This window comes from Mycobacterium sp. P2_H7, assembly GCF_056403275.1.
Genome location: NZ_JBFUFU010000022.1, coordinates 1 through 56,485, shown reverse-complemented (window position 1 = coordinate 56,485; position 56,485 = coordinate 1). Strand labels below are relative to the sequence as shown.

Genomic DNA, 56,485 nt, shown 5'->3' with positions numbered 1-56,485 from the left:
CGTTGACCACCACCAGAAGCATTGGGGCATAGAGGAAGAGCAGCACCAGCGCGGTCCAGCACCGCAACACCCACCGGGTCCGCACCGATCGCATCAGACGTTCTCCAGTGCACCGGTGCGGCGCATCGCGAGCAGGTAGGCCACGATGGCCACCAGCGGGATGAGCGACAGCGCCGCGGCCAGCGGCTGATTGTTGGCGGTCACGAGCTGGCCGTAGATGAGGTTGCCCAGCATCTGGGTCTTGCCGCCCACGATCGTCACCGCGATGTAGTCGCCCAGGGACAACGAGAACGTGAAGATCGACCCGGCTGCGATCCCGGGAAAGATCAACGGCGCCATCACCGTCCGCAACGTCGTCGCATCGGAGGCGCCCAGGTCGGCGCTCGCGTCCAAGAGCGCGTCGGGCACCCGCTCGAAGGCGGCGAAGACGGGAATCACCATGTAGGGAAACCACAGATAACTCAGTGTGATGACGGTGGCGGTGATGCCGTAACCCGGTGTGCCGCCGGCGGCCCAGGCCAGCGGGCCCTCGGGGGACAGCAACATCCGCCACGCGTAGGCCTTCACCAGGTAGCTCGCCCACAGCGGTGTCGTCACCGCCACGACCAGGAGCAGGCGCACCCGGGGTGAGGCGTATTTCGCCATGAACAGCGCCAGCGGCACCGAGAAGACAATGCAGATGATGGTCACCGCCAGCGCGATGCCGAGGGTGCGCAGCGTGACCGCGCGGAACACCGCGTCGGTGAGCACCCGGACCAGGTTGTCGGTGGTCGGGGTGTGCACGACGGCGCCGGTGAAGCTGTCAGTGCTCCACAGTGCCGAGACGAGCAGCACCGCAAGCGATCCCAGATACGCGATGCCCAGCCACGCCAGTGGCGGTACGAGCAGGAGAGCCAGCCGCAGGCGCGCCATCACCCCTTGATCTGCTGCCACTTGTCGACCCACTGATCGTAGGTCGTGCAGTCGTCGCCGGTGCCGTCGATGCACTTCTTCTGCGGGGTCGTCCAATAGTGGATCTGCTCAGCGTATTTCGGGTCCGTCGCGTGGAAGACGTCGCAGAAGTCCTTCTGGCTGGTGTGCTCACAGGCCTTGGCCTGCGCCGGTGCTTCACCGAAGTATTCGGCAACCTGAGCATTGACCTCGGGTGAGGTGATCCAGTTCATCCACTTGTACATGCAGTTGGGATGCGCCGCCTTGGCCGACACCATCCAGGTGTCCGACCAACCGGTGGCGCCTTCCTTCGGCAGGATCGTGTTGACCTGAACCTTGTTGTCGCCGCCGATGGTGTTGGCGATGACCTGCCAGGTGGTGCCGATCACCGAGGTGCCGGATTCGAAGGCCTGCACCTCTTTGGTGTAGTCCGACCAGTATTCGCCGATGTTCTCCCGCTGGGCCTTGAGCAGATCGGCCGCGGCGTCGAGCTGACCGGCGGTCAGCGCGTACGGATTCTTGATCCCCAGTTCGGGTTTGGTCTTCGACAGGTACAGCGCGGCGTCGGCGATGTAGATCGGTGAGTCGTAGGCCGTCACGCGGCCCTTGTACTTGGCCGAGTCGGTGAACACCGCGCCCCAGGAGTCGGGCGCGTCCTTGACGACGCCGATGTTGTACATCAACAGGTTCGCGCCCCAGCCGTGCGGGATCCCGTACATCTTGCCGTCCACCGAATTCCACGGCTTGTCCTTGAGGAACGGGGTGATGGTCGCGTAGTTGGGCACCAGAGCGGTGTTGACCGGTGCCACGTCACCGCCGTAGATGAGGCGCAGCGACGCGTCACCCGATGCCGAGACACCGTCGTATTGGCCGGTGCGCATCAGCTGCAGCATCTCGTCGGAGGTGTTGCCGACCTTGACGTTGGTCTTGCAGCCGGTTTCCTTCTCGAACGGTGTGACCCAGTCCACGGCCTTGTCGTTGGAGCCGTTCTCGGCGTACCCGGCCCACGCGATGAGGTTGAGTTCGCCCTCGCCGTCGCCGAGCGAGGTGGGCGCTTCCAACTTCGGTGGTGCCTGCCCGGTGGGCCCGCCGCTGGAACCGCTCGAACACGCGGCCAACAGGGCCGCCGTCGCGGCCAGGGCGAGCCCGGTGCGGATCACGGTGAGTTTCATGGGTGGCCTCCTCAGGACTTCAGGTGGTGGACGGCGGAGTCCGGAAAGGACAGGACGACGGGGGAGCCGTGGTCCAGGCCTGCCGGCAGGGAGGTGGCGGAGGTGAGCACCGTGGCCGTCAGGGTCGCGCCCTGGGCTGTCGACGTCACCCGGGTGAGCGGGCCCGCATAGATGATCTCGGCGACGGTGGCCTCGACGGTGCGAGCCCCGGCCTCGGGTGGGCGGCCCGGTGCGTGCACCGCGATGCGCTCGGGGCGCACGGCAAACGTGCCGTCGCGGCCGAGCAGCGTCTGCGCCGCCGTCCCGTCGAAGACGTTGGAGGTCCCGACGAAGTCGGCGACGAAGCGGTTGGCGGGCGACTCGTAGACCTCCCGCGCGGCGCCGATCTGTTCGATGCGCCCGGCGTTGAACACCGCCAGCCGATCGGAGAGGGTCAGGGCCTCGTCCTGGTCGTGGGTGACGATGACGAAGGTGATGCCCACGTCACGCTGGATCGCCTTCAGTTCGACCTGCATCTGCTCGCGGAGCTTGAGGTCCAGCGCTCCGAGCGGCTCGTCGAGCAACAACACCCGTGGGCGGCCGACGAGAGCGCGGGCCAGGGCGACCCGTTGCCGCTGCCCGCCGGAGAGCTGTTCGGGCCGTCGATCGCCGTGCTCGGACAACCGAACCATGTCCAGCGCGTCGGCCGTGCGACTGCGCCGCTCGGCCTTGGCGATGCCGCGCACCTTCATGCCGTACTCGATGTTCTGGCCGACCGTCATGTGCGGGAACAGGGCGTAGTCCTGGAACACGGTGTTGACGTCCCGGCGCTGCGCGGGCAATCCGGTGACATCGGTACCGCCGAGCCGGATGACCCCCGCGGTGGGCTGTTCGAAGCCGGCGATCATCCGCAGCACGGTCGTCTTGCCCGATCCGGAGGGGCCGAGGATGGCGAACAGCTCGCCGTCGGTGACGGTGAGGTTCGCGCCCTCGACCGCGACCACCTCCTGTGATCGGTTTGCGAAGACCTTCCTGACCCCGGCGAGCTCGATGCGCGGGGTGCCCGTGCTGGTGGTGTCCGGGGTCTCGGCGAGTCCGGAGATCGGTGCGGGCATGGTCGAGATCGTATGGATTCGCCGGTGAAGCCGCAGCCTAAGTGCGGATTTCGTGCCATAACTGGGAGGTGAGCACGATATCCGCCGACGGCCGGGGGTGTTGGTTCCCACGTGACCTCGACCGGGCCCTGCCGGAGGTCGTGTCACGGCAAAGGGGGCACCGCCGACCGGTTCGGCGGGCAGGACGCCGGTGTCACGCGCTCCGAGCGTGGCTTGGGTCTGCACCGCCCCGTGCAACGGCTCCAGGGAGAGATCGACCGGCTCCCGGTCGTCGCGTGGTCGTGGACCCTTAGCCAGAAAACCTTACTGATCAGTAATAAAAGCCAGCAAACTTTCGCCGCTGACTGGCACCCTTTTGTAGACACTTCTGGTCAAACTGTCGATCGCGGCGATGCGTCCGGTGGGCGCCGGAAATCGACATAACGATTTGATAACAATGCTGCTTTGATCTGGGAAGTTATAGCTACTCGACCGTAACCACCTGCCAACAGGACGTTTGTCCCGTAGGGCTTTACTCGCCGTGCGAACCGGCGTTATGCGCGCCGAGGTTACCCGAGCGTAGAACTCGCTAGTAACCATTTAGGGGCGGATGATCACACCAGCTCTTATGACACTCTTAGTACAGCTGGACTGCCCTGCTGGACCTGGCTCCGGGGGGCCGCACCGTGACGGTGCGGCCCTCGACCATGCCGGCAGGCCGGCGCCCGCTGAGAGCTCATGGAGATTCAGTGCCGAATCGCCGGGGCCTGCATGAGGCAGGCCCGTCCGGGATCCGCCGCGATGGCGCGGCGACACCGGCACCATCAGCCAGACGCGTGACGAGATCTGTACCGAGGGAGATGGCAAGACGTGACGATCAATGAACACGACAGAGTGACCGCCAACGGCAAGAGCGACCTCGGCCGAGCGTCGCTGTCGGGCGCGCACGCGCTCGTGGATCTGCTGAACGCCGGCGAGCCCTACGCGGTCGCGTTCGGTGGGCAGGGCGGCGGCTGGCTGGAGAGCCTCGAGGAACTCGTCAGCTCCGCGGGCATCGAATCGGATCTGAGCGAACTGGTCACCGAAGCCGACATGCTGCTGGAGCCGGTGGCGCGCGAGCTCGTCGTCGTCCGCCCCATCGGCTTCGAGCCGCTGCAGTGGGTGCGCGCGCTGGCCGCCGACGAGCCCCTGCCAGCCCCCAAGCAGCTGATCAGCACCGCCATCTCGGGCCCCGGCATCCTGCTGGCGCAGATCGCCGCCACCCGCGCCCTGCTGCGCCAGGGACTGGACCTGCACGGCACCCCGCCGGTCGCCGTCGCCGGGCACTCGCAGGGCATCGTCGCGGCCGAGGCGCTGAAAGCCAAGGGCACCCGCGACGCCGAGATGCTCGCGATCCTGCAACTGATGGGGGCCGCGGGCTCGCTGATGTCGCGCCGCCGCGGGATGGTCGGCCGTGGCGACAAGTCGCCGATGGTGTCGGTCACCAACGCCGACCCCGACCGCATCGCCGAACTGCTCGAAGACTTCTCCACCGACGTGCGCACCGTGCTGCCGCCCGTGCTGTCCATCCGCAACGGCAGGCGCTCGGTGGTCATCACCGGCACGCCCGAGCAGCTGTCCCGGTTCGAGCTGTACTGCAGCAAGATCACCGAGAAGGAAGAAGCCGAGCGCAAGAACAAGACCCGTGGCGGCGCCGTGTTCGCCCCGGTCTTCAACGGCATCCAGGTCGAGGTCGGCTTCCACACCCCGCGCCTGGCCGACGCCGTGGACCTCATCGACTCGTGGGCCAGCCGCATCCCGGGCATCGATCCCGAGCTCACCCACCACTTCGCCAAGGCCGTCTTCGTCGACCCGGTCGACTGGGTCGCCGAGGTCGAGCGCCTGCACGAGGCCGGCGCCAAGTGGATCATCGATCTCGGGCCCGGCGACACCGCCACCCGCGTGACCGCCCCGGTCATCCGCGGGCTGGGCATCGGCATCGTCCCCGCCGCCACCCGCGCCGGCCAGCGCGCCCTGTTCACCGTCGGCGCCGCACCCGAGGTGCCCGCCCCGTGGAGCAGCTACGCGCCGTCGACCGTCACGCTGCCCGACGGCTCGGTCAAGCTGTCCACCAAGTTCACCCGCCTGACCGGACGTTCGCCGATCCTGCTGGCCGGTATGACCCCGACGACGGTGGACGCCAAGATCGTCGCCGCCGCAGCGAACGCCGGCCACTGGGCCGAGCTGGCCGGTGGTGGTCAGGTCACCGAGGAGATCTTCGACGGCCGCGTCGCCGAACTGACCCAGCTGCTGGAGCCGGGCCGCGCCATCCAGTTCAACTCGCTGTTCCTGGACCCGTACCTGTGGAAGCTGCAGCTCGGCGGCAGGCGCATCGTGCAGAAGGCGCGCCAGGCCGGTGCCCCGATCGACGGTGTCATCGTCACCGCGGGCATCCCCGAACTGCCCGAAGCCGTCGACCTGATCGAGGAGCTCAACGGCATCGGCATCACCCACGTGGTGTTCAAGCCCGGCACCATCGACCAGATCAAGTCCGTCATCAAGATCGCGGCCGAGGTGCCCGGCAAGGACGTCATCGCCCACATCGAGGGCGGTCGCGCCGGTGGCCACCACTCGTGGGAGGACCTCGACGACCTGCTGCTGGCCACGTACTCGGATCTGCGCAAGCTGTCGAACATCACCATCTGCGTCGGCGGCGGTATCGGCACCCCGGAGCGGGCCGCCGAATACCTGTCCGGCCGGTGGTCGGAGACCTACGGCTTCCCGCTGATGCCGGTCGACGGCATCCTGGTGGGCACCGCTGCGATGGCAACCTTGGAGGCCACCACCTCGCCTGCGGTCAAGCAGCTGCTGGTGGACACCACCGGCACCGACATCTGGGTCGGCGCCGGAAAGGCCCAGGGCGGCATGGCATCCGGGCGCAGCCAGCTGGGTGCGGACATCCACGAGATCGACAACACCGCATCACGTTGCGGCCGCCTGCTCGACGAGGTCGCCGGCGACGCCGACGCGGTCGCCGAGCGCCGCGACGAGATCATCGCCGCGATGGCCGACACCGCCAAGCCCTACTTCGGCGACCTGGCCGACCTCACCTACCTGCAGTGGCTGGACCGCTACGTCGAGCTGGCCATCGGCAGCGGTGATTCCACCGCCGACACCAAGCACGACGATTCGCCGTGGCTCGACATCACCTGGCGGGATCGCTACGCCGACATGCTCAAGCGCGCCGAGGCCCGCCTGCACCCGCAGGACTCCGGCCCGATCGACACGCTCTTCGCCGACAGTGCGGAAGGTGAAGCGCTGCTGGAGGATCCGGCCGCTGCCCGCGCCGCCCTGCTGTCGCGCTACCCGGACGCCGAGACCATCAAGCTGCACCCGGCCGACGTGCCGTTCTTCATCACCCTGTGCAAGGTGCCGGGCAAGCCGGTCAACTTCGTGCCCGTCATCGACAAGGACGTGCGGCGCTGGTGGCGCAGCGACTCGCTGTGGCAGGCCCACGACGCGCGCTACACCGCCGACCAGGTGTGCATCATCCCGGGCACGCAGGCCGTCGCCGGGATCACCCGGGTGGACGAGCCGGTCGGTGAGCTGCTCGACCGCTTCGAGCAGGCCGCCATCGACGAGGTCGTCGCGACCGGTGCCGCCGCGGTGCCCGTGGTGTCCCGCCGTCAGGCACGCGCCGACGTCGTCGGTCCCATCGCCGTCGTGCTGGATTCGCCCGATGTGCTGTGGGCAGGTCGCACCGCCATCAACCCGGTGCACCGCATCGGCGCGCCCAGCGAGTGGCAGGTCAACGAAAACCGTTCTGCGGTACACCCGTCCACCGGTTCACGCCTGGAGCTCACCGAGGCCGGCGTCACGCTGAGCGTGCCGCTGTCGAACATCTGGATCGAGATCAAGTTGACCCTGCCGGCCGCCACCGTCAACGGTGGCATGCCGGTGGTCACCACCGAGGACGCCTCGGCCGCGATGCGCGCCGTGCTGGCCATCGCCGCCGGTGTCGACGGGGTGGATGCGCTGCCCGTCGTCGTGAACGACACGGCCACCGTGACCGTCGGCTGGGATCCGGAGGAGATCGCCGACCACACCGGTGTCACCGCCACCTTCGGCGCCCCACTGGCGCCGGGCCTGACCCTGGTTCCGGACGCCCTGGTGGGCCGCTGCTGGCCGGCCGTCTTCTCGGTCATCGGGTCCGCCGTCACCGCGGACGAGTTCCCGGTGGTCGAAGGTCTGCTCAGCCTGGTGCACCTGGACCACGCCGCGCACCTGCTGGCGCAGATGCCCACGACCAAGGCCGAATTGACCGTCACAGCAACCGCTTCCGCGGCCAGTGACACCGAGTATGGCCGCGTCGTGCCGGTCTCGGTGACCATCGCGGACAGCACGGGCACCGTGCTGGCCAGCCTCGAGGAACGCTTCGCGATCCGGGGCCGCAACGGCGCCGCCGAATTGGCCGACCCGCTGCGTGCCGGCGGTGCGATCACCGACAACGCCACCGAGACCCCGCGTCGTCGCCGTCGCGATGCCACCGTCACCGCGCCCACCGACATGAGCGCGTTCGCGGTCGTCTCCGGTGACCACAACCCGATCCACACCGACCGTGCCGCAGCACTTCTCGCCGGGCTCAAGGGTCCGATCGTGCACGGCATGTGGCTGTCGGCCGCCGCTCAGCACGTCGTCACCGCCACCGACGGCCGAGCCACCCCGCCCGCCCGTCTGGTCGGCTGGACCTCGCGCTTCCTGGGCATGGTGCTGCCGGGCGACGAGATCGACTTCCGGGTCGACCGCGTCGGCATCGACCGCGGCGCGGAGATCATCGAGGTCACCGCGAAGGTCGGCGGCGACCTGGTGATGTCGGCGACCGCACAGCTGGCCGCCCCGAAGACGGTGTACGCCTTCCCCGGTCAGGGCATCCAGCACAAGGGCATGGGCATGGAGGTCCGGGCCCGTTCCAAGGCGGCCCGCAAGATCTGGGACACCGCGGACAAGTTCACCCGCGACACCCTGGGCTTCTCGGTGCTGCACGTGGTGCGCGACAACCCGACCAGCCTGATCGCCTCGGGTGTGCACTACCACCACCCCGAAGGCGTGCTGTACCTGACGCAGTTCACCCAGGTCGCCATGGCGACGGTGGCCGCGGCCCAGGTCGCCGAGATGCGCGAGCAGGGTGCGTTCGTCGAGGGCGCCATCGCGTGCGGCCACTCCGTCGGCGAGTACACCGCACTGGCCTGCGTGTCCGGCGTCTACAAGCTGGAAGCCCTGCTGGAGGTGGTGTTCCACCGCGGCAGCAAGATGCACGACATCGTGCCGCGCGACGAGAAGGGCCGGTCCAACTACCGGCTGGCCGCCATCCGACCGTCGCAGATCGACCTCGACGATGACGACGTCACCGACTTCGTCGCCGAGATCTCCGAGCGCACAGGCGAATTCCTGCAGATCGTGAACTTCAACCTGCGCGGCGCGCAGTACGCGATCGCGGGCACGGTGCGCGGCCTGGAGGCGCTGGAGGAGGAGATCGAGCGTCGTCGCGAAATCAGCGGCGGCAAGCGGTCCTTCATCCTGGTCCCCGGTATCGACGTGCCGTTCCACTCCGAGGTGCTGCGGGTCGGCGTCGCCGACTTCCGCCGCGCGCTGGAGCGCGTCATGCCGGTCGGCGCCGATCCGGAACTGCTGATCGGGCGCTACATCCCGAACCTGGTGCCGCGGCCGTTCACCCTGGACCGCGACTTCATCCAGGAGATCCGTGACCTGGTGCCCGCCGAGACCCTCGACGAGGTGCTCGCCGACTACGACACCTGGCGCAACGAGAAGCCGGAAGCCTTGTGCCGCAAGGTTGTCATCGAGTTGCTGGCCTGGCAGTTCGCCAGCCCGGTGCGCTGGATCGAGACGCAGGATCTGCTGTTCATCGAGGAGGCCGCGGGCGGTCTCGGCGTGGAGCGGTTCGTCGAGATCGGTGTGAAGACCGCGCCGACCGTCGCCGGCCTGGCCACCAACACGCTGAAGCTGCCGGAGTACTCGCACAACACCACCGAGGTGCTCAACGCCGAGCGTGACGCCCCGGTGCTGTTCGCCACCGACACCGATCCGGAGCCCGAGCCCGAGGCGGACGAGGCGCCCGCAGCGCCGTCGGCGGAGGCCGCACCGGCAGCCGCCGCACCCGCAGCGGCACCGGCCGCGGCGCCATCGGGCGGGCCGCGTCCCGACGATATCGTCTACGACGCCGCCGATGCGACCATGTCGCTGATCGCGCTGTCGGCGAAGATGCGCACCGAGCAGATCGAACCGCTGGATTCCATCGAGTCGATCACCGACGGTGCCTCGTCGCGACGCAACCAGCTGCTGGTGGACCTCGGCTCCGAGCTGAACCTCGGTGCCATCGACGGTGCGGCCGAGGCCGACCTGTCGGGTCTGAAGTCTCAGGTGACCAAGCTGGCCCGGACGTACAAGCCGTTCGGTCCGGTGCTCTCCGATGCCATCAACGACCAGCTGCGCACGGTCTTCGGGCCGTCGGGCAAGCGGCCGGCCTACATCACCGAACGTGTCACCAAGACATGGGAACTCGGCCCCGGCTGGGCCAAGCACGTCACCGCCGAGGTGGCGCTGGGCACCCGTGAGGGATCCAGCGTCCGCGGGGGCAGCATGGGCGGCCTGCACGAAGGTGCGCTGGCCGATGCGGCCTCGGTGGACAAGGTGATCGACGCCGCGGTCAGCGCCGTGGGTGCCCGCAAGGGCATCCCGGTGAGCCTGCCGTCCTCCGGCGCCGCCGGTGGTGGCGTCGTGGACTCCGCCGCGCTCAACGATTTCGCCGCGCAGGTGACCGGACCCAACGGTGTGCTGGCGTCGGCGGCCCGCCTGGTGCTCGGTGAGCTCGGGCTGAACGCGCCCGTGACCGCTGAAGCCGTCAGTGATTCCGAGCTGATCGACCTGGTGACCAACGAACTCGGTTCGGACTGGCCGCGTCTGGTGGCTCCGGTGTTCGACGCCCGCAAGGCCGTCGTCTTCGACGACCGGTGGGCCAGTGCCCGTGAGGATCTCGCCAAGCTGTGGCTGCTCGACGAGAGCGAGATCGACGCGGACTGGGAGCGGCTCTCGGAGCGCTTCGAAGGTGCGGGCAACGTCGTGGGCACACAGGCCACCTGGTGGCAGGGCAAGGCCCTGGCCGCCGGGCGCAACGTGCACGGCGCGCTGTACGGCCGGGCGGCCGCGGGTGCGGAGAACCCCGAAAAGGGTGGCTACGCAAACGAAGTCGCCGTGGTGACGGGTGCCTCGAAGGGCTCGATCGCCGCGTCGGTGGCCGGGCAGCTGCTCGCGGGCGGGGCGACAGTCATCGCGACCACGTCCAAGCTCGACGACGACCGGCTGGCGTTCTACCGCACGCTGTACCGCGACCATGCCCGCTTCGATGCCACCCTGTGGGTCGTCCCGGCGAACATGGCGTCCTACAGCGACATCGACTCGCTCGTCGAGTGGGTGGGTAGCGAGCAGACCGAGAACCTCGGGCCCAAGGCGATCCACCTCAAGGACGCCCAGAACCCGACGCTGCTGTTCCCGTTCGCCGCTCCGCGCGTCGCCGGGGATCTGTCCGAGGCCGGTGCGCGCTCGGAGATGGAGATGAAGGTCCTGCTGTGGGCCGTCCAGCGGCTCATCGGCGGGCTGTCCCGCCTGGGCTCCGAGCGCGATATCGCCTCGCGGCTGCACGTCGTGCTGCCGGGCTCGCCCAACCGCGGCATGTTCGGCGGTGACGGCGCCTACGGCGAGTCGAAGTCCGCGCTCGACGCGGTCGTCGCCCGCTGGAGTGCGGAATCATCGTGGGCCCAGCGGGTTTCGCTGGCGCACGCGCTGATCGGCTGGACCAAGGGCACCGGCCTGATGGGCCACAACGATGCCATCGTCGGCGCCGTCGAAGAGGCCGGCGTGACCACGTACACCACCGCCGAGATGGCCTCGATGCTGTTGGCGCTGTGCGATATCCAATCCAAGGTGGCCGCGGCCCGCGAGCCGATCAAGGTCGACCTGACCGGTGGCCTCGGCGAGGTTCAGCTCGATATGGCCGAGCTGGCCGCCAAGGCCCGCGAGGAGATGCTGGCCGAGTCGGACACCGAGGGCGACGCCGCCGACGAGGACGGCGCAGCCACCATCGCCGCGCTGCCGTCGCCGCCGCGCGGCTACCAGGCGGCCCCGCCGCCGGCATGGGACGACCTGGACGTCGACCCCGCCGACCTGGTGGTCATCGTCGGCGGTGCCGAGCTCGGGCCGTACGGCTCGTCGCGGACCCGCTTCGAGATGGAGGTCGCCGGCGAGCTGTCCGCGGCCGGCGTGCTGGAGCTGGCCTGGACCACCGGTCTGGTGAAGTGGGAAGACGATCCCAAGCCGGGCTGGTACGACACCGCGAGCGGCGACCTGGTCGACGAGGGTGAACTCGTCGAGCGCTACCACGACATCGTGGTGGAGCGGGTCGGCATCCGCGAGTGGGTCGACGACGGTGCGATCGATCCCGATCACGCTGCGCCGCTGCTGGTTTCGGTTTTTCTGGACAAGGACTTCACCTTCGTGGTGTCCTCGGAGGCCGACGCCCGCGCATTCGTGCAGTTCGATCCGGAGCACACCGTCATCGCGCCGGTGCCGGACAGCGCGGACTGGCAGGTCACCCGCAAGGCCGGCACCGAGATCCGGGTTCCCCGCAAGGTGAAGCTGTCCCGTACGGTCGGCGCGCAGATCCCGACCGGGTTCGACCCGCAGGTCTACGGCGTCACGCCGGACATGGCCAGCTCGATCGACCGGGTGGCGTTGTGGAACCTGGTCACCACCGTCGACGCGTTCCTGTCGGCGGGATTCAGCCCGACCGAGCTGATGCGGTGGGTGCACCCGAGCCTGGTCGCCAGCACGCAGGGCACCGGCATGGGCGGCATGACCTCGATGCAGACCATGTACCACGGCAACCTGCTGGGCAAGAACAAGCCGAACGACATCCTGCAGGAGGTGCTGCCGAACGTCTTCGCCGGACACGTCGTGCAGTCCTACATCGGCAGCTACGGCTCAATGATCCACCCGGTCGCTGCCTGCGCGACGGCCGCGGTGTCGGTCGAAGAGGGCGTCGACAAGATCGCGCTCGGCAAGGCCGAGTTCGTGGTCGCCGGCGGCTACGACGACCTGACGCTGGAAGCCATCATCGGCTTCGGTGACATGGCGGCCACCGCCGACACCGAGATGATGCGGGCCAAGGGCATCAGCGACTCGAAGTTCTCCCGCGCCAACGATCGTCGTCGCCTCGGCTTCGTCGAATCACAGGGTGGCGGAACGATTCTGCTGACCCGCGGTGATCTCGCGGTGCAGATGGGTCTGCCGGTGCTGGCCGTCGTCGCCTACGCCTCGTCGTTCGGTGACGGTGTGCACACCTCGATCCCGGCGCCGGGCCTCGGTGCCCTGGGTGCCGGCCGTGGTGGGCGCGAGTCCCGCCTGGCCCGTTCGCTGGCCAAGCTGGGTGTCGGGCCCGATGACATCGCGGTCATCTCCAAGCACGACACCTCCACGCTGGCCAACGATCCCAACGAGACCGAGCTGCATGAGCGGCTCGCGGCCTCGATGGGACGCTCGAAGGGTGCACCGCTGTTCGTGGTCAGCCAGAAGAGCCTCACCGGTCACGCCAAGGGTGGTGCCGCGGCCTTCCAGATGATGGGTCTGTGCCAGATCCTGCGTGACGGCGTCATCCCGCCCAACCGCAGCCTGGACTGTGTCGACGACGAGCTGGCGCACGCCAAGCACTTCGTCTGGGTCCGCGAGGCCCTGCACCTGGGCGAGAAGTTCCCGCTCAAGGCGGGCCTGGTGACCAGCCTCGGCTTCGGTCACGTGTCGGGTCTGGTGGCGCTGGTGCATCCGCAGGCGCTGCTGGCCGCACTGCCCGCCGACCAGCGGGCCGAGTACCAGGCGCGGGCCAACGCCCGGGTGCTGACCGGTCAGCGCACGCTCGCGTCGGCGATCGCCGGTGGCCCGTCGCTGTACGAGAAGCCGGCCGACCGCCGGTTCGGACACGACAACGCCGAGAAGCCTCAGGAAGCGGCAATGCTGCTCAATCCGGATGCTCGTCTCGGCGCCGATGACCTCTACTCGAAATGAGCGGAGGCCAGTCAGATAGCGTGCCGGGTATGGGCATCGTTGGGGTAGGCATCGACCTGGTTTCGATTCCGGATTTCGCGGAACAGGTGGACCAGCCGGGCACCGTTTTCGCCGAGACCTTCACGCCGGGGGAGAGGCGCGACGCCGCGGACAAGAGTTCGTCGGCGGCGCGCCACCTCGCGGCGCGGTGGGCGGCCAAGGAGGCCGTGATCAAGGCCTGGTCGGGGTCGCGGTTCTCGAAGCGGCCGATGCTGCCGGAAGACATCCACCGCGACATCGAGGTCATCACCGACATGTGGGGACGGCCGAAGGTCCGGTTGACCGGGGCGATCGCCGAGCACCTCAAGGACGTGACGATCCACCTGTCGCTGACCCACGAGGCCGATACCGCGGCGGCGGTCGCGATCCTCGAAGCCTGATTGCCGCGAGCGTGCGCGTCTGCCCGGTGACACGCCGTAATGGTGTGACATTTTGCGCACGCTCGCGTGGTCGCGGGTGCGACTAGTCTCGCTGGCATGAGCGATCTGGTCGAACGTGTCCGCGAGGTCCTGCCGTCGGTGCGGCGCGATCTGGAAGAGCTGGTGCGCATCGAATCGGTGTGGGCCGACCCGGCCCGTCGCGACCAGGTGCAGCGCAGCGCCGAGCTGACGGCAAAGCTGTTGGCGGAGGCCGGTTTCGGGGACGTCCGCATCGTGGCGGAAGGCGGTGCGCCCGCCGTCATCGCCCGCCACCCCGCGCCCGAGGGTGCGCCGACGGTGCTGCTGTACGCACACCATGACGTGCAGCCCGAAGGCGATGTGACCCAGTGGGCGTCGGCGCCGTTCGAGCCCACCGAACGCGACGGGCGGCTCTACGGCCGTGGCACCGCCGACGACAAGGCCGGAATCGCAACACATTTGGCGGCGTTCCGGGCGCACGGCGGCAACCCGCCCGTCGGGGTGACGGTGTTCGTCGAGGGCGAGGAGGAATCCGGCTCGCCGTCCCTGGCTGCTCTGTTGGCGGCGCACCGCGACCTGCTGGCCGCCGACGTCATCGTGATCGCCGACTCGGACAATTGGAGCACCGACATCCCGGCACTCACGGTGTCGCTGCGCGGGTTGGCCGACTGCGTGGTGGAGGTCGCGACCCTGGACCACGGCCTGCATTCCGGACTGTGGGGCGGTGTGGTGCCGGACGCGCTGTCGGTGTTGGTGCGTCTGCTGGCCGGCCTGCACGACGATGACGGCAACGTCGCCGTCGCCGGCCTGCACCACGCCGACGCCGCCGACGTCGCGTTCCCCGATGAACGGGTGCGTGCCGATTCCGGCCTGCTCGACGGGGTGTCCCAGATCGGCTCCGACTCGGTGGTGCAACGACTTTGGGCCAAGCCCGCGATCACGGTCATCGGCATCGACACCACGCCGATAGCCAAGTCGTCCAACACGCTCATCCCCAGGGCGCGGGCCAAGGTCAGCATGCGGGTGGCGCCCGGCGGGGATGCCGCGGCCCATCTCGAGGCGTTGACCGCGCACCTGCTGGCGCACGCCCCGTGGGGAGCGCAGGTCACCGTCACCCCCGGCGACGTGGGCCAGCCCTATGCGATCGATGCCACCGGCCCGGTCTACGACGCCGCGCGGGCGGCGTTCAACACCGCGTGGGGCCGGGAACCGGTCGACATGGGCATGGGCGGATCGATCCCGTTCATCGCCGAGTTCGCCACCGCGTTCCCGGCCGCCAAGATCCTGGTCACCGGTGTGGAGGATCCCGGCACCCAGGCGCACAGCATCAACGAGAGCCTGCACCTCGGGGTGCTGGAACGGGCGGCGACGGCCGAGGCGCTGCTGTTGGGATCACTCGGCGCGCTCTGAGCGGTCGTTCCCGACGTTCTGGTGGCCGAATCTGCGATGAGGCCACCAGAACGTCGGGAACGAACCCCTACACCGAGATGTCGCGGCGCAGTTTGGCGACGTGTCCGGTGGCCTTGACGTTGTACTGTGCTGCACTATGGACAACGTAACACAGCGCAAGCTGCGAGCCATCGTGGGCGCTCGGGTGTCGCATCTGGACGACGACAAAGAGAACACCCGCAAGGTGTCGCACCTAGCGCAGACCGAGGAGGGCGTGCGTTGGGCTGGCTTACGTGGGTTCGAGGTTGTGGGCACGTTCGAGGATCTCGGCGTATCCGCCGGGAAGACAACGCCGTTTGAGCGGCCAGAGCTGGGGGAGTGGCTGGCCCCTGAGCACCTACACGAGTGGGACGTGCTGGTGTTCTCCAAGATCGACCGGGCGTTTCGGTCGACCAAGGACTGTGTTGACTTCGCCCAGTGGACCAAGGACAACCAGAAGATTCTCGCGTTCTCCGGTGACGGTGTCGTGCTCGACTACCTGAACCCTGCGGGTGACTCGCTCGACCAGATGATGAGCGAGTTCTTTATCTACGTCGGATCATTCTTCGCGGCTATCGAGCTGTCGCGGTTCAAGACGCGCGCCACCGACCGGCTGGCGGTGCTCAAGATGACCGACCGGGTATCTCACGGCGTGGCCCCTCTGGGGTTCAAGACTGTGCCGCATCCGAGCGGCAGAGGTAAGGCTCTCGTGCGCGATCCCGAGGGGTACGCGCTACTCCACGAGATCCACGCCAAGTTGGTACACGAGAACAACTCACTCACCGAGCTGGTTCGGTGGCTGAACGACTCCGAGCATCGCACCAACCGTGCGACGGCGGCAGGCAAAGGCAGTTGGTCGGTGACCACGCTCAAACGAACGCTGACATCTCAGCGCCTTCAAGGGCTGAGAGTGTCCGGGGGTCAAATCGTGCTGGACCCTCAAGGCCAGCCGATCAGGATGGCTGATCCGACGTTCACCGACACCGAGTGGTCGCAGCTGCAGGATGCGATTGCCCAGCGATCAGCCAGCGGCAAACGTCGCCAGATGTCTCCGAACCCGTTGGCGGGTATCGGCTACTGCGGTTGCATCCTGCACACCGCCGAATGCGAGTACCCAGAGCTTTGGGTGCCTCGTCGGTGCGACTGCCCAGAGTGCGGATACGCGCTGTCCCTGCACCGCCGCAAGTCGACCAGCGGCAAGGTCCATACCTACGTCAGGTGCGGTCGGCAGACCACAGGCTGCCGGGGTGCTATGCGGTTGGACGACATAGAAGATTCGTTGCGGAACAAGTTCTTAGAGGATTACGGAGACCGGGAGATGACACGGCGGGTGTTCGTTCCGGGGGAGGACCACAGCGCAGAGCTGGCCCAGACCGAGCAATCGCTAGAGCGACTCCGCTGGGAGTCGGACAACGGCCTGGTGGACGACGAGCTGATGTATCGCTCCAGGCTGTCTGCGCTGGTGGCGCGTAAGGCCGAGCTGACCGCGAACACGTTGGTGGCCGCGCGGTGGGATGAGATCGGGACAGGGCAGACATACCGGGAGTTGTGGAGTGACCCATCAACCGACCGCCGTCAGGTGCTCCGCGACTCGGGAATAAAGGTCATGCTCTACGGACTGCCTTACGGCTCTACGGGTTCGACCAAATCGTCGATATTCAGCGGGTTCCGCGTGCCTGAGTCGTGGCCTCAGCCGGTGCTCACCGAGGAGCAACGGCGCATCCGCGACATGCTGGCGGATGCCTAGCACGTATAGGTACCCACGATGGCTACCTGTTGTTGAACGGGGCCCAGTGGTTCGGCCCTGGAACGGCAGACATCTCAAGTCGCCTCGAGGACGACCTCATCGCGCGGGATGCTGTTAAGGTGCCGCAATGGCGAGGGGGATTACACCATCTAAGCGGGTGGCGTCGATACGACGACTTGGCTTACGCCCGCCTAAGAAGCGGTCGTTGTGGCAACGAATGCGGCTTGGGTCGAGAGGCCAAAGAGGTGGAAGTCTTCTAGGGCCTGTAGTAACTCCGCTCGTAGCAGCGATGGTCGCTTTCGGTGGGGGTCTGTTAGTAGCTGACCTGACCATCGAAGGCCAGAAGGAGCAGGCGCTCGCAGAGTTCCAGAGAGACCAACGCCAACAGCATTATTCCGAGATCCTCCAGCAAGCGACTCGGCTACACAATGCCGGTGATGCCTCAGCGCTAGCGCTCAATGCAGGTCTTTTCACCTCAGCGAGTGCTGGTCTTGCAGGTATCGGAGTCTCAGGAGGCCAGATGGACCTTGGCGCCGGGCAATTAGATTCGAAACCGTCCGTCTCTCCAAACGTTAAGGACAAGCAGCTGAGCGGATACGGGAACCAGTACGTGGTCCCAGGCTTCTACAACGACACCGGCGCCGACGCCCAGTTGCGGAAGGGATCGTCTTGGCAGGGCGCTTATACAGCGCTCGACCAAGCCATATCGAATGCTGAAATAGCCAGCGACGACCGGGTTATCGCGCTCGCGCGTGCGCTGAGAGACAAGTACCGCGCTGACTACTACCAATCCGTCATGAAGAACATTGACGACATAGTGGCGCTCTATCCCGACCCAAAGCCTGATAAAGCCAAGCTGGCCGACGCGCTCGTCGGTGTGCCTGCTGATCGTTTGCCACCAACATACGATCCGGGCATCCTCTCCAAATCAACTGATGAACTGACCGCGATGTACGCAGATGCCGCCAAGCGGAACCTCGGAATCGTCGACGAATTAGTTTCCTAGAAATTCACGAATTGCAGCGCCCGCGAGTACTCGCTCACCCCCGGACCATCGTGTAGACCGCGTGAGCGGTCCTGCTGCTGCTGGTGTGCAACTGGGCATCACCTTCGATTGAGTATCGCTTATCGCGCCACTCGACTTGGGCCTGAGCCCCGAGGATGCCGCCGCCAATCGGGAACCCGCCTGCCAGCCGCAGCCGGTATCGGCTGGTGGTGTGGAAGCCTCCACCGTCCTGGTCCTCGGTGGAGGTGATCGGCTGCACCGATGCCTTGACGACGATTCCCATCGTCCCGGCCTGTGTGAACTTGTTGCCGTCAGCGTCGGTCACGGTTACCTCTGGGTACACCGTGACGGTCTCTGTTCCGCGCCTAAGAAGTGACATATCAGCCTCCGGTATCGAACGATGGGTACCCAACCGGCGCAACCAGATTCGGAACGATCTGGAACATCCGACTCGGCTTGATACCGAGCAATTTCCACTCCTCCGCTGTGATGCGGAGAGTGTTGTCGGCAGCCTCCCGGCTGAGCTGATAGTGGTAGTTCCCATCAGTCTCGGATGCGAGACCGTCCGGGTTGCGGACGACCCGATAGACGGCCTCGGCCTCGATGTCGGTCACGTCGTCCTGGTCGATCTGGCCTGCCGCAATTTGGCCGGCCAGGTCCGGGACTCGACGGAGGATCATCCGCTCCACTTGAGCCAGTCGGCGGTCCACCAGTGCTGTCTCTAAGGTGTCCAGCTCTCGCGCCAGGAGCGCGGCAACGTCACTGGCTATAGCAAGTGCCACGGTCGGTCTCCTTGCTCAGCATCGCGATAGCGCGGCGTCGGGTGTAGCTCTTGCTCCTAGCCTTCGCACGGTGGTGAGGCCAGCGGCTGCCGTCGGTGCCTGCGAACGGGCACGGCGGAATCGTCAGGTCTGTCATGGTTTTCCTTTGGTCAGTCGGTCACGAAGGACGATGCAGAAAGCGACCCCGGTCGCTGCGGATACGTCCGGTGCCAGTTGCGCCGAGAGATCGGCAGAGACGCCCACTTTGCGGAGGTAGTCAGCGACGGCTCGGCGGTGGTCGTCCAGGGTCGGCCAGTTCCGAGGATCCGCGATGCGGAGGTGCTCGGGCAGTTCGGCTGCCAGAGCCGCCGGATTGGAGACGGACAGCTTGCGGCTGTGCCGTTTGAGGCTACCCACGGTTCTTCCACCGTCCGGTAGCGCCGAGCTTGCCGAGCTCGGAGCGAGTCAGTGTGTCCTCGTCGTCGGGGCATCCGAGGGCCTTGAGCAGTTGCACCATGAGAGCGCGGTACTGCCGCAGCTCCCCGAGCTCGGGCATCGCAACCGGCTGGCCCTGCGAGCCCTTAACGCGTATCTCAGCGGCTCCGTCCACGACGGCCTGGAGCCGCTTCACCACGTCTGCGGTACGGCAAGCCTCCTCGAGGATGGCTCCCTTCTCGGGTGCCTCGGAGAACTCGTAGACGGCGTGCAGCTCTCGCCAGAGCTGCCTACCGCGTGCCAAAAGGCCCGTTGGAGCCCTCGGAATCGTGGGTACATCGGCCATTGCGGCCTCCTTATGTGGTGGTTTGAGAGGAGTTGAAGGGTCGCGATCGGATCTAGACCCTCAGAGTCTTCGCAGGTCAGCGACAGCCATCGCGTGTCGCGGTGGCTGAGTGAGTGCGGAAAAAGGCAGCGAGTCGGTAAGGCATCGTCTGCCGAGAGGGGCGTACAACGGTTGGACTCCCCCTCTAGGGGCAATTCGGCCACCTGTCGTGACCCGGCATCACGCGCGCTGGAGTCGACGACATTTCAGTTCGATGCCACGGCATCCGATTCGGCACCCGCATAACCGACCGGTCACGGTGGGGGCATGGGGGCAACCCCCCTGGGTACATCCGGTATTGATGGGGTGGCAATCCAGGGTGCGATACCTCGCCGTGGTGTTACATCAGGAGTTGATGGCGCGCTTCGTGTCGCTGTTCGCCGATAGCTACCTTGCCAAGGGGGATTTATGTCAGAAGTGCCGTGGACGCGTGTGCAGCAGACCACCGTTTTGAACGCTATAGACCTCGCACGGGAGAAGCTCGCCGAACAAGGTATGGGGCCTGCTGCTGGTATGGCGGAGTTCATGGCCCAGGCGAGAGCGGGCCAAGAGGCTCTGGTCGAACAGGTCGCCGGGCTGAATCAACTCGTCGTGCTGATCCTCAAGCGCATCGAACGTGAGTTCGGCGAGGAGCCATCTGAAACACTGAAGTTGATCGCGGCCGAGGTTCGAGATAAACCACTAAGCAAGCCTCAGCGATGAGTCGTCTTCCCGAGGCCGAGTTGCACCTACCCTCCTCGTAGTTGTGCGAACCAGACTTCGATTGACTCGACATCTGACTGCCTAGCCAAAGGTGTAGTCCGAAGGGTGGGAACAACCCTCCTACCCTTCCTTCATGGTCTGCCATTGCTCGTCCGTGAATCCAACCGAGAGCGCGGCTCGGTACAGGCGGCTGTCTAGCTCCCTGAGCTGGCTCCATCCGTCGCTTAGTGCGACCGTCTCGGCCCACACCTTCGACGCCATCGGATTGCCGGCCCCGAGTGCCTCGCAGATCCTCTGCGCTCTCGCCAGCTCGTCATCGATCGCTCTGCAGATAAGCGTGCAGTAACCGTCACTGGCGTTGTTCGCGAGCCTTCGGCAAGTCTCCCGGCGACACGGCTGCTTCACCTCTGCGCGGTTGTCAGCCACCGCGATTCGGCACTCTGCTGAGCAGAAGTATCGCTGCCCTGCAGAGCGGACGACTGCCTCTGACTCACAGCCTTCGCAGGCGCACTGCTTCTGCCTCAGACTCTTTCGACCACGACGGGTGTGTCGAGCTTCGTAGGTCGCGACGTCGCTGTCTGGTGCTGTCATGTGGGGCTCCTCGTAATAGCGGGTCTGGAATGTCATCCGACAGACGGACAGAATTCGCCGACGTTGTGTCGGTGGGAGGTTCTAGATTCGATGAGTGACGACTGACGTGGATACCGAATACCTGCGAGCAGCTGAGCAGGTGATCGACCTTGCACAATCGCTCATCATCTCGCTTGATGACGTACCGATTTACCGAATCGATGTCTTGGCCGAGCGGCCTCTAGGGCAACTTATTCGCGCGACGAATAATGTTGCGGCGGTTGCATACAAGGGTGTAGCTGAGTACACCGGTGCCGACTACGACGACATAGAGGAGATACGGCGTGCTCTTGAGCCGTATGAACATGGCGAGTTGTTCAACATTCTTCCGCAGGCCGGGGAAGCGTTCACGGGTGACGTGATACACGGCATCTGGTGGGGTATCCAAGACTGGACCTCGACTACGTACGAGGGCAAGCTACAGACCGCCGACGCGGTCGTGCCGGGACATGTCAGTAACGAGTTGCTACCCGCAGCGTTCGTGATTAACGGCGCGATGCCAGTCATCGTCAAGCTGATGAAGAAGGTCAACGCTCTCAACAACAACGAAAGATTGGAGGCTGGAACCGACCGCATTCGCAGACGTCACCGTAGTGCGATCGGCATACCGAATTGACAAGGCGGGAAACCCAAATCGATCCGGGCAAATCCATGGAAGGTGTACAACATGGCAGAGGCCCCGGAAGGCAACGGCGTTGTGCTCCCCGACTTGCCCACCCTGGGGGTGTCGTCGGACCTGATGGAGACCTTGTTCAGTGCAATGCTCGGAGCGGTGCCCGACTCGCTTCGAGCAGACCATCGATACCTGTGGCTCTACGTACACCTTGTACGCATGCTCGATAAGGCGATCTCGGAGTACGACGGTGCTGGTAAAGCCTGGGCACGCGCGGAAGCGCTGACAGAGCAAGATTGGATCCGCAAATTCAATGACCTACTCGCTGGCGCGCATCACATTGAGAACTGCGTTGACGCCACTCATCGGGCCGTGACCGCTGCGACCTTGCTGCGTAACAAGTGCTTCGGAGTGTCCTTCTCGGCTCCCAACTCAGGTGCCATATTGAGGCTCAACAACATTCGCGATGCGATGCAGCACACACCGGAACGCTTACTGGATAAAGACCTCAGGCCGGGAAGGCTTCCGTTCAGGATCGACCAGGGAGATCCCTACGCCATCAGCCCACGAAAACACGAACTGGCAATAGGGCAAGAGGCCCCGCTGACATACACAGAACTTGTTGCGCTTATCGAGTGGTGTGATCTAGCTGCAAGGGCGGTTGGCCGCTCGCCAGCACCAAAGCGGAGTTGAAGGAAAGCCCCAGACCCGCAATGGATCTGGGGTAACCGTCAGCTATCAGGCGGCGTCGTACAGACGAACGACCGACAGCGGGTGCAGGAAACCGAATCCGACGCGGGCGATGCCGCGAACGTCGATGGCGTCCTGGCGCGGAACGTCGAACGTCTCCATCTCGGTGTCCTGGCGAAGGACGATCTTGACCCGCGAGGAGTCGATGCCCCACGCAAAGGTGGAAGCGTCCACCTTGGAGTCGGTCAGAACCTTGATCCCTGCGATGAATGCGCCGTCAGTCGTGCGCTGCAATAGACGCTCGTTCGAGCCGGTCGCCTTCTTGATCTTGCTGAGGGTCTTAGCGACGTTCGGGTGCATCACCCAGCGGTCGATCTGAGCACCGACCGCCTCGGCGGCGAAGATCGCGTCGATGAACGGATCCTCGTTCGTGATCGAGGCCCCGGTGTCAACGACGCTGGTGGTCAGCGACAGCAAGCCGTTGTTCGCCTTGGCCGTGGTGTTCGCCAGGAACGCGGCGTCAATCGTGTGCGCGATCTGATTGGCGATACCTGCGGCAGCCTGGTCGGCGATCTCGGGATCGGAGTCCTTGCGGATCTCGTTCGAAAGCGTGACGATGCCACCGGCCTTCGACGGGATGACGATCACCTCACCGGTCGTGCCATCAGTCGGAACGATCACCTCCAGCTCGTCCAGCCAGGTGACAGCCGGGTCCGAGTTCCACAGCGGGAACTGAACCTTGACCTTGTCGGTGCCGAACGTGCTCCCCGCGAGGAACGCGGTGGACTTGGCCTGAATCGCCTTGTTCAGAACCTTGCCGAAGTCGGCGGGAGTCCAGGTATCAGCGGTGCTTGAATGCTGCATTGCCATGTTGTGTCCTTCGATAGTTGTTGTCTAGCAATAGAAAAGGACCGATCACAGATCGGTCCTCAGATGCCTCACAGAGGCGTTGGGTTGAGCGCAGGCCACGGACCCACACTCGAAATCAGTTGCGCTGGCTGAGCAGGTCGGCCATCGTCGGCTCACGCTTGGCCTGCGGTGCGCCTCCGAAACCTTGCGTCGGATCGAACGCGGGAGAGCCCTTGCGGAGACCGGGCCGCTCGGCCAGGACGGCGGCGACATCAGCGGCCACCTTCTCGGCGTCCACCTCACCCTCATCGGTCAGGTAGTCGGTCAGCTCGTTACCGCTCAGGCTGAACAGATCGCCGGGATGGCTCAGGGCATCGGATGCGAGCCGTTCAACCTCGGCACGGTTCAGCCGTTCGACGCGCTGCGCCAGGGCGTCACGCTCGTCTCGGGCCTCGTTGCGCTCAACGCGGTACCGGGCCTCCTTGTTGGGCCGGGGGGCTGTCTCGGGAGCGGGCTCGCCCTCGGGGGTCTCGGTGGTCGTCGCGTCAGTGGTGGTCTCGCTCATGCTGCGGTGCTCCTCGTATTGCGGCGCTCCCATAGAGCGCGGCGTAGTTCGGTCGGGTCGGTGTTCTCAGGCAGGCCGAGCCGCTCAGCGATAGCGGCTCGCTTCTCGGGGTCCAGCGGCCAGGGTGTCCCGCCGCCCTCGGTCACGGCAGCCTCGTAGGGCTGGCCGTGTCGCTCCCACCATTCGGCGAAGTTCTGCGGTCTCTCGTAGTCGCTCACGCTGCGACCGTTTCCGGTTGGTCGGACGCACGCTGCGAGCCGCGCTGCGGAGGCTGACGCACGGTCAGCTCCAGCGAACCTGCCTCGCTGGGGTGAAGGGACTGACCCGGCCTCAGGGTGCTGTGTGTCATGCCTGAGGCGATGCCACGCCGCCAGCTCCCGTCACCGGGAGCCTTGCCGTGGCGACCGGCGCACTTCGGTGTGCTCGCATGGCACGTCGGGCAGAGCCCTGGCTCGGTGCCGGTATAGGCGCAATGTCGATGTCGTGGGCAGTCGGCCATCAGTCGACGGTCCAACTGGTGACGCTCATCCCGTCGAACGGATGGCGTCCGTCTCCGAGGTTCACGGCGGCGTAGGGGCCGACGCTCCAGACCTTCGGGGGCGCGCCGAACTCTGCGGCTCGCTCGGCTGCCTCAGCGATTGGATCTGTCATGTGTGCTCGCTCCTCTGTTGGGTGCTGCCTTGATCCGGGCAGCAAAAAGGCCCCGGTGGTGCCGGGGCCTCGATTGGGGGGTGTGTGTTCAGTTGGCGTTGAGAACGTCAGCCCGGAGGGCTGGCGAACGGATCCTCTATCGGCAGTCGCACTGTTGCCGATCTCGGACGGCGCTTCTCGCGTGCCTGCACCTCAGCGACCCACGCGGGTGGCTCGCAGGCCCAAGGGTCATCGGGATGGTGACGGCCTGCGGTTGACTGTTGCAGACTGACAAACCCCTGCGGTGCCTCGGTTGCGGTTGCAGATTCAGCCGGCCAAAGGGCGGCAGGCTGTGCGGTTGCCTCTGTTCTTCCCGTATCCGTAAGAGAACGGCTCCCTTGGCCGGTCTCGCCCTGGTCCTCAAGATGGTTCGGTGAATACCGAACCTCTGCCTGATCTGATCCAAAAGGATCTGATCCGGATCTGATATCCGGATCTGTAGGTGTTCGCTCCAGCGGACCAACTGGGTCCGCTCCAGCGGACCAACTGGTTCGCTCCACCGGACCAACCTCTATGGGGTTGGTCCGCTCCAGCGGTACTACCTCCGTCTCAGGTGGTACCGCTCCAGCGGTACCACTCGGAGCTTCCGGGACCAGTTCGTAGACCGACGTTTTCCCCGAGGTGCCCGACCCCTTGCGAGTCTGGGTTATCCAGCCTCGGGCCTGAAGAGCCGCCAGGGCCTCGGAGACGGCGGTCTTGCCGTAACCGGTCTCAGTCATCAGCAGCTTCAGGCCGGGGTGTGATGTCCGGCCATCCTTGTCGGAGTGATCGAAGATCGACATCAGCACGCGGAACTCGGCACCGGCGAACGGGTGCCCGTGCGTGCGCTTGTGCCAGCTCAATTTCGAGAACTGATCACTAAGCACCGCGACCGGCCTCCTGGTCGGCGCGGAGTGAGGCCAGCTCGGCCTGTAGGGCCTTGCGCTCTGTGCGGTACTTGCCGTTCTCCTTGCGGAGATCGGTCAGTGTCTTCTGCCACCGAGGAGACAGTTCGATGTGGTCTGAGTTGTTCACCCGCTCACGCAACCGCTTGTTCTCGACTCGGTACTGACGGAGCTTCTCCTGCCAGTAGTAAGGCAGGTCGTGGAGTTGGGCGTCTTGGTCAATCATGGGTTTCCTCCGGGGTTGGTTACCTGCCACCTGGGCAAGGCAATTGGAGCAATCGCGTTGGGGCGATTGCGTTTCCGTCTCCGCGATCGGTGACGGGAATCAGTGAGCTAGCGCGGCCTCGATAGCGCGGTAGCGCTGGAGCTGGCCTCGGCACTTCGCTTGGTATCGATGTACTGCGGCTCGCTGGCATGCACCACAACGCCCCGTACGGCGTGTGTCATCTGGGTGCAGCGTGCAGCGGTGTCCGTGTTGGTTGATCATGTCGTGTCCCTGTTCTTGGTCGCCTCCGACGACCTTCGACTGGCATCCGGCCACAGACCGGACGTGCGGCTGATGTCAGCCAATTGGGTTAAACAAAAAGTGCCAGAACGCATCTAGGCGTTCCGGCATTGGACATAGAGAAACCCCCGGTTGGTCTCATGGACTCAACCGAGGGCTCTCAACCCACTAACAGAAGATCGGGACGACTTCGCAGCGGCCCTTATCCGTCCGGTAATCAATCGGACGGCCTACCGCTGGAGTCAACGCCAACGGGAAGTTTGTGACGGTCGGGAGGAGCGAACCTGACCGACCGTCCGGGTGCCTGGGAGGGCACCCGCTGCGGCGCTCACCCCGAGGGAAGCAGCCTGCAAGTTTGGGAGGGGCCCTAGGCCCTCACTATGTATATACCTGAGTATTGCGAGAGAGCCGTCTCCCGGCTCAGTCCCTCACTAGGTATATACGCGACACTCAACCCTCTACCCATCTATAGGGGAGTATTCGTCGCACCCGTCTACCTACTAAATAGGGGTATGTCACTAGCTCAAACTGAGTGATGTGATCGAGGTCACCGGAGAACGGCCACGTGGTGCCAGGCCGGCCCCACTATGTCTATAGGCGTCTGCGGCAGCCCTCTACTTTTGTCTGTAGGCGTTACGCGCAGGCATTTTCCCGGATGTGTGAGGCAAGTCACTCGATTTGAAGGCCTTCGGCCCTCTCTATATATATAGGTGAGTATCCTTGACACCCACGTCGCAGGGCTCTGACCAGGCTCAACAAGGCAGACATCAGTTCAACTGAAGTATGGTCCATCCCTCGAAGACGGAGGCTCGATCATCAACGCCGAGGTCCGCGTCGTCTCCATCGACGGAGAGCCGTGGTTCTTCGCACAGGACGTGTTGCGGGGTGCTGGGAATCAGCACGACCAATCTAAGTCGAGACCTCGATTCTGACGAGCGGAGGCTCGTTGACGTGCGGGAATTGAATACCTCGTCAACTGGACGAGGTAATCCGAACATGTACATCATCAGCGAGCCAGGTCTCTACTCGCTGATCGGCCGCAGCCGGAAGCCTGAGGCCAAGGCGTTCAAGAGATGGGTGAACCACGAGGTGCTGCCGACGATCCGCAAGACCGGAGCCTACGTCGACCCGGCGAGCTCGCTGGCGCGTCGTGCCTCTTCTGCGCTCCTAGGTGCCATGAGACCGAACATAGTGACGACAAAACCCCCGCACGATGGCGGGGGCTTGCCGGGAGGTTCGCGGTTACAGGTTGCACACCTGCGCGTAGCTCGCGTTGCGCGATGCGGGTGGGACGTAGACGGACATCTCGACCGAGCCGAACATCCAATGCTCATCCTCGAACGTCTCTCGTGCCGCCAGCACGAGACCGTGATCCGAGATGTACCGACGCACAGGCTCGTACTTCTGATCATCGTCACGAACCAGCGGCGACCGCAGCACCTGTAGGCGCTCGGCGTCTCCGGTAGCGATCAGGAAGCTAGGCCAGACCACCAGGGGCTTGGCGGTTGCGTCGTAGTCCCTGCAGAAACCGCAGATAGCGACGTTGTCGGTCGGTACGGTGCAGAGCTGGCATTCGATCATTTGGTTACCTCGCAGGTGGTCGGCGTCACACGACGACAAAGAGCCGAGGTCACTGGGCCCTAACGGCCTCCAGTATCTTCTGAATCTTGGTTGTCGTATGTGCAGCCTTGACGTTGTACTGGGCCACCTCGACGTTGCCCTTCTCGTCGACGACGAACGTCGACCGGATGACGCCCTGCACGGTCTTGCCGTACATCGTCTTCTCGCCGAAGGCGCCCCACGCGGTGAGCACGGACTTCTCCGGGTCGGACAGCAGCGGGAAGGTCAGGCCTTCGTTGTCGCGGAACTTGGCGAGCTTCTCGGGCTTGTCGGGGGAGATGCCGATGACGTCCAGGCCCGCGCCGTTGAGTTCGGCCAGGCTGTCGCGGAAGTCGCAGGCCTGCTTGGTGCAACCCGGCGTGGACGCGGCCGGGTAGAAGTACACGATGACTTTTCGGCCTGCGAAGTCGGACAGCTTGACGGTGTTGCCGTCGGCATCGGACAGGCTGAAAGCGGGCGCTTTGTCGCCGGAGGCGAGGCGCGGAGTCTGAGGCATGGCTGATACACGTCTTTCTCATCGACCGGTGCAGCGGAGTGGACTGCGGCTGCTCTAGGGTAAGTCGGCAAAGGTTGTGAGATGAACGCGCACATGGAGGGGCACAGTGGCCGACCGGGATCCCGAGAGCATCAAGCGCGATATCGACCAGGCGCGTGATCAGCTCGCGTCGACGGTCGACCAGTTGGCTGTGCGCGCAAATCCGCAGCGTCTCGCGGACGATGCGAAGGCCCGTGTGCTTGCGTTCGTGAAGAAGCCCGCGGTGATCGGTTCCGTGGTGGGGACCGTTGTGGTGGTGCTGGTGGTCCGCCGGGTTCGTCGCCGCTGAGGCAGCCGAACAGGTCGGCAGTTCAGCGCCGGCGGCGGGGCCGGAACCAGCTGACGAAGGAGAAGCTGGGCGGATTGGCGGTCATGCCGATGCGACTGCAGCTGATGACGGCGACCGTGCTGTTGCTGGGCGTCGTGCCGTCGTTGCCGGTGACATCCGGCGTCGGCGGTGCACTTCCGCTTGGCATCAGCTAATCCTCGCTTTGTCCCTTGTACGTTTGCCAATGTCGGCAACTTCCGACATGCAGCTAACTTGAGACTAGCACGGCACTGGTCATTGTGGCGCGCCAATGGGTGGCCTCTTACCTGGTACTTTGCGTCACACAGCTAAGCGTACGCCTTGAGGATTCGTCGATTCAGCACATTTCCGGTGTCGGCCGCGCCGCCTCGTCCTCGATATTGACGTTGACGTCGGTCGCAACCGTAACATTGCTGAGTTTTCCGATGTGGTCGTTTGCGCCGGATCAGCAGCTGCGTAGCGTTCCCACGTCGAAAGAGTCTCGAGCTGTCAGCTGAGGCCTGTACCGGCGTGGTAGCCGTATTCGCCGACGCCGGTCAGCACCGCCACCATGACCTCGTCGGTCAGCAGGTTGGTGTTGAGCGGTGGTCCCGGTGGCGGCGGGGCCGGAGGCGCGGGCGGCGGTGGGGGACCCGGCCGGCCGGCCGGAACCGGGAAGGTGATGTTGAGCTCCGGTCCTGCGTCCAGCGGAAAAGTGCATCCCGGACCGTAAGTGGCTTTGCTGAGGATCGTCCCGCTATAGGCCGATGCCACCATCGTGCGCATCTGTTCGAAGCTCAGGACGCAGGGGTCCGGAGCGCCGGGTGGGAGCGGTATCGGTGCGGCCAGTGCTGCCGGCGGCGGTGGTGGCGCGGGCGGCGGTGGTGGCGGAGGTGGTGGTGGTGCCGGAGGCGCGGGCTGCGGTGGGGGTGGCGGGAGCGGAGCCCGAGGCGGCGGTGGGGGTGGCGGGGACGGCGGTCCTGGTCGTGGCGCCGGAGCGACGGCGGCCGGAGGTGGGGGCGGACCAGGCGGTACAGCCCGCGGGGGTGCGACGGCGTCGGGCGGCGGGAGCGGCACTTGCGCGCCGATCGGTACCGGTGCCGGAGCGGCAATCACCGGCAGTGGTGCGGCCGGCGTCGGCGGCGTTTCGGCGGGATTGTCGCCGTGGGTCACCACCATGGCGGCACCCACCAAGAGAAGAGGTACGACACCTCGAGACCAGCGCACTCCAGGGTGTGTCACAGTGCGTCCCTCCCAGGTGGCCTGCGTTGTGGCACCCCGACTCCCCGTTGACAGGGCGAATAATTGTGGCTAACGTCAATTAGTTCGCTACTGCAAAATGCATCATGGCAGAGTGTGCTGCGCCGCGCGGCTTTTGTGGCACTTTTGCCGGTCTGGCACCAAACGGTTCCCGCAAAGTTCCGTGCGACCATATCGATACAGAAAGTTCTGTACTATTGCGGCGTGGAAACCGTGATGCACACCGACGCGCTGGCACGCTTCGGGCACGCCCTGGCCGATGCCACCCGCACGCGAATCCTGTTGAGCCTCAACCGGGCACCGGGCTACCCCTCCGATCTCGCCGAGCAGATCGGCGTCACCCGGCAGATCCTGTCCAACCATCTGACGTGCTTGCGTGGGTGTGGTCTTGTCATCGCGGTCCCCGAGGGCCGGCGGGCGCGTTACGAACTGGCGGACCCGCGGATCGGAAGCGCGCTGGGCGAACTGATGGGTCTGGTGCTGGCCGTCGACCCGAAATGCAGGTGCGTGGGGCCGGACGGCCGGGAATGCGGCTGCGGGTGACGGCCATCGTGGACCCGGCCCGTCGCGTCGTTCTGGCCCGCCGGATCCGGCTCCTCGTCGCGCTGACCATCTCCTACAACGTGATCGAGGCGGTGGTGGCGATCAGCGAAGGGGCGCGCGTCTCATCGACGGCGCTGGTCGGCTTCGGGCTGGACTCCGTCATCGAGGTGTCGTCGGCCGCGGCGGTGGCGTGGCAGTTCGCCGGGCGTGATCCGGAATCTCGGGAGAAGGCCGCCCTGCGCGTCATCGCGCTCTCGTTCTTCGGCCTGGCCCTCTACGTCACGGTGGACGCCATCCGGGCACTCGGCGGAGATCTGCGCTCCCAGCATTCTGTTGTCGGGATCGCGCTGGCGGCAACAAGTCTGGTGATCATGCCGGCGTTGTCTCATGCGCAGCGCCGGGCCGGCCGGGAACTCGGCTCGCGGTCGGCGGTCGCCGATTCCAAGCAGACGCTGCTGTGCACGTATTTGTCGGCGGTCGTGCTCGCAGGATTGGTGCTCAACAACCTGTTCGGCTGGTTCTGGGCCGATCCGCTTGCCGGACTGGTGATCGCGGCCATCGCGGCCCGCGAAGGATGGGCGGCCTGGCGCGGCAGCGCGTGTTGCTCGGCTGTTGAGCATCGTTGTGGTGCAGACGAAGTTAAGGGGCGAGGTGATGGGCGCGGCGGCGTGGAGTTCGCGCCACGCCCATCACCTCGGCAGAACTAGTGCGCAGCGGTCGTCAGCTGCGGCGGTGGCGCATCAGCCACCGATCGATGAACTGCCCGAACCCGAGCCCCCGGACGACGAACCGCCGCCCGAAGGGGAACTACCACTCGGCGAATGCGCCGGGGGCGCAATCGGTGTGGTGGTCGTTGTCGTGGTCGACGACGAACCGCCCGCCGATGGTTCGGCGTTCGCGACTGCACCGACTCCCAGGCCGAGAAGTCCGACTCCGGTTGCGAGTGCGCCCATTGCGATCATGGGTTTGATTTTCATGGCGTTGCCCCTTCCGTTGTCGATGATGTGAGACCGGCCGGTCGCACATCCGTTGACGGCGCGCCGGGACCCAACGTACCCACACCCCGGGGTCGAAGTGCAACCGCCGAAACGGATCGGGAGTGGATATCCGCGTCGATGATGCTGGTAGGCAGATACTTTCGCGCGTTCGAAAATTCTCGGCCGAGCTGGAATCGGCTCGGCGAATCCAAATGCCTTGCATCGCCTGGTGATTGACAGTTCATATCGAGGTGACGCACAGCGGCGCGCGGAAGCGCGGCAGGCGCCCCTGTCACGAGAGCGCACAATTTCCCAGGTTTCTTGACGTAAAACCCGAGGTGAAATTGACGAGATATTCGAATGCCGCACGACACTTTGCTGTAGCGTCCGGTTCGGCGCCTCGATGGCGCAATCCACAACCTTGCGGGGTGTCGAGAATGGGCATGCAACTCGGTCGACTGCGTCGTCACATGATGACGCGAATGGTGATAGTAATCCTGATGCCGGCCCTGCTCTGTGCGGTAATGGGAAATCTGTTCATAGCTGGTGCTCCCGCTAAGTCATATGACGTCGTCCCTACCGCGGCAATTGATCAGTCGTCATCGACATTGGGCTTTGCCGACTCCGATCTGAGTAATACCGGAATGACGTCGACACAGATCACCGAGCAACTGACGATGATGCAATCACTCGGTGTGAAGAATGTCCGCATCCTCATACCCTGGGCGGACATCGAGAAACGCCAGGGCGAGTACAGCTGGGACTACGTCGACTCCATCGTCGAATCGGCGACGAACCTGGGCATGGGGATTCTCGGGGTCATCAGCCAGACCCCCAGCTGGGCCGGCACCCCGATCCTGGCCGGTATGCCCGAGCCGGAGGTGTTCGGTGCCTTCGCTCAGGCCGTGGCCACCCACTACGTTGGCCAGATTTCCACCTATGAGATCTGGAATGAGCCCAACGCGCAGAATTTTCTGGACCCGGTAGATCCTGCCGCATACACCACGCTGCTACAGGCGGCTTACCCCTTGATGAAACAGGCGGATCCGAACATCACCGTGATCGGTGGCGTCGTCGGTGCCGGTGCGTCCGAGGGCAACGTCACGATGGATCCCGACGATTTCGTCCAGGGTATGTATGCCGCCGGTGCCAAAGGTTTCTTCGACGCGCTCTCGTTCCATCCGTACGCGTACTCACTGGAGTTTTCGGCCGGCGCGGGGGTCGCGGGTTCGCCGCTCGAACAGCTGCAACAGATCTTCAGCATCATGGCCGCGAACAACGATTCGGATCACTTGGTGTGGGCCACCGAATACGGCCAGCCGACGACGGGTCAGTACACCACGCAACAGCAAGCTGATTTCATCCAGGATTTCCTGAATTCATGGCCGGAGATTGCCGGCACCGGCCCCATGTTCATTTACACCTTGCAGGATACGGATTCGGGCAGCGCCAACAAACAAGACAACTTCGGCGTCTACTACTCCGATGGCACCGCCAAACCCGTCGTTCAGATCATCACTGACTATCTGGACTCGCTCGACCCCACCGATCCCACAGATCCGACAGATCCGGGTCCGACGGCGCCGGGTAATCCACTGATCCAGGCGATCAGCGCCGCGGTGCACTGGCTCGGCGCTGCCGCCCGAACCGTGATCAACGGTGCCGTCACGGTCGCCGCGGGGGTCGTCAAAGTAGTGGCCGCGGTCGTCCGAGCCGTCGTGCAGGCCACCGGCAATGCGATTCGCGGTGGCATCAAGCTCGCGAAGTCCTTTGTCACGGGCCTCGCCGACGCCGCGAAGAACGTCGTGACCGGTATCAAACAAGCGGTGCATCCGAATGCGTCGGCGACCGCAGTCGATGCGGTGGCCGTGGCGCCTGCCGCCACCTCGGCGAACAGCAGCGCGAGTACTGCCAAGGCGACCGGACAGCAGCGCCGCGACGCAGTGGAGCCTTCGCAGGCAACAGGTCTCACCGCCGCGCATCCGTCGACCACCCCTCCCGTGGGGGAGGTGAAGCCAGAGCAGGCTCCTGCTGCCGACACGGGCGGCCCGGCAGTCGACGCGGCGGCACCGGAACCGTCCTCGGCGGCACCGGAACCGTCGAGCGAAGGAACGAAGGTCGTGCGCAAGCCTCGACGTGGACACCGCCCGACGGCCGCGCCGTCGCCGGCGGACGTGAAGGCGGGCCGCGCGCCGAGCGCTGACACCAAGGAATCCGACGAGAGTTCCGACGCGGACAAGCCGGCTCCCACCGCGTAGTTCGGCACCTCCGCTGAAACGACAGAAGCCCTGCCGGAGCAGGGCTTCTGATGGGTGCGCCGTCAGGGTTTCGAACCCCGGACCCGCTGATTAAGAGTCAGCTGCTCTACCAACTGAGCTAACGGCGCGCGGGTGAAACAATAACAGGCCCCACGGCGCGAGGTGAAATCCGCATGAAGCGCGGGGTGCGGGCCGCCCAGAACCGCATCGGGAGGCCGCCTGAGCGCCGGTCTCAGCCGGTGCGCTGGTCGGCGTCGATTCCCATAGAATGCTGGCAGGTTGCTGCGAACACGCGGCGCTGATGAGGTGGAGCAAGACAATGGTGCAGGTCACAATGCGGGCGGCCGCGCGCCGGGTGAAGGTGCTGGGCGTCGTTGTCGCGCTGGCTTCTGCGTTCGTGTTGGCCGGCTGCGCCACCAACCAAGCACCGCCCGCGCCGCAGACCATCGCCGACAAGGGCACGCCGTTCGGTGATCTGCTGGTGCCGAAACTGAACGCCTCGGTCACCGATGGTGCGGTCGGCGTCACCGTCGATGCCCCGGTGACGGTCAGTGCCGAAGACGGCGTGCTCGGCGCGGTCAGCATGGTCGATTCGGCGGGCACCGCCGTCGCCGGCAAGCTGAGTCCCGACGGCCTCACCTGGGCGACGACGGACCCGCTGGACTACAACACCAGCTACACGCTGACCGCGCGTTCGCTCGGGCTCGGCGGCGAAGCGAGCCGGCAGATGACGTTCGAGACGCACTCGCCGAAGAACCTGACCATGCCCTATCTGCTGCCGAATGACGGCGAGGTCGTCGGAATCGGGCAGCCGATCGCCGTCCGATTCGACGAGAACATCTCCAACCGTCTCGCGGCGCAGAAGGCCATCAAGGTCACCACCAAACCTCACGTCGACGGTGCCTTCTACTGGCTGAACAATCGCGAAGTGCGTTGGCGCCCAGCGGCGTATTGGAAGCCGGGAACCGACGTCAAGGTCGAGGTGAACACCTACGGGGTGGACCTGGGCAACGGGCTGTTCGGGCAGGAGAACGTCGCCACGCATTTCACCATCGGTGATCAGGTGGTCGCCACCGCCGACGACGCCAGCAAGACACTGACCGTCCGGCGCAACGGTGAGGTGGTCAAGACCATGCCGATCTCGATGGGCAAGAACAGCACACCCACCAACAACGGCACCTACATCATCGGTGACCGGTTCTCACACCTGATCATGGATTCGTCGACGTACGGCGTTCCGGTCAACTCGCCCAACGGGTATCGCACCGAGGTGGACTACGCCACCCAGATGTCCTACAGCGGCATCTACGTGCACGCCGCCCCGTGGTCGGTCGGCAGCCAGGGCTACAGCAATGTCAGCCACGGCTGCCTCAACGCGAGCACCAGCAATGCCCAGTGGTTCTACGAGAACACCAGCCGCGGCGACATCGTCGAGGTGGTCGGCACCGTCGGGTCACCCTTGCCCGGGACCGACGGCCTCGGTGACTGGAACATCCCGTGGGATCAGTGGAAGGCCGGCAACGCCAACGATTGAGCGGTTACCCCTCGGGTAATCGACAACGCGCGGACGGTCGGTGAATCTGGTTCGGTACCAGTTCAATTCCGCGAAAGAGGAACACCATGACCGACATCGTCACCGCATATCTGAACACCTGGAACGCCACCGACGGGACCGCCCGCCGAACCCTGCTGGATCAGCATTGGGCGCCCGGTGCGAGCTATGTCGATCCGCTGGCCGACGTGACCGGCCACGACGAGATCTCCGCCGCGATCGATGCCGTACACACCCAGTTCCCGGGATTCGAATTCACCTTGGTCAGTGGGTCTGACACGCATCACCGGCACACCCGATTCCAGTGGGGTCTCGGTCCGCGCGGCGCCGATCCGCTGGTGGTGGGTTTCGACGTGCTGTCCACCGACGACGAGGGCCGGATCGAGTCCGTGCTCGGCTTCCTGGACAAGGTGCCTGTCGCTACGTAACCGAACGCTCCAGTGTGGCAAGCGATTCGTCGATGAACTCGGGTCCGAAGACGGGCATGCCGCCGACCTGGTCGCGGAACTCCTGTGAGGTTCCGGTCCAGTCGTAGGTGAGCGTGACGTCGGTGCCCTCGCCGTTGGGGGACAGGTCGTAGCGCCACCACCAACCGCCGGGTGCCAGCTGCCCTGACTCGTCGAGTTGGCCGGGTTGCCAGCCGATGGTGCGGTCCTGCTCGAACGCGTCGACCAGGTTGTGCATGACGTAGGGCCCGCCGGCGTTCTCGAAGTACATGTTGATCGCGAAGATCTGGCCGGTGCCGGTGATGGGCTGCGGATCGATGGCGTCACGCACCCAATCGCCGGGCTCGGTGTCCTTGTGCCGGGCGGGGTCGCTCAGCAAGGCGAAGACAGTGCTCGGCGATGCGGGGATGGTCCGGGTGACGACGTAGTTCTGGTCGGTGGTCATTACGAGTCCTCTCCATAGGTGCGGGCGATGTCCGGGCTGTCCAGCCAGCCCGAGTAGGTGGGGCGCGACGGCCAGCCGGCCGGCGAATCGAGCCATTCCTCCTGGCGGCCGTAGGGCAGCAGGTCGATCAGCCCGAAGCTGCTGTTCAGTTGCTCGGTACCGCGGCCGTTGGTGTGCCAGGTCCGGTAGACGGTGTCGCCGTCACGCAGGAACACGTTCACCGCGAAACCTTCCCCGGGCGCCGCGTCGACGTCGGTCCCGAACGTGGATTCCGAGGAGGAGTACCAGGTCATCTTGTTGCCCACCTTCTTGCGGTAGGCCAGGGCCTCCTCGATGGGGCCGTTGGTGACGACGACGAACCGGGCGTCATAGCTGTCCAGAAAGTCGAGCCGGGTGAACTGCGAGGTGAACCCGGTGCAGCCGCCGCACTGCCACTCGGCCCCGTCGGTCCACATGTGGTGATAGGTGATCAGCTGGGTACGGCCGTCGAACACCTCGGCCAGGCAGACGGGGCCGTCCTCGCCGATGAGTACGTACTTCGGCAGTTCGACCATCGGCAGGCGCCGGCGTGCGGCCGCGATGGCGTCGAGTTCGCGGGTGGCTGCCTTCTCCCGGGCACGAAGCTCGTCCAGAGCGACGCGCCAGGTCTGGGGGTCGGCCAACGGCGGTTTGGCTGTTGTGGTCATGCGATGTTGACCCACGTCACACCCGAAACTCATCGCACAGGTACTGTCCCGGAACTATAAGGGTGTCCTAACCGATGATGAACGAGGGTGAGAATGACTGATCAGCGCACCGACGCCGCCGGACTGCGACTTCTGGTGGTCGGGGCATCGTCGGGCATCGGCCATGCCGTGGCGACCAGCGCCGCGGGCCGTGGCGCCAAGGTCGCGGTGGCCGCCCGCCGGCTGGATCTGCTCAGCAGCCTGGCCGCCGAGGTCGGCGGATCGGCGTTCGAGCTCGACATCGAGGACACCGCGGCCATCGCCTCGGTCGTCGGTGCCGCGGTGGCGGCCCTCGGCGGCCTCGACGCGGTGGTGTTCACCAGCACCGTCGCGCCGCTGGCGCACATCGAGGACACCGACGTGGCCACCTGGGTCCACGCCTTCAGCGTCAACGCGCTGGGCGCGAACAACCTGCTGCGCGCCGTGCAGCCGCACCTGTCCGAGGACGGGGTGGTGCTGATCGCCTCCAGCCATGACGTCGGGCGTCCGCGCGCCGGGGTGGCCGCCTACAACGCCAGCAAGGCCGCACTCGACGAGATCCTGCACTCCTGGCGCAACGAGCATCCGGACCTGTCGCTGCTCCGCGTCGGCATCTGCCCGACCGAGGGCACCGAGATCCTGCGCGGCGCGGACCGCGACCTGCTGTCGCAGCTGTTCGAGTCGTGGGTGGAGCACGGCCAGCTGCCCGCCCGGATGGCCGCCCTGGGTGATGTCGCCAACACACTGCTGTCCCTGGTGCTCACCGCCCACGAGAACCCCAGTGTGGTACCGGAATTCGTGCAGCTCTCGCCGCGGATCAAGAAATCGGTCTAGCGACCCGTGCGCTGACGCGGTCGGTCGCCCGCGCGTTCGCCCGCCAATATTTCGTCGTAGTCCCAATGCGTAGGCTGTTTGAAGCCGAAGAACCACGAGGTGGTGCGCCAGACGCCCTTGGGGTGTGCCACTTCCGTGGGCGCGATACCGAGTAGCTCCCTAACCTGGTCCATGGGCTTATCCAGCAGCTCCTCCCAGGGAGCCGCCGCAAGTAGATCAGCACGCTGACCCCGTTCGACGGCCTGCAAGTAGGCCCGCACCTTGTGTCGCACGGGTGCACCGGGCGACATGACGGCCAACAACAGGCCGATCCACTTCATCGGTCCGGCGGGTTCGATTTGTCCGCACTGGAACCCGATGTTGAGGACCTCCCCGGCGATGTCGGTCGGGTAGCCGCACATGACGTGAATGAAATCGTGAAGGGTGGTGGAACGTCGCGTCAGCCAATAGTAGTCGTCGGACCAGTTGCCCCGCTGGGCAATCGGACGAAAGATCGTGGCTTCGTCGTACACGCCGGGATGCAGGTCGTTGGCATTCATGTAGGTGCGGTAGGCGTGGCCCACCGAACCGACGGGCAACGACGTGAGGTAGTCGTCGTCGCACAGAATGGGCAGCAGATCCGGTTGGTCCCGGAAAAGCTTGCGGCCGTTGGGATGTGACCGAACCCGATAGAACTGCCGGGCGGCCTCCGGTGCCGACATCGCCACGAAGGCCTCGTAAACCCGCCCGTAGCCGGTGCTGGTATTGGCAACCCGGCGCCAGYAGTCGAAAAAGGTGCGCCAGTTGCGTCGTTCGGGGATGATCCCTGTGGGATTGCGGTACGGAGGCAGTTCGGTTGTCGCAGACATCTTGTTGCATACCTTCTGACTCTGGTCAGGACAACGGTCCGACGACGATGTGCGGTTCGGTGAGTGACTCCCACGCGGAGCATGACTGCGAGTTGAACGACAAGCCGAAAGGTGCCTCCACGCGCCCCTCCACGCATCAGAGTCGGCTCTTCGTCGAGCATTGCGACTCGGACCCCACGCTGAGCGAACGCCCAGCGATGCTCAGTAAATCATCCGCATTCCGCCATCGCAGTCGCTTGCGTCAATCAGCAAGGGGGCGGCCCCCGCACGGTCCCAGAAACAAACACCGCCCCACCCGCTTGTTAGCGGGTGGGGCGGTGTTTCTACCTCGGGTGGCTGACGGGACTCGAACCCGCGACATCCAGGATCACAACCTGGTGCTCTACCAACTGAACTACAGCCACCATTGCCGCGTGAGCGGCGTCCTAGATACTAACTGCTCCGGTGCGCCGGAGCCGAATCGGTTTCCTACGTGTCGGTCTTCGGGGGGCCAAGCTCGGCGGCGACGGCGGCGATTTCGCTGGTCGACGGCCCGGGAGCGGGGACGAACGCGGTGCCGCGGTAGTACTTGAGCTCGCGGATGGACTCATGGATGTCGGCCAGCGCGCGGTGCGCCAGACCCTTCTCCGGCTGCCCGAAGTAGATGCGCGGGAACCAGCGCCGGCACAGTTCCTTGATGGAGCTGACGTCGATCATCCGGTAGTGCAGGTACTCGTCGAGGGCGGGCATGTCGCGCGCGATGAAGCCGCGGTCGGTGCCGATCGAGTTACCGCACAGCGGGGCGGTTTTGGCTTGCTTGACGTGGTCTCGGATGTAGTCGAGCACCATCTTCTCCGCGGTCGGGATGTCGACGGTGGAGGCCAGGACCTCCTTGTCGAGCCCCGAGCTGGAGTGCATCTTGGCCACCACGTCGACCATGCCCGACAGGGCATCCTCGTCGGCGTGGATGACCACGTCGATCCCGTCGCCGAGGATGTTCAGGTCGGCATCGGTGACCAGTGCCGCAATCTCGATGAGCTTGTCGGACTTGAGGTCCAGCCCCGTCATCTCACAGTCGATCCAGACCAGTTCTTCACGCACAGCGATCCACAGTATGCGCATACTCCTGCGGCAGCTGCCCGCACCCACCGTTTGGGCCGCGGTTCAGTAGTGTCTGCCCATGACCTCAGAATCCACCGCAACCCCCGCACAGCAGATCGCCGCAGGTTACGCCGTCGAGGGACAAGCTCTGGAGCTGGGGACGGTGGTGGTCGACGGCGTCGTCGATCCCACCGCGTTGGTGCGTATCCCACTGGCCACGGTCAACCGGCACGGTCTGATCGCCGGCGCGACGGGCACCGGCAAGACGAAGTCGTTGCAGGTGATGGCCGAGCAGCTGTCCGCGGCCGGGGTGCCGGTGCTGATGGCCGACGTGAAGGGCGACCTCTCGGGCCTGTCGCGCCCGGGGGAGACGGGCGACAAGACCACCCAGCGCGCCACCGACACCGGTGACAGCTGGACGCCGACGGCGTTCCCGGTGGAGTTCCTGTCGCTGGGCACCGACGGCATCGGTGTGCCGGTGCGCGCGACCATCACCAGTTTCGGTCCGATCCTGCTGTCGAAGGTGCTGGGGCTCAACGCAACCCAGGAATCTACCCTGGGCCTCATCTTCCACTGGGCCGACCAGAAGGGCCTGTCGCTGCTGGATCTGAAGGATCTGCGCGCCGTCATCCAGTACCTGACCGGTGACGAGGGCAAGCCCGAACTCAAGGCGCTGGGCGCGGTGTCGCCGACCACCGCCGGGGTGATCCTGCGGGCCCTGGTGAATCTGGAGGCCGAGGGCGCCGACACGTTCTTCGGCGAGCCGGAACTGGAACCCAAGGATCTGATCCGGCTGGACGCGCAGGGCCGCGGCGTCATCTCGCTGCTGGAACTGGGCGCGCAGGCCGCCCGCCCGGTGATGTTCTCCACCTTCCTGATGTGGGTGCTGGCCGACCTGTTCACGACGCTGCCCGAGGTCGGCGACATCGACAAGCCCAAGCTGGTGTTCTTCTTCGACGAAGCCCACCTGCTGTTCACCGACGCATCCAAGGCATTCCTGGAGCAGGTCGAGCAGACGGTGAAGTTGATCCGCTCCAAGGGCGTCGGCGTGTTCTTCTGCACCCAGCTGCCCACCGACGTGCCCAACAACGTGCTCTCGCAGTTGGGCGCCCGGGTGCAGCATGCGCTGCGCGCGTTCACCCCGGATGACCAGAAGGCGCTCACCAAGACGGTGCGGACCTACCCGAAGACCACTGTCTACGACCTGGAGGAGGCGCTGACCTCGCTGGGCATCGGCGAGGCCATCGTCACCGTGCTCTCCGAGCGCGGGGCGCCGACGCCGGTCGCATGGACCCGGATGCGGGCGCCGCGGTCGCTGATGGACACCATCGGCCCCGACGCCATCAAGGCCGCCGCGTTGGCCAGCCCCTTGCAGGCGACCTACGGCCAGACCATCGACCGCGAGTCGGCCTACGAGAAGCTCAACGCCCGGTTGGCGCCTCCGCCGGAAGCGCCCGCGGATCAGCTGCCGCCGCCGGTCTCCACCGGTGGCGGGGCGGACATCGAGGGCACCTCGACCGCGCGCAACGCCGCCGAGCCGGGCTTCTTCGACAAGATGGTGACCAGCCCGGCGTTCAAGAGTGCGATGCGCTCGGCGGGCACCGTCATCGGCCGGGAGATCACCCGCAGCATCTTCGGTACGGGCCGCCGCAAGCGGTAGTCGCCGAGCGGCCAGTTGCCGCACACGTTTCGCGCTGAAACGTGCACTAAGTGGCCACTCGCCGGGTGAGCAGCTAGTCGCCGCCGAGTTTCTTGTACACAGCCCCGACGATGGGCGTGACGATCGCGCGCGGTCCGTACCCGGTGGCCGCCGACATCGCCTTCGATGTCAGGCCGGGGACGATGCGCATCTTGTTGCTCTCCAGACCGTCCAGGGACAGCTTGGCGGTGTACTCGGTGTTGATCCAGAGGAAGTCGGGGATCAACCGTTCGACGAGCGACTGCTCGGACACGTCGGGCAGGTCGGTGCGCACCGGGCCGGGAGCCAGCAGCGTGACGTGCACCCCGGTGCCCTTCAACTCCCCGCGCAGCGACTCGCTGAAGGTGTTCGCGAACGCCTTGGTGGCCGCGTAGGTGGCGTTGTTGGGGATGGGCGAGTTCCCGGCCACCGAACCGGAGATCAGGATGCCGCCGGCCTTGCGCTCCAGCATGCCGGGCAACACGGCCAGGCAGAGATCGTGCACCGCAATGGCATTCAGCTGAACCTGGGCCTTCTCGCCGGCGGGGTCCAGCTTGGCGACCGGGCCGAAGGTGGCGGTGCCCGCGTTGGCGCACAGCACCGAGATGTTGCGGCCGGCGAGCTCCTCACACAGCACATCGCGGGCGGCCGGGTCGGCGAGGTCGACGGCGCGCACCTCGACGGTGACGCCGTGTTTCTGGGTGAGCCGCTCGGCGAGCTCGGCGAGCACCTCGCCGCGGCGGGCGGTGATGATCAGGTGATGGCCGCGGGCGGCCAGTTCGTCGGCCAGGGCTTCACCGATGCCCTGAGAGGCGCCGGTGACGACCGCGCGGGCGTCGGGATGTGGTGCAGGTACTGGCATGGGAGAAATCGTAGGGACTTATAGGGTGGCGATCATGAGCAGCCCCGTGTCGGAGCCGCGCGGGGCGCGGCGTTCACAAGTGCTGTCGTGGGTTCTGTACGACTGCGGCGCCACCGGCGTCAACGCGATCGTCGTGACGTTCGTGTTCTCCGTCTACCTGACCAGCGCCGTCGGCAAGGACCTGCCGGGGGACACCACCCCGGCGAGCTGGCTGGGCCGGGCGCTGACCATCGCGGGCATCATCGTCGCGGTCCTCGCGCCGGTGACGGGCATCTGGGTCGACGCGGCGCATCGCAGGCGGCGCGCGCTCGTGGTGCTGACGGCGGTGGTGGTGCTGCTGGTGGCCTCGATGAGTCTGATCCGCGCCGACTACCACTATCTGTGGGCCGGGCTCGCGCTGCTGGCACTGACCGCGGCGTGCAATGACCTGGCCACCGTGCCGTACAACGCGATGCTGGGGCAGCTGACCACACCGAAGAACTCCGGGCGGATCTCCGGGACGGGGCTGGCGGTCGGCTACGGCGGCAGCGTCGGGCTGCTGTTGATCATCTACGTCGGATTCATCGCCGGGGACGGCGGACTGCTCGGCCTGCCCCACGATGACGGTCAGAACGTGCGGGCGGCCATGCTGCTGACGGCGTTGTGGTTCGCGGTGTTCGCGGCGCCGTTGTTGCTCAGGGCGCCGTCACCGCCCGCTGACGACGCGCACCGGCCGGTCGGGATCGTGGCGGCCTACCGCACGCTGTGGGCGGAGGTGACGGGCGAATGGCGCCGCGACCGCAACGTCGTCTACTACCTGATCGCCAGCGCGGTGTTCCGCGACGGCCTGACGGGGGTGTTCACCTTCGGGGCCGTGCTCGGGGTCAACGTCTACGGCATCTCGCCGGCGACGGTGTTGTTGTTCGGCGTGTGCGCCTGCCTGGTGGCCGCGGCGGGCGCGATTGCCGGGGGCTGGCTGGACGACCGGATCGGTGCCAAGCCGGTGATCGTCGGGGCGCTGAGCCTGATGATCGTCGTCGCGCTCACCTTGATCACGCTCTCGGGTCCGTTGGCGTTCTGGGTGTGCGGGCTGCTGCTGTGCCTGTTCGTCGGGCCGACGCTGTCGGCGGCGCGCACGCAGATGCTGCGTCTCACCCACGAGGGCAAGGAGGGTGTGGCGTTCGGCCTCTTCACGATGACCGGCCGGGCGGCGACCTTCCTGGCGCCGGCATTGTTCGCGTTGTTCATCGACATCTTCGACAGCGACCGCGCGGGCATGGGCGGGATCTGTGTGGTGCTGGTGCTCGGCCTGGTGCTGATGCTCGGGGTGAAAACCCCCAGCCGGTCAGCCGATCGGGCTGCAGATCGTCAGGCCTGACCCACTGCGCTGCTGCACCTGCGCGCCGTCGATGGTGATGGAGCAGTTGACCTCACGGCCGACGTTGATGATGCTGACGCTCGCCGAGCCCTTGGCCGGCTTGGCCAGGTCCACCTGCTTGCTCCACGGCAGGAGCACATTGAACTCGGTCTGCAACACACCGCCGGTGTCGACGTAGGTGATGTTGATGGCCCGGCCCGTGCCGCCGACGTTGTAGACGACGGGCTCGGTGACGCCCGGCTCGGCACCCGTGGTGGTCGGGGTGGCGGGGCTGGTGGCCGACGGCGCGGGCACCTGCGTGGGCGTCGAGGTGACGGTGGTCGGGCGGCGCGTCGTCGTCGGGCCGGCCGTGGACGTCGGCTCGGAGAGTGACGGGACCGGTGCCACCACGGTGTCTTGCTGTGAGCTGTTGACGATCACCAAGGCGATCACCAGTCCGAGTACCACGATGATGGCGATGGCCGCGACCACCCAGAGCCAGCGTGGGGTCCGCGGGCCTTCCGGCGGGGTGGGTGCACCGGGCGGAGGCGGCGGGCCGCCGTAGTACTGATTGGTCGCGTAGGCGGGGTCATACGCCGGGTACGCGGGGATCGGCTCGGTGGGTCGTGGGCCGTGGGGGGACTGTCCATAGGGCGCCTGGCCGGCGTAAGCGGGATCGGGGTAGCCGGGATATCCCGGGTAGCCCGAATAAGCGTCGCCAGAGCGGTCGTCGTTGCGGCCGGTCAGTCTCTGGGTCGGCTCATCGCCGCGTGGTGAATTGGTCATGCCCACCTCATGGCTGCAGGGTACCCGCGCCGTCTGGCCTTGCACCGCGCTGCGGGACCGCCGGGTTGCTCACGCGGGCTATCGGGAGGAGCCCAGCGCGGCAACCGTCATGGCCCGCAATACCGCTCGTGAGCTGTGGGTGCGGGTCGGTGTCTTGACGCTGTGCGGGGTGGAGTTCAGCAGCCCGAACACGGCCTGTGACATGAGTCGGGCGTCGGATTCGTCCAGGGTGTCGTCGAGGCGGCGCAACACATCGACCCAGATCTCGATGTACTGCCGCTGTGCCTTCCGCACCTGGCGTTTGGCTGGGGCGGGCAGGTGCGCGAGGTCGCGGTCCTGGATGCGGATCAGGTCGGATTCACCGAGGGCGAAGTCGAGGTGGAAGTCGATCAATCCGTCGAGTGCCGGTTCGGGTTGCGGGTTGGCGTCGACGACGTCGGTGGCGCCGGTCAGCAGCCGGGTGCTGATCCCGACCAGGAGCTCTACCAGCAGGGCCTCCTTGTTCGGGAAGTGCCGGTAGATGGCGGGACCGCTCACGCCGGCCGCCGCGCCGATGTCCTCGAGACGCACCGCGAGGTAGCCGTTTTCGGCGATCAGCCGTTCGGCGGCGCCGATCAGCTGATCGCGGCGGTCGGACTTGGCTCTGCTGCGCGCGGTTTCGGTCGTCACGGCCGTCCGCCCTCCCTCCGGCTGTTTACATTCGGGTTAATCGTGATTAACATACTACGAGTTAGTCGTCATTAACTCAACTGAAATGGGTTCAGCGATGTCACATCGCGACGCACACCTCGCGCTGGTGGGGGAGTTGCGCACCAAATTGGCCGAGGCGGCACTGGGCGGTTCCGAGAAGGCCCGCGACCGGCACGTCAGCCGCGGCAAGTTATTGCCCCGCGACCGGGTCGACGGTCTGCTGGACACCGGGAGCCCGTTCCTGGACATCGCGCCGCTGGCCGCCGACGGCATGTACGACGGCGACTGCCCCGGCGCCGGCATGATCGCAGGCATCGGGCGGGTGTCCGGCCGCGAATGCATGATCGTGGCCAACGACGCCACCGTGAAGGGCGGCACCTACTACCCGATCACGGTCAAGAAACACCTTCGCGCACAGGAGATCGCCGCGCAGAACCGGCTGCCGTGCGTCTACCTGGTGGACTCCGGCGGTGCGTTCCTGCCGCGTCAGGACGAGGTGTTCCCCGACCGTGAACACTTCGGCCGGATCTTCTTCAACCAGGCCACCATGAGCGCGCAGGGCATTCCGCAAATCGCCGCAGTGCTCGGCTCCTGCACCGCAGGCGGCGCGTACGTACCCGCGATGAGCGACGAAGCCGTCATCGTGCGCAACCAGGGCACCATCTTCCTGGGTGGCCCGCCACTGGTGAAGGCCGCGACCGGCGAGATCGTCACGGCCGAGGAACTCGGCGGCGGCGACCTGCATTCCAAGACCTCCGGTGTCACCGACCATCTGGCCCACGATGACCGCGACGCACTGCGCATCGTGCGGCGCATCGTCTCGACGTTCGGGCCGCGACAGGACCCGCCGTGGGAGGTGCGGCCGACGGTCGCGCCGGTCGCCGACCAGTCCGAGCTCTACGACGTGGTGCCCGTGGACTCCCGCGTCCCCTACGACGTGCACGAGGTGATCACCCGCATCGTCGATGGTGGCGAATTCGCCGAGTTCAAGGCCGAATACGGCACGACGCTGGTCACCGGCTTCGCCCGCATCCACGGCCACCCCGTCGGGATCATCGCCAACAACGGCGTGCTGTTCGGCGAATCCGCCGTCAAGGGTGCGCATTTCATCGAACTCTGCGACAAGCGCAACACCCCGCTGCTGTTCCTGCAGAACATCGCCGGCTTCATGGTGGGCCGCGACTACGAGGCCGGTGGCATTGCCAAGCACGGTGCCAAGATGGTCACCGCCGTGGCGTGTGCGCGGGTCCCGAAGCTGACCGTCGTGATCGGCGGCTCCTACGGTGCGGGCAACTATTCGATGTGCGGGCGGGCGTATTCGCCGCGCTTCCTGTGGATGTGGCCCAACGCGCGGATCTCGGTGATGGGCGGCGAGCAGGCCGCGTCGGTGCTGGCCACCGTGCGCGGCGACATGACACCGGAGCAGGAAGAGGCGTTCAAGGCGCCGATCCGCGCCCAGTACGAAGATCAGGGCAATCCGTACTACTCCACCGCGCGGCTCTGGGATGACGGGGTCATCGACCCTGCCGACACCAGAACCGTTGTCGGTCTTGCCCTCTCAGTTGTCGCACAGGCTCCGCTGGAGCCGGTGTCCTACGGCGTCTTCAGGATGTGAGCGGGATGACCACCTTCGATACCGTGCTGGTCGCCAACCGAGGTGAGATCGCGGTGCGCGTCATCCGGTCACTGCGCGCCATGGGCATCCGCTCCGTCGCGGTCTACAGCGACGCCGACGCCGGCGCCCGCCATGTGGCCGAAGCCGATGTCGCCGTGCGCATCGGCCCGGCCGCCGCCCGCAAGAGTTACCTCGACATCAGCGCCATCATCGGCGCCGCCACCCGCACCGGTGCGCAGGCCGTGCACCCCGGGTACGGATTCCTCGCCGAGAACGCCGAATTCGCCAAGGCGCTGCACGCGGCCGGCATCGTGTTCATCGGGCCGCCGGTCGGCGCGATCGGCACCATGGGCGACAAGATCGCCGCCAAAGCCGCGGTGTCGGCGTTCGGTGTTCCGGTGGTGCCCGGTATCTCGCGACCGGGTCTCACCGATGACGACCTGATCGCCGGCGCTCCGGATATCGGCTTCCCGGTGCTGGTCAAGCCGTCCGCCGGTGGCGGCGGCAAGGGGATGCGCGTCGTGCACTCGGCCGACGAACTCCCGGCCGCCCTCGTCAGCGCCCGTCGCGAGGCAGCCTCGGCCTTCGGTGACGACACCCTGTTCCTGGAGCGATTCGTGTTGCGGCCCCGCCACATCGAAGTCCAGGTGCTCGCCGACGGACACGGCAACGTCATCCATCTCGGTGAACGCGAATGCAGCCTGCAGCGCCGCCATCAGAAGGTCATCGAGGAGGCACCGTCGCCGCTGCTGGACGCGGCGACCCGCGCCCGTATCGGTGAGGCCGCCTGTAACACCGCCCGCAGCGTCGACTACACCGGCGCAGGGACGGTCGAGTTCATCGTCTCCGCCGAGAAGCCCGACGAGTTCTTCTTCATGGAGATGAACACCCGCCTGCAGGTCGAGCACCCGGTCACCGAACTGGTCACCGGCGTGGATCTCGTTGAGCAGCAGGTCCGTATCGCCGCGGGGGAGAAGCTGCCGCTGGCCCAGGCCGACGTCACGATGACCGGGCACGCCATCGAGGCGCGGGTGTACTCCGAGGACCCGGCCAACGGCTTCCTGCCGACGGGTGGCACGGTGCTTGACGTCGTCGAGCCCTCCGGCGGGCAGGAGCGAGGCGACCGGGGGATTGGTTCGCACGCGAGGGTCGATTCCGGCATCTACGCGGGCACCGTCGTCGGCAGCGACTACGACCCGATGCTCGCCAAGGTCATCGCCCACGCCGACGACCGGGCCGGCGCGCTGCGCGGGCTGGACCAGGCACTGGCTCAGACTGCGGTGCTCGGTGTCACCACCAACATCGACTTCCTGCGGTTTCTGCTGGCGGATCCAGATGTGGTTGCCGGACAACTTGATACAGGTCTGTTGGACCGCAGGTTGCCGGATTACGGGCTTGCCCCAGCCGGCGACGAGGATCTGATCGCCGCGGCCGCCTACCGATGGCTGCGCCAGTGGGCCGCCGCCGATGACAACCTCTGGTCGCTGCCCTCGGGTTGGCGAACCGGCGGGCAGGCGCCGAGTGTGTTCCGGCTCAGTGCGGGCGACCGCGTCGACCACGTGCGGATCACCGGAACGCCTGAGGCGGGCACCGCCGTCGTCGAGGACGGCGGAAGCTACTCGTTGACCGCCGCGCTGGCCGGGCGTGACCTGACCGTCACCGTGGACGGGTTGCGCACCGAATACGTGGTGGCCGCCGACGGTGCATACATCTGGCTGGCCGGTCCCGCGGGCACCGTGGTGGTGCACGAGGTCCGCGAAGCGCCGGTGCGCGCCGAGGACGAACACTCCGGCGACGCCGAATTGCTCAGTCCCATGCCAGGTTCGGTGGTCGCAGTCGGCGTCACCGACGGCGCCACCGTGGATACCGGGGCCGTCGTCGTCACGGTCGAAGCCATGAAGATGGAGCACGCGTTGTCGTCACCGGTCGACGGGGTGGTCGAACTTCTCGTCGCCGTCGGCGACCAGGTCAAGGTGGGCCAGCCGCTGGCCCGAATCATCGCCGCTACCAAGGAGGCCCAGGAATGACTGATTTCCTGTCAACCGAGACACTGCCCGACGACTACGCCCAACTGGCCAAGACGGTCCGCGACTTCGCGCAGACCGTCGTCGCCCCTGTGGCCGCCAAACACGATACGGAGCACTCATTCCCGTATGAAGTGGTGGCCGGAATGGCGGACATGGGCCTGTTCGGCCTGCCGTTCCCGGAGGAGTACGGCGGCATGGGTGGCGACTACTTCGCGCTGTGCCTGGCGCTGGAGGAACTCGGCAAGGTCGACCAGAGCGTGGCGATCACCCTGGAGGCCGGGGTGTCCCTGGGCGCCATGCCCGTCTACCAGTTCGGCAACGAGGCGCAGAAGCAGGAGTGGCTGCCGCTGCTGGCCAGCGGAAAGGCGTTGGGCGCGTTCGGTCTGACCGAGGCCGGCGGTGGCAGCGACGCCGGGGCCACCAAGACCACCGCCAAACTCGACGGTGACACCTGGGTGATCAACGGCTCCAAGCAGTTCATCACCAACTCCGGCACCGACATCACCAAACTGGTGACCGTCACCGCTGTCACCGGCGAGCAGCCCGACGGGCACAAGGAGATCTCGGCCTTCCTGGTGCCGGTGCCCACCGCGGGATTCACCGCCGAACCCGCCTACAACAAGGTCGGCTGGAACGCCTCGGACACCCATCCGCTGAGTTTCGACGACGTCCGCGTGCCCGCCGAGAACATGCTCGGTGACCGCGGCCGCGGCTACGCCAACTTCCTGCGCATCCTCGACGAGGGCCGGATCGCCATCGCCGCACTATCGGTGGGCGTCGCACAGGGCTGCGTCGACGAGTGCGTGAAGTATGCCAAGGAGCGGGAAGCGTTCGGCCACAAGATCGGTGCGTATCAGGCAGTCGCGTTCAAGATCGCCCGGATGGAGGCCCGCGCCCACACGGCCCGCACCGCCTACTACGACGCCGCGGCGCTGATGCTGTCCGGCAAGCCGTTCAAGAAGGCCGCCTCGGTGGCCAAACTGGTCTCCAGTGAGGCCGCGATGGACAACGCCCGCGACGCCACCCAGATTTTCGGCGGCTACGGTTTCATGAACGAATATCCGGTGGCCCGGCATTACCGGGACGCCAAGATCCTCGAAATCGGCGAAGGGACAACGGAAGTGCAGCTGATGCTGATCGCGCGGGGGTTGGGCCTGTGACCGAGAAACGTGTTGTGGAGCAGCGCGGCCTGTGGTTCGAGGAGTTCGAGACCGGGGTGCTGTACCTGCACCGCCCTGGGCGCACCATCACCGAAGCCGACAACGTGCTGTTCACCACGCTGACGATGAATACCCAGGCGCTGCACCTGGATGCGGCGTTCGCCGATGCGCTGCCCCCGTTCAACCAGCGGCTGGTGAACTCGATGTTCACGCTGTCCACCCTGGTCGGCCTGTCGGTCGCCCAGCTGACCCAGGGCACCATCGTCGGCAACCTCGGCTTCTCCGAGATCGCCTTCCCCAAGCCGTTGTTCCACGGTGACACGTTGTACGCGGAATCCGAGATCCTCGAGAAGCGGGAGTCCAAGAGCCGTCCCGGCGAAGGTATCGTCACGTTCGCTCACACCGGGCGCAACCAGCACGGCGATGTCGTGGCCACGGCCTCGCGCAAGACCATGGTGCGCAAGAAGCCTCAGGAGGCCTAGTGCTCGACAATGCCGGACCCGCATGGATCTTCTGCCCGGCCGATCGTCCCGAGCGATTCGGCAAGGCAGCGGCCTCGGCCGACATCGTCATCCTGGATCTGGAGGACGGTGCCGGTGACAAGCCGGCGGCCCGCGAGGCCGTCGTCAACACGCCGTTGGACCCGGCTCGGACCGTGATCCGGATCAACCCGCACGGCACCGAGGATCAGCGGCTGGATCTGGAGGCCTTGGCGCGCACCGGCTACACCACCGTGATGCTGCCCAAGTGCGAGGCCGTCGAACAGGTGACGGCGCTGGCTCCGCGGGATGTGGTGCTGATCGTCGAGACCCCGCTCGGTGCGCTGAAGGTGGCCGAGACCTCCGCAGCGGCCAACACCGTCGGCGTGATGTGGGGTGCGGAGGATCTGTTCGGTTCGCTGGGCGGAACCCTCAACCGGTTCCCCGACGGCTCGTACCGTGAGGTGGCCAAACATGTCCGGTCGCAGTCGCTGCTCGCGGCCAAGGCCTACGGCAAGCTGGCGCTGGATTCGGTGTACATCGACATCAAGGATCTCGACGGCCTGCGCCGGGAGACCGACGACGCGGTGGCCGTCGGCTTCGATATCAAGGTGGCGCTGCACCCGACTCAGGTGACGGTGATCCGGGACGGCTACTCGCCGTCGGCCGAGCAGGTCGACTGGGCGCGCCAGGTGCTGGCCGCCGCCGCCGACCAACGGGGCGCCTTCGCGTTCGACGGCATGATGGTCGACGCGCCCGTCATCCGACGCGCCGAGAGAATCGTCGCGCTGTCGCCGCGCTGACACCCCGGATCTGACGCCTCCGACACGCCGCCGAACGCGGACCGGCGGTCACAGCAGCAACGCTGTGCCCGAGCGCATACTGGTGACAGCCCCAGTAGTGCGACGGGCGGCACGGATCGTCGGTTGGCTCCACACCCAGGCAACCAGCCGGCACCCAACACCAGGGGGCGCGCCAACCGCACATTACTGAGCACCTCGCTTAATGACGGCCTAACATGCAGTCACCTGGAGGAGGCGGTATGGCGGAGGCATGTGAGCCCGTGCGGCTGTTGGCTGCAGACGGGTCTCCCACTGCAGAGACCCGGTACCGCCGTGACCTGCCCGCGGAGACGCTGAGCTGGCTCTATGAGCTGTTGGTCCTCACCCGTGAGCTCGACATCGAGTTCGTGAATCTGCAACGCCAGGGCGAGTTGGCCCTGTACGCGTCCTGCCGTGGTCAGGAGGCCGCGCAGGTGGGTGCGGCGGCGTGCCTGCGCAAAACCGACTGGCTGTTCCCGCAGTACCGCGAGCTCGGCGCCTTCCTGGCGCGGGGCATCGCACCCGCTCAAGTGGGAGCGGTCTGGCGCGGATCATGGCACGGCGGGCTGTCCTTCACCGAGAAGTGCTGCGCCCCCATCTCGATCCAGATGGCCTCGCACGCCCTGCACGGGGTCGGTGCCGCCATGGCGGCACAGCGCCTCGACGAGGATTCGGTGACCGTCGTGTTCATGGGGGACGGCGCCACCTCCGAAGGTGACGCCCACGAGGCGCTGAACCTCGCCGCGGTGTACCGGGTGCCCACCATCTTCTTCATCCAGAACAACCAGTTCGCCATCTCCACCCCGGTCGGCGGTCAATACGCCGCGACATCGCTGGCGGACCGCGCCGCCGGCTACGGCATGCCCGCGGTGCGGGTGGACGGCAACGACGTGCTGGCGTGCTTCGCCGTGATGTCGGAGGCCGCGCAGCGGGGGCGCGACGGCGGTGGCCCGACCTTCATCGAGGCGATCACCTACCGGATGGCGCCGCACACCACCTCCGATGACCCCACCCGGTACCGGGCCGACGAGGACGTCGAGCAGTGGGCGGCGCGGGATCCGATAGCCCGGTACGGCACGTACCTGCGTTCGGTCGGTGTGCTGACGGACCGGTTGTCCGAACGGGTGGCCGCCAAGGCGGTGCGCATGCGTACGGAGTTGCGGGACAAGCTGATCAACACCCCGGACGCCGACATCGCAGAGGTTTTCGACGTGGTCTATCACGACATCACGCCCGAGTTGGCCCGCCAGCGCGACGAGTTGCTCGTCGAGATGGGGAAGGAGTCCTGATATGACGCAGATCATCGAGCGGCCCCCGATGCAGGGTGACGACGCCCCCGAGCCTCCTTCTGCCGTGCTGACTTTGACCGTGGCGCAGGCGATCAATGCGGGGCTGCGCGACGCCATGGCCGCCGATGAGCGGGTGCTCGTCTTCGGCGAGGATGTCGCCCGTCTGGGCGGGGTGTTCCGGGTGACCGACGGATTGGCCGAAAGCTTCGGTCAGCAAAGGTGTTTCGACACGCCGCTGGCAGAATCGGCGATCATCGGCATCTCGATCGGGATGGCAATACGCGGATTCGTACCGGTGCCGGAGATCCAGTTCGACGGGTTTTCCGCACCCGCGTTCGACCAGATGGTGAGCCAACTGGCGAAGTACCGGACGCGTACGCACGGAGACGTGAGCATGGGTGTCACGGTGCGCATCCCGTCATTCGGCGGAATCGGTGCGGTGGAACATCATTCGGAGTCCACCGAGAGTTACTGGCTGCACACGGCCGGCCTCAAGGTGGTGGTGCCGTCCACCCCGGAGGACGCGTACTGGCTTCTGCGCCAGTCGATCACATGTCCGGACCCGGTCATCTACCTGGAACCCAAGCGGCGGTACTGGACCCGCGGCACGGTGGACACCATGCAGGCGCCGCTGCCCTTCGGTCGGGCGGCCATCCGTCGGCCCGGCGAGGACATCACGGTGGTCACCTACGGCGGCCTGGTCGACATCGCCTGCAACGCCGCCGAGATGGCCACCGAACTGGGCTGGAGTGTCGAGGTGGTCGACTTGCGCACGCTGAATCCCCTCGATTTCGACACCGTCGCCGAATCGGTGCGCCGGACCGGTCGGTGTGTGGTGATGCACGAAGGGCCGCGCACCCTGGGTTTCGGCGCCGAGTTGGCCGCCCGGCTTTCCGAGGAACTCTTCTACGACCTGGAGGCGCCGGTGTTGCGGGCCACGGGATTCGACACCCCCTACCCGCCCGCCCGGTTGGAGAAGTTGTGGCTACCGGGTGTGGACCGGCTGTTGGACTGCGTCGAGAAAGCGATGGGGCAGTGACACATCCGCAGATTTTCGAGTTCCGGGTCCCTGACCTCGGTGAGGGCCTGGAGGACGCCACGATCACCGGGTGGTCGGTGACGGTGGGCGATGTGGTCGAACTGAATCAGGCGCTGTGCATGCTCGAGACCAACAAGGCCGAGGTCGAGATTCCCAGTCCCTATGCGGGCCGGGTCACCGAACTCGGTGGCGATGTCGGCGACACCCTCGACGTCGGTGCGGTGCTGGTGCGGATCACCGGAGAGTCAGTCGAGGGCGAGGTCGGCGCGTCAGTTGACGACGAGCCGAGCGCCGGGGGAGTGTCCGGTCCGGTCCTGGTGGGCTACGGCGCCGACGACCGCCTCGACGGATCCCGGCGCGCCCGGGCCAAGCCGTCCACCCGCAAGATGGCCCGCGAATCGGGTATCGACCTGGCCTCTGTCACGCCGACTGGCCGCAACGGCGTCGTCACCCGCCATGACGTGCTGGCCGTGGCCCCTACCATGTCGGCCCCCACCCTGTCGGCCCCCGACATGGTGGCGCCAACCGGGGTGCAGGTCGAGATGGCCAAGCGGATGACGTTGTCGCGCAGCAAGATCCCCGATGCGCACGCGTCCGTCCTGGTCGACTGTTCAGCGTTGCGACAGCTCTCGGATCGGTTCGAGGTCACCCCGTTCGTCCTGACGCTGCGGCTACTGACACTGGTGCTGCAACGGCATCCGCTGCTGAACTCGACGTGGGTGGACACCGCCGATGGCCCGCGGATCCATCAGCATTCCTCGGTGCATCTCGGCATCGGGGTGTCCACGGCCCGTGGCCTGCTGGTACCGGTTGTCGTCGACGCGCAGCAGCGCACCACCCGGTCGCTCGCGGCGGAGGTGACGCGGTTGATCGAGCGCGCCCGCGGGGGTGGTCTGCGTCCGGCCGAACTGTCGGGTTCGACGTTCACGGTGTCGAACTTCGGGGCGCTGGGCCTGGATGAGGGTGTGCCGGTGATCAACTACCCGGAGGCCGCGATCCTGGGGATGGGATCGCTGAAGCCGCGGCCGATCGTCGTCGACGGTGCGGTGGTGGCCCGCCCGACGATGTCGCTGACATGTGGCTTCGACCATCGCATCGCCGACGGCGCGCAGGTGGCCAAGTTCCTGTGCGAACTAAGGGATCTGATCGAGACGCCGGAGCTTGCCCTGCTGGATGCGTAGTGCGCGCATACCCGGAGCGGGGTAGGGGAGCCGATCACGCTCGGGTGCCAGGGGGACGGCGCCGAGGCCGACAATCAGCGCGGTGAGATGGCCTATCTCGGTGAACGTCGGGCGGACGGCGGCGTTGACGGTCAACGCCGCGACGGCCACCGCCTGCGCGGGTGTGCGGAACTCACGCGGCACGTAGCCCGACAGCGTTCCTGCGACGCCGAAGAAGAAGTAGCTGACACCGACGTCGCGGACGTTCACCAAGCGCCGCGGCGCCGTACCGGATCGGATCGCTCGCCGAAGTTGACTCTGGCCGAGATAGGTGGCGATGACGTAGGCGGCCAGTCCGACGAGAAGCCAACGCCACCAACCTAATCGCCGCTCTGCGGGCGCGAGCACGCCGACGAACAGCGGCACGTACGGCCACCACCGCCGATCATCGAGCCAGAACAGACTGGCCGGGAGCACCCGGTGCGGCTCCCGCCGCAGCCGCGTCAGATTGGTGGAGTACGTGCGCTGCAGGCGCAGCGCTGCCCGCTTGCCTGCCGAACGCTGCACCCGGGTCGTGACGAACAGCACGGCCAGCCACCCGAATGTCAGGGGTGCGCTCGCGATGGCGCGGACGAGCCGGTCGGTGTGCACGGCGGCAGGGTCAGCGGTTCTTCGCTGCGGCCAGCCGGTTCTGAAACTCGGGCGACTCGATGGACCGCGCCTGCGGCGTGATCTCGATGTCGACGGCCAGGGCGTGCTGTTCGTTGTCCAGGAAGCCGGGGTTGGCCGTGGCACGCATGGACTTCTTGGTGTCCAGCACCACGTCTCGCGGCGAACCGGCCGGTCCGGCGGCGAGCGCGCGGGCTGCGGCCACCGGATCGTCGGCCACCTCGAGCGCCAGGCCGTAGCGCACGGCGTCGTGGGCATCGAAGCGCTTGCCGAACAGCAGTGCGGCGCGGGCAACTTGCGGACCGACACCGCGCTGCAGCATCCAGGTGGCGCCGCCGCCGGGATGGATACCCAACTTCTGGAAGCGCGGATCGAACATTGCCGCCGGCCCGGCGATGCGCACGTCGGCCGCGAGCGCGAGGTTCAGTCCGGCGCCGACCGCAGCCCCGTTGACGGCGGCGATCGTGGGCAGAGTGCAGTTGGCGACGGCCAGGAAGCCGTCGTAGATCACCCGCAGACCGTCCTCGGCCGCCTCGCCGAGCGCCGTCAGGTCCGCACCCGCGCAGAAGGCCTTCCCGGCTCCGGTCACGATCACCGCGTGCACGTCGGGATCGGCCTCGGCGGCCTCGATGGCCGCGCGCAGGGCGCGGGAGATGTCGGCGGTCACCGCGTTGCGACGGTCGGGGTCGTTGACGGTGATGGTGGCGACACGGTCGGCGATGTCGACAAGCACGTGATCGGACATGCGCTCAGGTTACGACCGTGCCCGGCGGGTGTTTCCGCTGGCCGGTGGGGAGGCGTTTCGCAGGACTGTCACAGCGTCGGCTCGCCTTCGTATCGGATCGGTAACCGTCGATTCTGTCGAACACGGAAATTACACAGGTGGGACTTACCTTCAATCCTGACTCCGGCGTCAAATACGGACTTGGGGAGAACATGCGTAGTAAGTCGAATCGGCTGACCGTCAGCATCGTGGCGACGGTCGCGTTGTGCACGCCCGGACTCGCGCTCAGCGCGACCGCGGAAGCACAGCCGATGGTGAAGTCGAGTCCGGGCGTGCCGTGTGTCGGCATGGTCCAGCAGGCCGCTGCCACCCCGCCCAGCGGCGGTCAGGCGATGACCGGGCTGGCCGCGCCGTTCACCGGCGCCGGTACCCCACCTGTCGTGATCCCGCCTGCGGGTGCGGCCAACGGTGTGGCCGGCGCCGTGCCGATTGCCGGTGCGGGCGGCGGCGGTGCTCCTGTCGCGGGTGCGGTGGGCGGCGGCGCGCCGGTGGCCGGTGCTGCCGGTGGCGGTGCCCCGCTGGCTGGTGCGGCCGGTGGGGGTGTCCCCGCCGGCGGTGCCGGTGGCGCGGGCGCTCCGGTCGGTCTCGCCGGCGGTGTGCCTGCGGCCGGCGGTGCTCCCGTCGCTGCCGCGGCGCCGCTGGCCGAAGGTCTGCCGGTCCCGGCCGGGGCCCCGATTGTTCCTGCCGCCGGCGTTCCCGGCGGCGCTCCGCTGGCCGCGCCGATCGCCGACGCGGGCGGGGTGCCCGCCGGTGCGGTGGCACCCGCCGCGGGGGCTGCCCCGTTCGGCGGCGCCGAAGGCGCGGGCGCCGGAGCGGCCGGCGGACTGAACGGTGAAGTGCTCCAGGCCGCCGCGCCGATTGCGGACGCGGCCGGTGTGGCCGGTGCGCCGATTGCCGATGCCGCCGGTGTGGCCGGTGCGCCGATTGCGGAAGCCGCGGCCGTGGCGCCGGCGGCCGGTGCGGCGGGCGCGCCCGTCGCCGAGGCAATGGTTCCCGCGGTCGCGGGTGGCGAGGCGGTGGCTCCGGCCGCGGCGGTCATCGGTGGGGAAGGCGCCGGCGCGGGAGCGGGCGGCGGCGGCGCGGCTGCGCC

Annotated in this window: 53 protein-coding genes, 2 tRNA genes and 2 pseudogenes (1 of these 57 cut by a window edge); 27 read left to right on the top strand and 30 right to left on the bottom strand. The window is 66.5% G+C overall.

The window, feature by feature from the left end; all coding sequences use genetic code 11:
• The 4 genes in view from AC1DY7_RS27980 to AC1DY7_RS27965 are tightly spaced (at most 11 nt apart) and all read right to left on the bottom strand, a layout consistent with a single transcriptional unit that may run on beyond the window.
• Positions 1-94 carry the 5' end (the start) of an ABC transporter permease gene (locus AC1DY7_RS27980; RefSeq protein WP_477497011.1) on the bottom strand. Its footprint begins 707 nt before the window's first position, so the window shows 94 of its 801 coding nt (coding positions 1-94); it begins with the start codon at positions 92-94; the stop codon falls past the left edge of the window.
• A complete protein-coding gene (locus AC1DY7_RS27975; protein WP_477497010.1) occupies positions 94-933 on the bottom strand; it encodes an ABC transporter permease in 840 nt (279 codons plus the stop codon). The genes AC1DY7_RS27980 and AC1DY7_RS27975 overlap by 1 nt, the downstream gene beginning before the upstream one ends.
• Positions 912-2,102, bottom strand: coding sequence for an ABC transporter substrate-binding protein (locus AC1DY7_RS27970; protein WP_477497009.1), 1,191 nt, complete (start codon positions 2,100-2,102; stop codon positions 912-914). The genes AC1DY7_RS27975 and AC1DY7_RS27970 overlap by 22 nt, the downstream gene beginning before the upstream one ends.
• An 11-nt stretch (positions 2,103-2,113) precedes the next feature.
• Complete coding sequence (locus AC1DY7_RS27965) at positions 2,114-3,196, bottom strand: ABC transporter ATP-binding protein (RefSeq protein WP_477497008.1); 1,083 nt, start codon at positions 3,194-3,196, stop codon at positions 2,114-2,116.
• Positions 3,197-4,045: 849 nt separating this feature from the next.
• On the opposite strand from AC1DY7_RS27965, the gene AC1DY7_RS27960 reads away from it, so the two are divergent.
• From AC1DY7_RS27960 to AC1DY7_RS27950, 3 genes are all read left to right on the top strand, one after another.
• On the top strand, positions 4,046-13,285 hold the full coding sequence (locus AC1DY7_RS27960; RefSeq protein WP_477497007.1) for a fatty acid synthase subunit beta domain-containing protein: 9,240 nt from the start codon (positions 4,046-4,048) through the stop codon (positions 13,283-13,285).
• Between the two features lie 29 nt (positions 13,286-13,314).
• Positions 13,315-13,704: a holo-ACP synthase AcpS gene (gene acpS, locus AC1DY7_RS27955; RefSeq protein WP_477497006.1), complete on the top strand. Its 390-nt coding sequence runs from the start codon at positions 13,315-13,317 to the stop codon at positions 13,702-13,704.
• Between the two features lie 96 nt (positions 13,705-13,800).
• A complete protein-coding gene (locus tag AC1DY7_RS27950) occupies positions 13,801-15,132 on the top strand; it encodes a M20/M25/M40 family metallo-hydrolase (protein ID WP_477497005.1) in 1,332 nt (443 codons plus the stop codon).
• A 67-nt stretch (positions 15,133-15,199) separates the two neighbouring features.
• On the opposite strand, the pseudogene AC1DY7_RS27945 reads toward AC1DY7_RS27950, so the two are convergent.
• Positions 15,200-15,262: pseudogene (locus tag AC1DY7_RS27945) on the bottom strand (peroxiredoxin); the annotation flags it as partial.
• A gap of 6 nt (positions 15,263-15,268) precedes the next feature.
• Between AC1DY7_RS27945 and AC1DY7_RS27940 the strand changes: the two are divergent.
• Together AC1DY7_RS27940 and AC1DY7_RS27935 are read left to right on the top strand one after the other, a co-directional pair.
• Positions 15,269-16,897: a recombinase family protein gene (locus tag AC1DY7_RS27940; protein ID WP_477497004.1), complete on the top strand. Its 1,629-nt coding sequence runs from the start codon at positions 15,269-15,271 to the stop codon at positions 16,895-16,897.
• Positions 16,898-17,186: 289 nt separating this feature from the next.
• Positions 17,187-17,903 carry a hypothetical protein gene (locus AC1DY7_RS27935; protein WP_477497003.1) on the top strand — a complete coding sequence of 239 codons (717 nt, stop codon included), beginning with the start codon at positions 17,187-17,189 and terminating at the stop codon, positions 17,901-17,903.
• A gap of 34 nt (positions 17,904-17,937) precedes the next feature.
• Here the strand turns inward: AC1DY7_RS27935 and AC1DY7_RS27930 are convergent, their stop codons facing one another.
• The 4 genes from AC1DY7_RS27930 to AC1DY7_RS27915 all read right to left on the bottom strand — a co-directional run bounded on the left by AC1DY7_RS27930 (position 17,938) and on the right by AC1DY7_RS27915 (position 19,445).
• A complete protein-coding gene (locus AC1DY7_RS27930) occupies positions 17,938-18,228 on the bottom strand; it encodes a hypothetical protein (protein ID WP_477497002.1) in 291 nt (96 codons plus the stop codon).
• A 55-nt stretch (positions 18,229-18,283) separates the two neighbouring features.
• On the bottom strand, positions 18,284-18,685 hold the full coding sequence (locus AC1DY7_RS27925; RefSeq protein WP_477497001.1) for a Gp19/Gp15/Gp42 family protein: 402 nt from the start codon (positions 18,683-18,685) through the stop codon (positions 18,284-18,286).
• Positions 18,686-18,817: 132 nt separating this feature from the next.
• Positions 18,818-19,081 (bottom strand): hypothetical protein, encoded by a 264-nt coding sequence (locus tag AC1DY7_RS27920; RefSeq protein ID WP_477497000.1) that lies wholly within the window; start codon positions 19,079-19,081, stop codon positions 18,818-18,820.
• Positions 19,074-19,445: a hypothetical protein gene (locus tag AC1DY7_RS27915; protein WP_477496999.1), complete on the bottom strand. Its 372-nt coding sequence runs from the start codon at positions 19,443-19,445 to the stop codon at positions 19,074-19,076. The genes AC1DY7_RS27920 and AC1DY7_RS27915 overlap by 8 nt, the downstream gene beginning before the upstream one ends.
• 447 nt (positions 19,446-19,892) lie before the next feature.
• On the opposite strand from AC1DY7_RS27915, the gene AC1DY7_RS27910 reads away from it, so the two are divergent.
• From AC1DY7_RS27910 to AC1DY7_RS27900, 3 genes are all read left to right on the top strand, one after another.
• Positions 19,893-20,186, top strand: coding sequence for a hypothetical protein (locus AC1DY7_RS27910; RefSeq protein ID WP_477496998.1), 294 nt, complete (start codon positions 19,893-19,895; stop codon positions 20,184-20,186).
• A 685-nt stretch (positions 20,187-20,871) separates the two neighbouring features.
• Positions 20,872-21,432, top strand: coding sequence for a hypothetical protein (locus AC1DY7_RS27905; RefSeq protein ID WP_477496997.1), 561 nt, complete (start codon positions 20,872-20,874; stop codon positions 21,430-21,432).
• Between the two features lie 51 nt (positions 21,433-21,483).
• Positions 21,484-22,122, top strand: coding sequence for a hypothetical protein (locus tag AC1DY7_RS27900; RefSeq protein ID WP_477496996.1), 639 nt, complete (start codon positions 21,484-21,486; stop codon positions 22,120-22,122).
• Between the two features lie 45 nt (positions 22,123-22,167).
• Here the strand turns inward: AC1DY7_RS27900 and AC1DY7_RS27895 are convergent, their stop codons facing one another.
• From AC1DY7_RS27895 to AC1DY7_RS27870, 6 genes are all read right to left on the bottom strand, one after another.
• A complete protein-coding gene (locus AC1DY7_RS27895; protein WP_477496995.1) occupies positions 22,168-22,989 on the bottom strand; it encodes a phage major capsid protein in 822 nt (273 codons plus the stop codon).
• Positions 22,990-23,104: 115 nt separating this feature from the next.
• Entirely contained in the window at positions 23,105-23,533 is a 429-nt protein-coding gene (locus tag AC1DY7_RS27890; protein ID WP_477496994.1) for a hypothetical protein, read from the bottom strand.
• Positions 23,530-23,751, bottom strand: coding sequence for a hypothetical protein (locus tag AC1DY7_RS27885; RefSeq protein ID WP_477496993.1), 222 nt, complete (start codon positions 23,749-23,751; stop codon positions 23,530-23,532). Before AC1DY7_RS27885 ends, AC1DY7_RS27890 begins: the two co-directional genes overlap by 4 nt.
• A 280-nt stretch (positions 23,752-24,031) precedes the next feature.
• A complete protein-coding gene (locus AC1DY7_RS27880; protein WP_477496992.1) occupies positions 24,032-24,184 on the bottom strand; it encodes a hypothetical protein in 153 nt (50 codons plus the stop codon).
• A gap of 107 nt (positions 24,185-24,291) precedes the next feature.
• Positions 24,292-25,011, bottom strand: coding sequence for a helix-turn-helix domain-containing protein (locus AC1DY7_RS27875; protein ID WP_477497064.1), 720 nt, complete (start codon positions 25,009-25,011; stop codon positions 24,292-24,294).
• A 70-nt stretch (positions 25,012-25,081) separates the two neighbouring features.
• Positions 25,082-25,333, bottom strand: a complete 252-nt coding sequence (locus AC1DY7_RS27870) for a hypothetical protein (protein ID WP_477496991.1) — start codon at positions 25,331-25,333, stop codon at positions 25,082-25,084.
• A 1,062-nt stretch (positions 25,334-26,395) separates the two neighbouring features.
• Here AC1DY7_RS27870 and AC1DY7_RS27865 point away from each other — a divergent pair.
• Positions 26,396-26,698: pseudogene (locus tag AC1DY7_RS27865) on the top strand (BRO-N domain-containing protein); the annotation flags it as partial.
• A gap of 156 nt (positions 26,699-26,854) precedes the next feature.
• Here the strand turns inward: AC1DY7_RS27865 and AC1DY7_RS27860 are convergent.
• Positions 26,855-27,193 carry a hypothetical protein gene (locus AC1DY7_RS27860; protein WP_477496990.1) on the bottom strand — a complete coding sequence of 113 codons (339 nt, stop codon included), beginning with the start codon at positions 27,191-27,193 and terminating at the stop codon, positions 26,855-26,857.
• A gap of 49 nt (positions 27,194-27,242) precedes the next feature.
• Positions 27,243-27,728, bottom strand: coding sequence for a thioredoxin-dependent thiol peroxidase (bcp, locus tag AC1DY7_RS27855; RefSeq protein WP_477496989.1), 486 nt, complete (start codon positions 27,726-27,728; stop codon positions 27,243-27,245).
• A 106-nt stretch (positions 27,729-27,834) separates the two neighbouring features.
• On the opposite strand from bcp, the gene AC1DY7_RS27850 reads away from it, so the two are divergent.
• On the top strand, positions 27,835-28,056 hold the full coding sequence (locus tag AC1DY7_RS27850) for a DUF3618 domain-containing protein (RefSeq protein ID WP_477496988.1): 222 nt from the start codon (positions 27,835-27,837) through the stop codon (positions 28,054-28,056).
• A gap of 22 nt (positions 28,057-28,078) precedes the next feature.
• Here AC1DY7_RS27850 and AC1DY7_RS27845 read toward each other — a convergent pair whose 3' ends face one another.
• Positions 28,079-28,243 carry a hypothetical protein gene (locus AC1DY7_RS27845; RefSeq protein ID WP_477496987.1) on the bottom strand — a complete coding sequence of 55 codons (165 nt, stop codon included), beginning with the start codon at positions 28,241-28,243 and terminating at the stop codon, positions 28,079-28,081.
• Between the two features lie 320 nt (positions 28,244-28,563).
• Positions 28,564-29,232, bottom strand: coding sequence for a hypothetical protein (locus AC1DY7_RS27840; protein ID WP_477496986.1), 669 nt, complete (start codon positions 29,230-29,232; stop codon positions 28,564-28,566).
• A gap of 285 nt (positions 29,233-29,517) precedes the next feature.
• Here AC1DY7_RS27840 and AC1DY7_RS27835 point away from each other — a divergent pair, with 285 nt between their 5' ends.
• The 3 genes from AC1DY7_RS27835 (at position 29,518) to AC1DY7_RS27825 (ending at position 33,091) form a co-directional block, all read left to right on the top strand.
• Positions 29,518-29,856, top strand: a complete 339-nt coding sequence (locus AC1DY7_RS27835; protein WP_477496985.1) for an ArsR/SmtB family transcription factor — start codon at positions 29,518-29,520, stop codon at positions 29,854-29,856.
• Complete coding sequence (locus tag AC1DY7_RS27830) at positions 29,841-30,563, top strand: cation efflux transmembrane domain-containing protein (protein ID WP_477497063.1); 723 nt, start codon at positions 29,841-29,843, stop codon at positions 30,561-30,563. Before AC1DY7_RS27835 ends, AC1DY7_RS27830 begins: the two co-directional genes overlap by 16 nt.
• A gap of 707 nt (positions 30,564-31,270) precedes the next feature.
• Positions 31,271-33,091, top strand: coding sequence for a cellulase family glycosylhydrolase (locus tag AC1DY7_RS27825; protein WP_477496984.1), 1,821 nt, complete (start codon positions 31,271-31,273; stop codon positions 33,089-33,091).
• Positions 33,092-33,146: 55 nt separating this feature from the next.
• Here AC1DY7_RS27825 and AC1DY7_RS27820 read toward each other — a convergent pair.
• Positions 33,147-33,219, bottom strand: a tRNA-Lys gene (locus AC1DY7_RS27820).
• A gap of 191 nt (positions 33,220-33,410) precedes the next feature.
• Between AC1DY7_RS27820 and AC1DY7_RS27815 the strand changes: the two genes are divergently transcribed.
• Both AC1DY7_RS27815 and AC1DY7_RS27810 read left to right on the top strand, forming a co-directional pair.
• Entirely contained in the window at positions 33,411-34,625 is a 1,215-nt protein-coding gene (locus AC1DY7_RS27815) for a L,D-transpeptidase (RefSeq protein WP_477496983.1), read from the top strand.
• 86 nt (positions 34,626-34,711) lie between these two features.
• A complete protein-coding gene (locus AC1DY7_RS27810) occupies positions 34,712-35,071 on the top strand; it encodes a nuclear transport factor 2 family protein (protein WP_477496982.1) in 360 nt (119 codons plus the stop codon).
• Here the strand turns inward: AC1DY7_RS27810 and AC1DY7_RS27805 are convergent.
• Both AC1DY7_RS27805 and AC1DY7_RS27800 read right to left on the bottom strand, forming a co-directional pair.
• The gene (locus AC1DY7_RS27805; RefSeq protein WP_477496981.1) at positions 35,064-35,534 is read right to left on the bottom strand and encodes an SRPBCC family protein; all 471 of its coding nucleotides are present in this window, start codon (positions 35,532-35,534) and stop codon (positions 35,064-35,066) included. The two genes, AC1DY7_RS27810 and AC1DY7_RS27805, sit on opposite strands and share 8 nt — an antisense overlap.
• Positions 35,534-36,220 (bottom strand): DUF899 domain-containing protein, encoded by a 687-nt coding sequence (locus AC1DY7_RS27800; RefSeq protein WP_477496980.1) that lies wholly within the window; start codon positions 36,218-36,220, stop codon positions 35,534-35,536. The genes AC1DY7_RS27805 and AC1DY7_RS27800 overlap by 1 nt, the downstream gene beginning before the upstream one ends.
• Positions 36,221-36,313: 93 nt before the next feature.
• On the opposite strand from AC1DY7_RS27800, the gene AC1DY7_RS27795 reads away from it, so the two are divergent.
• Complete coding sequence (locus AC1DY7_RS27795) at positions 36,314-37,072, top strand: SDR family oxidoreductase (RefSeq protein WP_477496979.1); 759 nt, start codon at positions 36,314-36,316, stop codon at positions 37,070-37,072.
• On the opposite strand, the gene AC1DY7_RS27790 is transcribed toward AC1DY7_RS27795, so the two are convergent.
• The 3 genes from AC1DY7_RS27790 to orn form a co-directional block, all read right to left on the bottom strand.
• Entirely contained in the window at positions 37,069-37,920 is an 852-nt protein-coding gene (locus AC1DY7_RS27790) for a Coq4 family protein (RefSeq protein WP_477496978.1), read from the bottom strand. The genes AC1DY7_RS27795 and AC1DY7_RS27790 overlap by 4 nt on opposite strands.
• Before the next feature lie 331 nt (positions 37,921-38,251).
• A tRNA-His gene (locus AC1DY7_RS27785) sits at positions 38,252-38,324 on the bottom strand.
• Positions 38,325-38,388: 64 nt separating this feature from the next.
• Positions 38,389-39,000 carry an oligoribonuclease gene (orn, locus tag AC1DY7_RS27780; protein WP_477496977.1) on the bottom strand — a complete coding sequence of 204 codons (612 nt, stop codon included), beginning with the start codon at positions 38,998-39,000 and terminating at the stop codon, positions 38,389-38,391.
• Positions 39,001-39,079: 79 nt separating this feature from the next.
• Between orn and AC1DY7_RS27775 the strand changes: the two genes are divergently transcribed.
• A complete protein-coding gene (locus tag AC1DY7_RS27775) occupies positions 39,080-40,660 on the top strand; it encodes a helicase HerA-like domain-containing protein (RefSeq protein WP_477496976.1) in 1,581 nt (526 codons plus the stop codon).
• 73 nt (positions 40,661-40,733) lie between these two features.
• Here AC1DY7_RS27775 and cmrA read toward each other — a convergent pair whose 3' ends face one another.
• Positions 40,734-41,540: a mycolate reductase gene (gene cmrA, locus AC1DY7_RS27770; RefSeq protein WP_477496975.1), complete on the bottom strand. Its 807-nt coding sequence runs from the start codon at positions 41,538-41,540 to the stop codon at positions 40,734-40,736.
• A 34-nt stretch (positions 41,541-41,574) separates the two neighbouring features.
• On the opposite strand from cmrA, the gene AC1DY7_RS27765 reads away from it, so the two are divergent.
• Positions 41,575-42,897 carry an MFS transporter gene (locus AC1DY7_RS27765; RefSeq protein WP_477496974.1) on the top strand — a complete coding sequence of 441 codons (1,323 nt, stop codon included), beginning with the start codon at positions 41,575-41,577 and terminating at the stop codon, positions 42,895-42,897.
• On the opposite strand, the gene AC1DY7_RS27760 is transcribed toward AC1DY7_RS27765, so the two are convergent.
• A complete protein-coding gene (locus AC1DY7_RS27760; RefSeq protein WP_477496973.1) occupies positions 42,865-43,662 on the bottom strand; it encodes an MmpS family transport accessory protein in 798 nt (265 codons plus the stop codon). The two genes, AC1DY7_RS27765 and AC1DY7_RS27760, sit on opposite strands and share 33 nt — an antisense overlap.
• 78 nt (positions 43,663-43,740) lie before the next feature.
• Positions 43,741-44,331 carry an SACE_7040 family transcriptional regulator gene (locus AC1DY7_RS27755; RefSeq protein ID WP_477496972.1) on the bottom strand — a complete coding sequence of 197 codons (591 nt, stop codon included), beginning with the start codon at positions 44,329-44,331 and terminating at the stop codon, positions 43,741-43,743.
• 85 nt (positions 44,332-44,416) lie between these two features.
• Here AC1DY7_RS27755 and AC1DY7_RS27750 point away from each other — a divergent pair, with 85 nt between their 5' ends.
• From AC1DY7_RS27750 to AC1DY7_RS27715, 8 genes are all read left to right on the top strand, one after another.
• Positions 44,417-45,967 (top strand): carboxyl transferase domain-containing protein, encoded by a 1,551-nt coding sequence (locus tag AC1DY7_RS27750; RefSeq protein WP_477496971.1) that lies wholly within the window; start codon positions 44,417-44,419, stop codon positions 45,965-45,967.
• A gap of 5 nt (positions 45,968-45,972) precedes the next feature.
• Positions 45,973-47,994 carry an ATP-binding protein gene (locus AC1DY7_RS27745; RefSeq protein ID WP_477496970.1) on the top strand — a complete coding sequence of 674 codons (2,022 nt, stop codon included), beginning with the start codon at positions 45,973-45,975 and terminating at the stop codon, positions 47,992-47,994.
• Positions 47,991-49,154, top strand: a complete 1,164-nt coding sequence (locus tag AC1DY7_RS27740) for an acyl-CoA dehydrogenase family protein (protein WP_477496969.1) — start codon at positions 47,991-47,993, stop codon at positions 49,152-49,154. The genes AC1DY7_RS27745 and AC1DY7_RS27740 overlap by 4 nt, the downstream gene beginning before the upstream one ends.
• The gene (locus AC1DY7_RS27735; protein WP_477496968.1) at positions 49,151-49,636 is read left to right on the top strand and encodes a MaoC family dehydratase; all 486 of its coding nucleotides are present in this window, start codon (positions 49,151-49,153) and stop codon (positions 49,634-49,636) included. Before AC1DY7_RS27740 ends, AC1DY7_RS27735 begins: the two co-directional genes overlap by 4 nt.
• Positions 49,636-50,436: an HpcH/HpaI aldolase/citrate lyase family protein gene (locus AC1DY7_RS27730; protein WP_477496967.1), complete on the top strand. Its 801-nt coding sequence runs from the start codon at positions 49,636-49,638 to the stop codon at positions 50,434-50,436. Before AC1DY7_RS27735 ends, AC1DY7_RS27730 begins: the two co-directional genes overlap by 1 nt.
• A 239-nt stretch (positions 50,437-50,675) precedes the next feature.
• Positions 50,676-51,743, top strand: coding sequence for a thiamine pyrophosphate-dependent enzyme (locus tag AC1DY7_RS27725; RefSeq protein WP_477496966.1), 1,068 nt, complete (start codon positions 50,676-50,678; stop codon positions 51,741-51,743).
• Between the two features lies 1 nt (position 51,744).
• Positions 51,745-52,782 (top strand): alpha-ketoacid dehydrogenase subunit beta, encoded by a 1,038-nt coding sequence (locus AC1DY7_RS27720; protein ID WP_477496965.1) that lies wholly within the window; start codon positions 51,745-51,747, stop codon positions 52,780-52,782.
• Positions 52,779-53,963 carry a dihydrolipoamide acetyltransferase family protein gene (locus AC1DY7_RS27715; protein WP_477496964.1) on the top strand — a complete coding sequence of 395 codons (1,185 nt, stop codon included), beginning with the start codon at positions 52,779-52,781 and terminating at the stop codon, positions 53,961-53,963. The genes AC1DY7_RS27720 and AC1DY7_RS27715 overlap by 4 nt, the downstream gene beginning before the upstream one ends.
• Here AC1DY7_RS27715 and AC1DY7_RS27710 read toward each other — a convergent pair.
• Positions 53,916-54,593: a rhomboid-like protein gene (locus AC1DY7_RS27710; protein WP_477496963.1), complete on the bottom strand. Its 678-nt coding sequence runs from the start codon at positions 54,591-54,593 to the stop codon at positions 53,916-53,918. The genes AC1DY7_RS27715 and AC1DY7_RS27710 overlap by 48 nt on opposite strands.
• 10 nt (positions 54,594-54,603) lie before the next feature.
• Entirely contained in the window at positions 54,604-55,356 is a 753-nt protein-coding gene (locus AC1DY7_RS27705; RefSeq protein WP_477496962.1) for an enoyl-CoA hydratase, read from the bottom strand.
• A gap of 191 nt (positions 55,357-55,547) precedes the next feature.
• On the opposite strand from AC1DY7_RS27705, the gene AC1DY7_RS27700 reads away from it, so the two are divergent.
• Positions 55,548-56,485 (top strand): hypothetical protein (locus AC1DY7_RS27700; protein WP_477496961.1); only part of this gene is annotated, 938 nt, incomplete at its 3' end.

What these genes read in the sequence shown, in the direction of transcription:
- AC1DY7_RS27915 (WP_477496999.1), bottom strand. Translation starts at nt 19,445, where the DNA reads ATGGCCGATGTACCCACGATTCCGAGGGCTCCAACGGGCCTTTTGGCA.
- AC1DY7_RS27740 (WP_477496969.1), top strand. Translation starts at nt 47,991, where the DNA reads ATGACTGATTTCCTGTCAACCGAGACACTGCCCGACGACTACGCCCAA.
- AC1DY7_RS27810 (WP_477496982.1), top strand. Translation starts at nt 34,712, where the DNA reads ATGACCGACATCGTCACCGCATATCTGAACACCTGGAACGCCACCGAC.
- AC1DY7_RS27750 (WP_477496971.1), top strand. Translation starts at nt 44,417, where the DNA reads ATGGGTTCAGCGATGTCACATCGCGACGCACACCTCGCGCTGGTGGGG.
- AC1DY7_RS27840 (WP_477496986.1), bottom strand. Translation starts at nt 29,232, where the DNA reads ATGGTGGTGACCCACGGCGACAATCCCGCCGAAACGCCGCCGACGCCG.
- AC1DY7_RS27725 (WP_477496966.1), top strand. Translation starts at nt 50,676, where the DNA reads ATGGCGGAGGCATGTGAGCCCGTGCGGCTGTTGGCTGCAGACGGGTCT.
- AC1DY7_RS27890 (WP_477496994.1), bottom strand. Translation starts at nt 23,533, where the DNA reads ATGAGCGAGACCACCACTGACGCGACGACCACCGAGACCCCCGAGGGC.
- AC1DY7_RS27860 (WP_477496990.1), bottom strand. Translation starts at nt 27,193, where the DNA reads ATGATCGAATGCCAGCTCTGCACCGTACCGACCGACAACGTCGCTATC.
- AC1DY7_RS27880 (WP_477496992.1), bottom strand. Translation starts at nt 24,184, where the DNA reads ATGACAGATCCAATCGCTGAGGCAGCCGAGCGAGCCGCAGAGTTCGGC.
- AC1DY7_RS27895 (WP_477496995.1), bottom strand. Translation starts at nt 22,989, where the DNA reads ATGGCAATGCAGCATTCAAGCACCGCTGATACCTGGACTCCCGCCGAC.
- AC1DY7_RS27830 (WP_477497063.1), top strand. Translation starts at nt 29,841, where the DNA reads ATGCGGCTGCGGGTGACGGCCATCGTGGACCCGGCCCGTCGCGTCGTT.
- AC1DY7_RS27765 (WP_477496974.1), top strand. Translation starts at nt 41,575, where the DNA reads ATGAGCAGCCCCGTGTCGGAGCCGCGCGGGGCGCGGCGTTCACAAGTG.
- AC1DY7_RS27815 (WP_477496983.1), top strand. Translation starts at nt 33,411, where the DNA reads ATGGTGCAGGTCACAATGCGGGCGGCCGCGCGCCGGGTGAAGGTGCTG.
- AC1DY7_RS27720 (WP_477496965.1), top strand. Translation starts at nt 51,745, where the DNA reads ATGACGCAGATCATCGAGCGGCCCCCGATGCAGGGTGACGACGCCCCC.
- AC1DY7_RS27965 (WP_477497008.1), bottom strand. Translation starts at nt 3,196, where the DNA reads ATGCCCGCACCGATCTCCGGACTCGCCGAGACCCCGGACACCACCAGC.
- AC1DY7_RS27705 (WP_477496962.1), bottom strand. Translation starts at nt 55,356, where the DNA reads ATGTCCGATCACGTGCTTGTCGACATCGCCGACCGTGTCGCCACCATC.
- AC1DY7_RS27940 (WP_477497004.1), top strand. Translation starts at nt 15,269, where the DNA reads ATGGACAACGTAACACAGCGCAAGCTGCGAGCCATCGTGGGCGCTCGG.
- acpS (WP_477497006.1), top strand. Translation starts at nt 13,315, where the DNA reads ATGGGCATCGTTGGGGTAGGCATCGACCTGGTTTCGATTCCGGATTTC.
- AC1DY7_RS27825 (WP_477496984.1), top strand. Translation starts at nt 31,271, where the DNA reads ATGGGCATGCAACTCGGTCGACTGCGTCGTCACATGATGACGCGAATG.
- AC1DY7_RS27900 (WP_477496996.1), top strand. Translation starts at nt 21,484, where the DNA reads ATGGCAGAGGCCCCGGAAGGCAACGGCGTTGTGCTCCCCGACTTGCCC.
- AC1DY7_RS27935 (WP_477497003.1), top strand. Translation starts at nt 17,187, where the DNA reads ATGGTCGCTTTCGGTGGGGGTCTGTTAGTAGCTGACCTGACCATCGAA.
- AC1DY7_RS27870 (WP_477496991.1), bottom strand. Translation starts at nt 25,333, where the DNA reads ATGATTGACCAAGACGCCCAACTCCACGACCTGCCTTACTACTGGCAG.
- cmrA (WP_477496975.1), bottom strand. Translation starts at nt 41,540, where the DNA reads ATGCCAGTACCTGCACCACATCCCGACGCCCGCGCGGTCGTCACCGGC.
- AC1DY7_RS27760 (WP_477496973.1), bottom strand. Translation starts at nt 43,662, where the DNA reads ATGACCAATTCACCACGCGGCGATGAGCCGACCCAGAGACTGACCGGC.
- AC1DY7_RS27805 (WP_477496981.1), bottom strand. Translation starts at nt 35,534, where the DNA reads ATGACCACCGACCAGAACTACGTCGTCACCCGGACCATCCCCGCATCG.
- AC1DY7_RS27795 (WP_477496979.1), top strand. Translation starts at nt 36,314, where the DNA reads ATGACTGATCAGCGCACCGACGCCGCCGGACTGCGACTTCTGGTGGTC.
- AC1DY7_RS27950 (WP_477497005.1), top strand. Translation starts at nt 13,801, where the DNA reads ATGAGCGATCTGGTCGAACGTGTCCGCGAGGTCCTGCCGTCGGTGCGG.
- bcp (WP_477496989.1), bottom strand. Translation starts at nt 27,728, where the DNA reads ATGCCTCAGACTCCGCGCCTCGCCTCCGGCGACAAAGCGCCCGCTTTC.
- AC1DY7_RS27800 (WP_477496980.1), bottom strand. Translation starts at nt 36,220, where the DNA reads ATGACCACAACAGCCAAACCGCCGTTGGCCGACCCCCAGACCTGGCGC.
- AC1DY7_RS27845 (WP_477496987.1), bottom strand. Translation starts at nt 28,243, where the DNA reads ATGCCAAGCGGAAGTGCACCGCCGACGCCGGATGTCACCGGCAACGAC.
- AC1DY7_RS27970 (WP_477497009.1), bottom strand. Translation starts at nt 2,102, where the DNA reads ATGAAACTCACCGTGATCCGCACCGGGCTCGCCCTGGCCGCGACGGCG.
- AC1DY7_RS27775 (WP_477496976.1), top strand. Translation starts at nt 39,080, where the DNA reads ATGACCTCAGAATCCACCGCAACCCCCGCACAGCAGATCGCCGCAGGT.
- AC1DY7_RS27745 (WP_477496970.1), top strand. Translation starts at nt 45,973, where the DNA reads ATGACCACCTTCGATACCGTGCTGGTCGCCAACCGAGGTGAGATCGCG.
- AC1DY7_RS27910 (WP_477496998.1), top strand. Translation starts at nt 19,893, where the DNA reads ATGTCAGAAGTGCCGTGGACGCGTGTGCAGCAGACCACCGTTTTGAAC.